This window comes from Myxococcus sp. AM010 (assembly GCF_013372585.1).
Taxonomy (GTDB): Bacteria; Myxococcota; Myxococcia; order Myxococcales; family Myxococcaceae; genus Myxococcus; species Myxococcus vastator.
Genome location: NZ_JABXEO010000001.1, coordinates 229,769 through 286,271, shown reverse-complemented (window position 1 = coordinate 286,271; position 56,503 = coordinate 229,769). Strand labels below are relative to the sequence as shown.

The 56,503-nt window shown below is 70.9% G+C and carries 48 protein-coding genes, 1 tRNA gene and 2 pseudogenes (2 of these 51 cut by a window edge); 30 read left to right on the top strand and 21 right to left on the bottom strand.

Translation table 11 applies throughout. The annotated features are described in order from the left end of the window. From folP to tsaE, 6 genes are all read left to right on the top strand, one after another. Window positions 1–437: the end of a dihydropteroate synthase gene (folP, locus tag HV826_RS01095; RefSeq protein ID WP_176415140.1), read on the top strand. 778 nt of this gene lie to the left of the window's left edge; the window shows 437 of its 1,215 coding nt (coding positions 779–1,215); its start codon lies beyond the left edge, outside the window; it ends in the stop codon at window positions 435–437. A gap of 261 nt (window positions 438–698) precedes the next feature. Beyond that, window positions 699–2,093, top strand: a complete 1,395-nt coding sequence (gene glmM, locus HV826_RS01090) for a phosphoglucosamine mutase (RefSeq protein WP_176415139.1) — start codon at window positions 699–701, stop codon at window positions 2,091–2,093. Between the two features lie 111 nt (window positions 2,094–2,204). Beyond that, entirely contained in the window at window positions 2,205–2,930 is a 726-nt protein-coding gene (locus HV826_RS01085; RefSeq protein WP_176415138.1) for a pyridoxine 5'-phosphate synthase, read from the top strand. Between the two features lie 6 nt (window positions 2,931–2,936). Continuing rightward, window positions 2,937–3,317, top strand: coding sequence for a holo-ACP synthase (gene acpS / locus HV826_RS01080; protein WP_176415137.1), 381 nt, complete (start codon window positions 2,937–2,939; stop codon window positions 3,315–3,317). Window positions 3,318–3,321: 4 nt separating this feature from the next. Further along, entirely contained in the window at window positions 3,322–4,857 is a 1,536-nt protein-coding gene (locus tag HV826_RS01075; protein ID WP_176415136.1) for an NAD(P)H-hydrate dehydratase, read from the top strand. Beyond that, a complete protein-coding gene (gene tsaE / locus HV826_RS01070) occupies window positions 4,854–5,339 on the top strand; it encodes a tRNA (adenosine(37)-N6)-threonylcarbamoyltransferase complex ATPase subunit type 1 TsaE (RefSeq protein WP_176415135.1) in 486 nt (161 codons plus the stop codon). The genes HV826_RS01075 and tsaE overlap by 4 nt, the downstream gene beginning before the upstream one ends. A gap of 258 nt (window positions 5,340–5,597) precedes the next feature. On the opposite strand, the gene HV826_RS36855 is transcribed toward tsaE, so the two are convergent. The 7 genes from HV826_RS36855 to HV826_RS37820 form a co-directional block, all read right to left on the bottom strand. Then, window positions 5,598–5,927, bottom strand: coding sequence for a hypothetical protein (locus HV826_RS36855; RefSeq protein ID WP_255216986.1), 330 nt, complete (start codon window positions 5,925–5,927; stop codon window positions 5,598–5,600). Beyond that, window positions 5,921–6,514 (bottom strand): pentapeptide repeat-containing protein, encoded by a 594-nt coding sequence (locus tag HV826_RS36850; protein ID WP_255216996.1) that lies wholly within the window; start codon window positions 6,512–6,514, stop codon window positions 5,921–5,923. The genes HV826_RS36855 and HV826_RS36850 overlap by 7 nt, the downstream gene beginning before the upstream one ends. A gap of 107 nt (window positions 6,515–6,621) precedes the next feature. Then, a complete protein-coding gene (locus HV826_RS01060) occupies window positions 6,622–7,485 on the bottom strand; it encodes a class II glutamine amidotransferase (RefSeq protein WP_176415134.1) in 864 nt (287 codons plus the stop codon). A 90-nt stretch (window positions 7,486–7,575) separates the two neighbouring features. Continuing rightward, window positions 7,576–8,841 (bottom strand): imidazolonepropionase, encoded by a 1,266-nt coding sequence (gene hutI, locus HV826_RS01055; protein ID WP_176415133.1) that lies wholly within the window; start codon window positions 8,839–8,841, stop codon window positions 7,576–7,578. A gap of 3 nt (window positions 8,842–8,844) precedes the next feature. Further along, a complete protein-coding gene (locus tag HV826_RS01050; protein WP_368670810.1) occupies window positions 8,845–9,582 on the bottom strand; it encodes a hypothetical protein in 738 nt (245 codons plus the stop codon). Between the two features lie 20 nt (window positions 9,583–9,602). Continuing rightward, complete coding sequence (hutU, locus tag HV826_RS01045; RefSeq protein ID WP_176415132.1) at window positions 9,603–11,258, bottom strand: urocanate hydratase; 1,656 nt, start codon at window positions 11,256–11,258, stop codon at window positions 9,603–9,605. 98 nt (window positions 11,259–11,356) lie between these two features. Further along, window positions 11,357–12,358, bottom strand: a complete 1,002-nt coding sequence (locus HV826_RS37820) for a BON domain-containing protein (RefSeq protein WP_176415131.1) — start codon at window positions 12,356–12,358, stop codon at window positions 11,357–11,359. A gap of 247 nt (window positions 12,359–12,605) precedes the next feature. On the opposite strand from HV826_RS37820, the gene HV826_RS01035 reads away from it, so the two are divergent. From HV826_RS01035 to HV826_RS01025, 3 genes are read left to right on the top strand one after another with little or no spacing between them, the layout of a single operon-like run. After that, window positions 12,606–14,984, top strand: coding sequence for an FdhF/YdeP family oxidoreductase (locus tag HV826_RS01035; protein ID WP_176415130.1), 2,379 nt, complete (start codon window positions 12,606–12,608; stop codon window positions 14,982–14,984). A 15-nt stretch (window positions 14,985–14,999) separates the two neighbouring features. Continuing rightward, window positions 15,000–17,318 carry a hypothetical protein gene (locus tag HV826_RS01030; protein ID WP_176415129.1) on the top strand — a complete coding sequence of 773 codons (2,319 nt, stop codon included), beginning with the start codon at window positions 15,000–15,002 and terminating at the stop codon, window positions 17,316–17,318. Between the two features lie 57 nt (window positions 17,319–17,375). Continuing rightward, window positions 17,376–18,755: a sigma 54-interacting transcriptional regulator gene (locus tag HV826_RS01025; RefSeq protein ID WP_176415128.1), complete on the top strand. Its 1,380-nt coding sequence runs from the start codon at window positions 17,376–17,378 to the stop codon at window positions 18,753–18,755. 5 nt (window positions 18,756–18,760) lie between these two features. On the opposite strand, the gene HV826_RS01020 is transcribed toward HV826_RS01025, so the two are convergent. From HV826_RS01020 to HV826_RS01010, 3 genes are all read right to left on the bottom strand, one after another. Further along, entirely contained in the window at window positions 18,761–20,092 is a 1,332-nt protein-coding gene (locus tag HV826_RS01020; RefSeq protein WP_176415127.1) for a serine/threonine-protein kinase, read from the bottom strand. Between the two features lie 80 nt (window positions 20,093–20,172). Continuing rightward, entirely contained in the window at window positions 20,173–23,940 is a 3,768-nt protein-coding gene (locus tag HV826_RS01015) for a protein kinase domain-containing protein (protein WP_368670809.1), read from the bottom strand. A 146-nt stretch (window positions 23,941–24,086) separates the two neighbouring features. Further along, window positions 24,087–24,293 carry a helix-turn-helix domain-containing protein gene (locus HV826_RS01010; protein ID WP_237078560.1) on the bottom strand — a complete coding sequence of 69 codons (207 nt, stop codon included), beginning with the start codon at window positions 24,291–24,293 and terminating at the stop codon, window positions 24,087–24,089. Between the two features lie 297 nt (window positions 24,294–24,590). Between HV826_RS01010 and HV826_RS01005 the strand changes: the two genes are divergently transcribed. The 6 genes from HV826_RS01005 to HV826_RS00980 all read left to right on the top strand — a co-directional run bounded on the left by HV826_RS01005 (window position 24,591) and on the right by HV826_RS00980 (window position 30,720). Continuing rightward, window positions 24,591–24,998, top strand: coding sequence for a (deoxy)nucleoside triphosphate pyrophosphohydrolase (locus HV826_RS01005; RefSeq protein ID WP_176415125.1), 408 nt, complete (start codon window positions 24,591–24,593; stop codon window positions 24,996–24,998). Window position 24,999: 1 nt separating this feature from the next. Continuing rightward, window positions 25,000–25,926, top strand: coding sequence for a hypothetical protein (locus HV826_RS01000; protein WP_176415124.1), 927 nt, complete (start codon window positions 25,000–25,002; stop codon window positions 25,924–25,926). A gap of 175 nt (window positions 25,927–26,101) precedes the next feature. Then, window positions 26,102–28,123 carry an ATP-dependent zinc metalloprotease FtsH gene (gene ftsH / locus HV826_RS00995; RefSeq protein WP_176415123.1) on the top strand — a complete coding sequence of 674 codons (2,022 nt, stop codon included), beginning with the start codon at window positions 26,102–26,104 and terminating at the stop codon, window positions 28,121–28,123. A gap of 113 nt (window positions 28,124–28,236) precedes the next feature. After that, window positions 28,237–28,482 carry an RNA polymerase sigma factor region1.1 domain-containing protein gene (locus HV826_RS00990; RefSeq protein ID WP_176415122.1) on the top strand — a complete coding sequence of 82 codons (246 nt, stop codon included), beginning with the start codon at window positions 28,237–28,239 and terminating at the stop codon, window positions 28,480–28,482. A 78-nt stretch (window positions 28,483–28,560) separates the two neighbouring features. Further along, a complete protein-coding gene (locus HV826_RS00985; RefSeq protein ID WP_176415121.1) occupies window positions 28,561–29,190 on the top strand; it encodes a nucleotide exchange factor GrpE in 630 nt (209 codons plus the stop codon). A 96-nt stretch (window positions 29,191–29,286) separates the two neighbouring features. Beyond that, window positions 29,287–30,720, top strand: coding sequence for a trypsin-like peptidase domain-containing protein (locus HV826_RS00980; protein ID WP_176415120.1), 1,434 nt, complete (start codon window positions 29,287–29,289; stop codon window positions 30,718–30,720). 12 nt (window positions 30,721–30,732) lie between these two features. On the opposite strand, the gene HV826_RS00975 is transcribed toward HV826_RS00980, so the two are convergent. Next, entirely contained in the window at window positions 30,733–31,368 is a 636-nt protein-coding gene (locus tag HV826_RS00975; protein ID WP_176415119.1) for a DUF6066 family protein, read from the bottom strand. Between the two features lie 167 nt (window positions 31,369–31,535). Here HV826_RS00975 and HV826_RS00970 point away from each other — a divergent pair, with 167 nt between their 5' ends. After that, window positions 31,536–31,895, top strand: coding sequence for a PilZ domain-containing protein (locus HV826_RS00970; protein ID WP_176412092.1), 360 nt, complete (start codon window positions 31,536–31,538; stop codon window positions 31,893–31,895). 100 nt (window positions 31,896–31,995) lie between these two features. Here HV826_RS00970 and HV826_RS00965 read toward each other — a convergent pair whose 3' ends face one another. Continuing rightward, on the bottom strand, window positions 31,996–33,546 hold the full coding sequence (locus tag HV826_RS00965; protein WP_176415118.1) for a Glu/Leu/Phe/Val dehydrogenase: 1,551 nt from the start codon (window positions 33,544–33,546) through the stop codon (window positions 31,996–31,998). 336 nt (window positions 33,547–33,882) lie between these two features. Here HV826_RS00965 and HV826_RS00960 point away from each other — a divergent pair. Beyond that, window positions 33,883–33,957: transfer RNA gene (locus HV826_RS00960), tRNA-Thr, on the top strand. 221 nt (window positions 33,958–34,178) lie between these two features. On the opposite strand, the pseudogene HV826_RS00955 reads toward HV826_RS00960, so the two are convergent. After that, window positions 34,179–34,517, bottom strand: a pseudogene (locus HV826_RS00955) (DUF2381 family protein); the annotation flags it as partial. A gap of 202 nt (window positions 34,518–34,719) precedes the next feature. On the opposite strand from HV826_RS00955, the pseudogene HV826_RS00950 reads away from it, so the two are divergent. After that, window positions 34,720–35,786 (top strand): annotated as a pseudogene (locus tag HV826_RS00950) (AHH domain-containing protein). A gap of 9 nt (window positions 35,787–35,795) precedes the next feature. Continuing rightward, window positions 35,796–36,377, top strand: coding sequence for an imm11 family protein (locus HV826_RS00945; protein WP_368670808.1), 582 nt, complete (start codon window positions 35,796–35,798; stop codon window positions 36,375–36,377). Between the two features lie 78 nt (window positions 36,378–36,455). Here HV826_RS00945 and HV826_RS00940 read toward each other — a convergent pair whose 3' ends face one another. Beyond that, the gene (locus HV826_RS00940; protein ID WP_176415117.1) at window positions 36,456–37,424 is read right to left on the bottom strand and encodes a mechanosensitive ion channel family protein; all 969 of its coding nucleotides are present in this window, start codon (window positions 37,422–37,424) and stop codon (window positions 36,456–36,458) included. A 289-nt stretch (window positions 37,425–37,713) separates the two neighbouring features. Here HV826_RS00940 and HV826_RS00935 point away from each other — a divergent pair, with 289 nt between their 5' ends. Continuing rightward, complete coding sequence (locus HV826_RS00935) at window positions 37,714–38,721, top strand: SDR family oxidoreductase (protein ID WP_176415116.1); 1,008 nt, start codon at window positions 37,714–37,716, stop codon at window positions 38,719–38,721. 6 nt (window positions 38,722–38,727) lie between these two features. Here the strand turns inward: HV826_RS00935 and HV826_RS00930 are convergent, their stop codons facing one another. Genes HV826_RS00930 through HV826_RS00915 form a run of 4 tightly spaced genes read right to left on the bottom strand, consistent with a single transcriptional unit; the run spans window position 38,728 to window position 41,179 of the window. Continuing rightward, window positions 38,728–39,270 (bottom strand): DUF421 domain-containing protein, encoded by a 543-nt coding sequence (locus HV826_RS00930; RefSeq protein ID WP_176415115.1) that lies wholly within the window; start codon window positions 39,268–39,270, stop codon window positions 38,728–38,730. Window positions 39,271–39,298: 28 nt separating this feature from the next. Next, the gene (locus tag HV826_RS00925) at window positions 39,299–40,093 is read right to left on the bottom strand and encodes a sulfite exporter TauE/SafE family protein (RefSeq protein WP_176415114.1); all 795 of its coding nucleotides are present in this window, start codon (window positions 40,091–40,093) and stop codon (window positions 39,299–39,301) included. Between the two features lie 26 nt (window positions 40,094–40,119). Continuing rightward, window positions 40,120–40,446, bottom strand: a complete 327-nt coding sequence (locus HV826_RS00920; protein WP_176415113.1) for a rhodanese-like domain-containing protein — start codon at window positions 40,444–40,446, stop codon at window positions 40,120–40,122. Window positions 40,447–40,477: 31 nt separating this feature from the next. After that, window positions 40,478–41,179: an MBL fold metallo-hydrolase gene (locus tag HV826_RS00915; protein ID WP_176415112.1), complete on the bottom strand. Its 702-nt coding sequence runs from the start codon at window positions 41,177–41,179 to the stop codon at window positions 40,478–40,480. A 94-nt stretch (window positions 41,180–41,273) separates the two neighbouring features. Here HV826_RS00915 and HV826_RS00910 point away from each other — a divergent pair, with 94 nt between their 5' ends. The 10 genes from HV826_RS00910 (at window position 41,274) to HV826_RS00865 (ending at window position 49,300) form a co-directional block, all read left to right on the top strand. Further along, a complete protein-coding gene (locus HV826_RS00910; RefSeq protein ID WP_176415111.1) occupies window positions 41,274–41,699 on the top strand; it encodes a YeeE/YedE family protein in 426 nt (141 codons plus the stop codon). Between the two features lie 12 nt (window positions 41,700–41,711). After that, on the top strand, window positions 41,712–42,182 hold the full coding sequence (locus tag HV826_RS00905) for a DUF6691 family protein (protein ID WP_176415110.1): 471 nt from the start codon (window positions 41,712–41,714) through the stop codon (window positions 42,180–42,182). Window positions 42,183–42,275: 93 nt separating this feature from the next. Next, window positions 42,276–42,803, top strand: a complete 528-nt coding sequence (locus HV826_RS00900) for an RNA polymerase sigma factor (RefSeq protein WP_176415109.1) — start codon at window positions 42,276–42,278, stop codon at window positions 42,801–42,803. Continuing rightward, window positions 42,790–43,548 carry an anti-sigma factor gene (locus tag HV826_RS00895; protein WP_176415108.1) on the top strand — a complete coding sequence of 253 codons (759 nt, stop codon included), beginning with the start codon at window positions 42,790–42,792 and terminating at the stop codon, window positions 43,546–43,548. The genes HV826_RS00900 and HV826_RS00895 overlap by 14 nt, the downstream gene beginning before the upstream one ends. Window positions 43,549–43,679: 131 nt before the next feature. Continuing rightward, window positions 43,680–44,036 carry a rhodanese-like domain-containing protein gene (locus tag HV826_RS00890; RefSeq protein ID WP_176415107.1) on the top strand — a complete coding sequence of 119 codons (357 nt, stop codon included), beginning with the start codon at window positions 43,680–43,682 and terminating at the stop codon, window positions 44,034–44,036. 100 nt (window positions 44,037–44,136) lie between these two features. Next, complete coding sequence (locus HV826_RS00885; RefSeq protein WP_176415106.1) at window positions 44,137–45,735, top strand: bifunctional UDP-sugar hydrolase/5'-nucleotidase; 1,599 nt, start codon at window positions 44,137–44,139, stop codon at window positions 45,733–45,735. Between the two features lie 29 nt (window positions 45,736–45,764). Continuing rightward, window positions 45,765–46,808 carry a YeiH family protein gene (locus tag HV826_RS00880; RefSeq protein WP_176415105.1) on the top strand — a complete coding sequence of 348 codons (1,044 nt, stop codon included), beginning with the start codon at window positions 45,765–45,767 and terminating at the stop codon, window positions 46,806–46,808. Between the two features lie 28 nt (window positions 46,809–46,836). Then, a complete protein-coding gene (locus HV826_RS00875; protein WP_176415104.1) occupies window positions 46,837–47,298 on the top strand; it encodes a DsrE family protein in 462 nt (153 codons plus the stop codon). Window positions 47,299–47,345: 47 nt separating this feature from the next. Then, the gene (locus HV826_RS00870) at window positions 47,346–48,407 is read left to right on the top strand and encodes a hypothetical protein (protein ID WP_368670807.1); all 1,062 of its coding nucleotides are present in this window, start codon (window positions 47,346–47,348) and stop codon (window positions 48,405–48,407) included. 83 nt (window positions 48,408–48,490) lie between these two features. Further along, a complete protein-coding gene (locus HV826_RS00865; RefSeq protein WP_176415102.1) occupies window positions 48,491–49,300 on the top strand; it encodes a sigma-70 family RNA polymerase sigma factor in 810 nt (269 codons plus the stop codon). A gap of 33 nt (window positions 49,301–49,333) precedes the next feature. Here the strand turns inward: HV826_RS00865 and HV826_RS00860 are convergent, their stop codons facing one another. The 3 genes in view from HV826_RS00860 to HV826_RS00850 are tightly spaced (each overlapping or abutting the next) and all read right to left on the bottom strand, a layout consistent with a single transcriptional unit that may run on beyond the window. Continuing rightward, on the bottom strand, window positions 49,334–52,753 hold the full coding sequence (locus HV826_RS00860) for a PD40 domain-containing protein (RefSeq protein ID WP_176415101.1): 3,420 nt from the start codon (window positions 52,751–52,753) through the stop codon (window positions 49,334–49,336). Further along, window positions 52,747–53,289: a DUF1318 domain-containing protein gene (locus tag HV826_RS00855; RefSeq protein WP_176415100.1), complete on the bottom strand. Its 543-nt coding sequence runs from the start codon at window positions 53,287–53,289 to the stop codon at window positions 52,747–52,749. Before HV826_RS00855 ends, HV826_RS00860 begins: the two co-directional genes overlap by 7 nt. Then, window positions 53,286–56,503 carry the 3' portion of a hypothetical protein gene (locus HV826_RS00850; protein ID WP_176415099.1) on the bottom strand. Its footprint extends 475 nt past the window's final position, so 3,218 of the gene's 3,693 nt are visible here — the last part of the coding sequence; its start codon lies off the right edge, out of view — the gene reads right to left on this strand; its stop codon occupies window positions 53,286–53,288. Before HV826_RS00850 ends, HV826_RS00855 begins: the two co-directional genes overlap by 4 nt.

The following is a 56,503-nucleotide window of genomic DNA, read 5'->3' as shown; positions in this document are numbered from 1 at the left end:
AGGGCACTCCGGCCACGATGCAGCAGGCGCCGCGCTACGACGACGTCGTCGAGGACGTGCTGGGCTTCCTGGAGGCGGCCGTCGCCCGGGCTGGCGCGGCGGGCATCCCCCGCGGGCGCATCCTGGTGGACCCGGGCATCGGCTTCGGCAAGACGTTCGAGCACAACCTCTTCCTGCTGCGCCGGCTCCACGAGCTGCGCGTCCTGGGGCTGCCGCTGCTGGTGGGCACCAGTCGCAAGGGCTTCCTCGGCCGGTTGGCGGGCGGCAAGCCGGCCTCCGAACGGCTGGCGGCGACGCTGGGTTCGGTGGCCTCCCTGGCCGCGCTGGGTGGGGCAGACGTCGTGCGCGTCCATGACGTGGCTGAGTCCCGGGACGCGCTGGCCGTCGCGGACGCCATCCGGAGGTGCGAGGACGGCGGGACGCTCTACACCCGGTAACAAGGTGTGGCTTACAGCCCTCAGGCCGTGGACCGAACCTTCACCTTCTGCTGGCCGCTCCCTGAGCCGCCGTGTATGGACGGCGGCGGTTCGGTTGGTACTGATTTCGCAACCTCTTTTAGTCTGCGTCGGCCTGCATGCCTGGGAGGTTGCCCAGGGAGCAGGGGGTTCCTAACTTCGAGCCCGCGTGGTGGGCGGGGTATAAGCCCCGACGTCGAGAGGCCGGCGCAGGCCCGGCGTGGGAAAGGCGGAGCGGCACACATGGCGTACAGGATGAACATGCCTCCGAAGGAGGCGCAGGCTTCCCAGAAGCTGTTCGGCACGGATGGTGTTCGCGGGAAGGCGAACGTCTATCCCATGACTGCCGAGGTCGCGATGCAGCTCGGGCGGGCGCTTGCGTTCCTCATCCGCAATGGCCCGCATCGCCACCGCGTCATTGTCGGGAAGGACACGCGGCTGTCCGGCTACATGCTGGAGCAGGCGCTGGCCGCGGGCCTCACCTCCATGGGCGTGGACGTGGAGCTCGTCGGGCCGCTGCCGACCCCAGGCATCTCCAACATCACCACCTCCATGCGGGCGGACGCCGGCGCCGTCATCTCCGCGTCCCACAACCCCTACGAGGACAACGGCATCAAGTTCTTCTGGCGCGACGGCTTCAAGCTGCCGGACGAGACGGAAGGCAAGATCGAGGAGCTGGTGTCCAGCGGCTCCATCGACTCCATCCGCCCGACGGCCACGAAGATTGGCCGGGCCTTCCGCATGGAGGACGCGCGGGGCCGCTACATCGTCTTCCTGAAGGCCACCTTCCCGCGCGAGCTGACGCTGGAGGGGATGACCATCGTCGTCGACTGCGCCAACGGCGCGGCCTACAAGACGGCGCCCGCCGTGCTGGAGGAGCTGGGCGCCAAGGTGATTGCGCTCGGCGTTTCGCCGGACGGCAAGAACATCAACCACAAGTGCGGCGCGCTCTTCCCGGAGAACCTGGCCAAGGCGGTGGTGAAGCACGGCGCGCACCTGGGCATCGCCCTGGACGGTGACGCCGACCGCCTCATCGTCGTGGACGAGAAGGGCAAGGTCGTCGACGGTGACGCCATCATGGCCATCTGCACGGGTGAGCTGGTGGCCCGCAAGCAGCTGAAGAAGAAGATGTTGGTCTCCACGGTGATGAGCAACATCGGCCTGGAGCGCGCGGTGGCGCGCTGGGGCGTGAAGGTGGCCCGCACGCGCGTGGGGGACCGCTACGTCGTCGATGAGATGCGCCGCAACGGCTACAACCTGGGCGGCGAGCAGAGCGGCCACCTCATCTTCCTGGACCACACCACCACGGGTGACGGCACCCTGGCGGCGCTCCAGTTGCTGGCGGTGATGTGCCGGGCGGGCAAGCCCCTGAGCGAGCTGGCCTCCATCTTCGAGCCCGTGCCCCAGACGCTCATCAACGTCGTGGTGAAGCAGAAGAAGGAGCTGGGCGAGCTCCCCACGGTGATGAAGGTCATCAAGAGCGTGGAGCAGCGCCTGGGCAACTCCGGCCGCGTGCTGGTGCGCTTCTCCGGCACCGAGCCCAAGGCCCGCGTCCTCATCGAGGGCGAGGACGCCGCCCGCAACCAGGCCTACGCGAAGGAGATCGCGGACGCGCTGTCCAAGGCCCTCAGCGTCTGAGCGCCGCTGCGAACGGCGGTTGACTTCCGGACGCTGGCGGCGTGATGAAGGGCCAGCGCGCACCGGGGCCCCTCGACAATCCCACGGCCGCGCACGAGCGAGGTGCGGTCGATGGGACAGCGACTGGGTGTCAACGTGGACCATGTGGCGACGCTGCGTCAGGCGCGGCGCACCCCGTATCCGGATCCGGTGACGGCCGCGGCGCTGGCGGAGCTCGCCGGCGCGCAGCAGATCACCATCCACCTGCGCGAGGACCGGCGTCACATCCAGGACCGGGACTTGCGCATCCTCCGTGAGACGGTGCAGACGCTCCTGAACCTGGAGATGGCCGCCACCGCGGAGATGGTGAAGATCGCCTACGAGCACAAGCCGGACGTGGTGACGCTGGTGCCGGAGCGCCGCGAGGAGCTCACCACGGAGGGCGGCCTGGAGGTCGCCAACCAGCGCGAGCACATCGCGAAGATCATCAAGAACCTGAAGGATGGGGAGATCGCCGTCTCGCTCTTCATCGACCCGGACCTGGACCAGGTGCGGGCGGCGCACAAGGTGAACGCGGACCGCATCGAGCTGCACACCGGCCGCTACTGCGAGGCGCGCAACGAGAAGGAGCGGGCCCGGGAGCTGGCGCGCATCGTCGACGCGGCCAAGGCGGGCACCAAGCTGGGCATGGGCGTGGCCGCGGGCCACGGGCTCAACTACGACAACGTGCAGCCGATTGCCCGCATCGGTGAAATCGACGAGCTGAACATCGGGCACGCCATCGTCGGGCGCGCGGTGCTGGTGGGCTTCGAGCGCGCGGTGCGTGAGATGCTCGAGCTCATGCGCAACCCGGGGTAGGGCGCCATGGGAATCCGCGGCCTGGGCCTGGACATCTGCTCCATCTCCCGCATCCAGCGCATCCTGGACGGGCCTCGCGCGGAGCCCTTCCTGAACCGCGTCTATACCGAGGCGGAGCGGGCCCTGTGCGGCCGGCGCAGTGACGCCGCCAGCGCCTACGCCGCGCGCTTCGCCGCCAAGGAGGCCCTGGTGAAGGCGCTGGGCGCGCCGCCGGGCATCCGCTGGAAGGACATGGAGGTCCGGCGGCAGGGCGGAGCGCCTTATTTCGCACTGTCCGGCGTGGCCTTGGAGGTCATGGACGCGCGAGGGCTGGAGGCCTTCCTCGCGCTGACCCACGATGCGGACGTCGCCGCCGCCACGGTGGTGCTCCAGTCGAAAGGGGATTGAAGCCATGTTGCGCGTCCTCACCGCCGCTCAGATGCGTCAGGCCGAGCAGGCCGCCGAAGCCCGCCACGGCATGCCCTCCGCGTTGCTGATGGAGAACGCCGGGCGGGGGCTCGCGGAGGTGGCGCGGGGGCTCATCGGCTCGGGTGGGCGCTGCGTGGTGGTGTGTGGGCCGGGCAACAATGGCGGGGACGGGCTGGTGGCCGCGCGCTTCCTCCGGGAGGGCGGCGCCTGCGTGTCGGTGGTGAGGGTGGGCGACGCCGCGAAGCTGACGCCGGAGTCGCGCCGGAACCTGGAGGCGCTGAAGGGCTTCGGCGTGACGCCGCGTACCCTGGAGACCGTGCAGGCGCCGGGGCGGGGCGACGTGGTGGTGGACGCGCTCTTTGGCACGGGCTTGAGCCGTGCGCCCGCGGGGGCCTTCGCGGACGCCGTGGCGGCGATTCGCGGCTGGCGGGCCGCGGGGGCCAAGGTGGCGGCGGCGGATGTGCCGTCCGGGCTCCAGAGTGACTCGGGGGAGTCCTTCTCGCCGTGTGTGGAGGCGGATGCCACCGTGGCCTTTGGCTTCCTCAAGCCGGGGCAGGTGCTGGAGCCGGGGGCCTCGCTGTGTGGCCGCGTGCACCGGGTGGACATCGGCATGGGCGGCGAGTCCTCGAAGGAGGTCTCCGGTCCCGAGCTCTTCGTGGTGGAGGAGGCGGACGCGCGGCGCACGTTGCCGGCGCGCAAGGCGGACTCCCACAAGGGGACCTTCGGGCACGTCCTGGTGGTGGCGGGCAGCCGGGGGAAGACGGGCGCCGCGGCGCTGGTGGCGAAGGCGGCGCTGCGCTCGGGCGCGGGGCTCGTCACCGTGGCCGCGCGGGCGGACGCGCTGGACACCATCCAGGCGCACTCGGCCGAAATCATGGGCATCCCCCTGGAGGCTTCCGGGCCGCTGGGCCTGGGAGACTTGGACGCGCTGGTGGCGGCGGCGGAGGGCAAGGATGCGCTCGTCATCGGGCCGGGGATTCCGCGGGGCCCGGAGACGGGCGCGCTGATTGGCGAGCTGCTGTCGCGCGTGGAGGTGCCCGCGGTGCTGGACGCGGACGCGCTCAACGCGGTGGCCTCTGATTTGTCGGTGCTTCGCCGAGCGAAGGCGCCGGTGGTGATGACGCCGCACCCGGGAGAGATGGCCCGGCTGACGGGCAAGTCCACGAAGGAGGTGCAGGCGCACCGGCTGGACGTAGCGCGGCGGTTCTCCGTGGGACTCAAGGTGACGCTCGTGCTGAAAGGCGACCGGACGCTGACGAGTGACGCGGATGGACGCGTGTATCTCAACACCACGGGCAACCCGGGCATGGCGACGGGCGGCTCGGGGGACGTGCTGTCGGGGATTTGTGGCGCGTTCCTGGCTCAGTCGCTCCCGTTGCCGGCGGCCCTCTGGACGGCGGTGTACGCGCACGGGCTCGCGGGAGACCTGGCGGCGGCGAAGCGCGGGCAGCTGGGGCTGGTGGCGGGGGACATCGTGGAGCAGGGGCTGTGCGAGGTGTGGCTACGGTGGGAACGATGAGCGCGGAAGCGTTGGCGGCGCGTGTGCGGACGGTACGGCTGGAGTCTCCCGAGGAGACGCACCGGCTGGGCGTCCGGCTGGGCGAGTTGCTGCAGCCCGGTGACTTCGTGGGGCTGATTGGCGACCTGGGCGCGGGAAAGACGCACCTGGTGCGCGGGGTGGCGGACGGGGCGAACGTGCCGCGCTCCGAGGTGGCGAGCCCCACGTTCGCGATTGTGTACCCGTATTCGGGCCGCATCCCGCTGTACCACGCGGACCTGTACCGGCTGACGGACTACGACGACCTGTACGCCACGGGCTTCCTGGACCTGGAAAGCACCGAGAGCGCGATGCTGGTGGAGTGGCTGGACAAGATTCCGCAGGCCGCGCCCCGCGACTATCTGCGCGTCACGCTGAAGCACGCGGGCGGCGAGGCACGGGAGCTGACGGCGGAGGCGTTTGGCGCACGGCCGGTGGCCTTGCTCGACGCGTGGATGGGCTGACTCGAAGGAGTGGGGCGGACTGCCACCTGCCTGGCCACGCCTCCCGGGGCGTTTGGGAAGCACCCAGCGCCAGTGACGCGCCGACCTCTGAGCCTACGCCACGCGCAGGTTACCGCGTTTCATTCCTCGTGGGTCGGGCGCCAGCCCGGTGGCTCGCTGTTCGGAAATGTCGGGACTTTTGTGGCGTCAAAACCCCCGACATTTCCGAACAGCGAGCCGAGCAACCTCGGTTGGGACCCCGTCGTCCGCGCGTCCTGTTCACACGTTGGAGCTGCCTCTGCGTAACCATTGCTCCTGGACCTCCGTGGAGGCGAAGGCTTGCAATTTTCTAAGCCAGCGATGAGCCTGGCAGGTGGGGGGGCGGCCGGTCGCCGCCCACTCCAGGCTCTCGCGGATGTTGTCCCGTCGCGGCAACTCATGATGCTTGAGGCGCTCGCGCACCCGGTCATCGCAGGATGGATCGCGGAGCACCGCGGCCACCATGAGCTGAGGGTGGACCCAGCTCCATCCATCGAGCCGCGCCCAGAGCGCCGCCAACGTGGCTTCGTCGGCTCCCGCTAGCACGATGCCAGCAGCCGCCATCAGCACGATGGCCAGTTCTTCTCGTGCAGAAGCGCGCGCAGCTCGGACTGGACGTCCGTGCTGGCCTCTATCGCGGCCTCCACATGGAGCAAGACCTGCCTGTTCGATATGTGGAGAAGGCCCATGTAGCCGGAGGGCATCAGGAACGGCTCGATGAATGAGGGGAAGCCGCCACGACGAGCCATCTCGGCCAGGGGTTGGCTCGTGACGGGATACGTTCGTGGCGGATTCCATTGGGCGCACGTGAGGAGTGCACCTTCCAGGTCGCAGAGGAACAACCTGGCGTCACGCAGGTCCGCGTTGCGGAGGTCCGCGTTCAGCAGGGTGGTCTGTTCAAGCTGCGCGCCTCGAAGCCGCGCTCGGCGGAAGGAGCTCCCCGTCAAGTTGGATGCCGTGAGCCGGGTGCCTTCCAACTGTGCGTCATCCCATTGGGTACCTCGCGCGACACACGCATGGAGGCTCGCGTGGTTCAGTCGCGCTCGCCGGAGCGAAGCGCCCGTGAGGGTTGCCAGGTCGAGCTGTGCGTACTCCAGCCCGCAGCCATCGAGCCTCGCCCCGTCCAGTCGCGCGCGCACCAGGTCGGCGGATGCCAGGTCTTGCCCTGACAGGTCGATGCCTCGGAGGTCTCATGAGCTCCGCGCGTCGCCGCTGACCGTCGGCCGTCTGCCACCGTTCGAAGAGCTCGGCGCGCAACCGGGCCTCAGGCCACGCTGCGCGACGTGTCCGGCTTCACGGCGGGGCCGAGGTCCGAGCCCGCGAGCTCCGGCACGCGCCAGTGGTGGAACACGAGGTTCGCGTCCACGCCGATGACGTCCTCTTCGGCCACCGGCGCCCAGTACGGCCCGCCGCACAGGGACTCACTGGCCACGACGAGCTGTTCCAGCTTCGTCCCCGGCGCCGGCAGCGTCGACACGTCGTCGCGCGCCGGACCCGTGGACACGAACAGCGTCCGGTTGCGCCGGGACGCGACCATCAGCTCGCCGTCGGACACGAGGAAGTTCATCGCCGAGCGACCCTCCTGACCTACCGCATCCGTGATGGCGGCCACCAACGACATCGTCTCCGCCAGCGCGCGCGCCACGGCCTCCACGGGGACCTTCCCGTCAAGCGGATGCCGGGCCGCCAGGCGGGTGAGGAACAGGTAGAAGCACCGCTCGCTGTCCGTGGTGCCCTTGATGTTCGTCCGAAGGCTCGGGCAGATGAGCGCTTCCACGGCAGCCCGATGCTGCGCGAACTCCTTCACCGTCCCGTTGTGCACGAACGCCCAGCGGCCATGCAGGAAGGGGTGCGCGTTGCGCAGCTCCACCGCCCCCACCGAGGCCAGGCGGACGTGCGCCACCACCGTGTGGGAAGACACCCGGCTGCTCACCCGCTCGAAGTCCGGGTCGCAGTGCGCGGGCCCCACACCGTGCGCCACCACGGGCGCAAGCTCGGCGCCGTACGCCGCGATTCCCCATCCGTCCTTGTGTTCGCGCGACTGGATGAGGAGCGAGTTCTTCTCCGTCACCAACGAAGGGTGGACGGCGGCGGGAATCGCTGAACGGAATCCAAATAGTCGGCACATGGCTAGCAGCGAATACCCTTAACGTCCGGCCCTGTCGGATGTCGTCTCGTCTTTACCCAGTTGGCGCCGCCGTGTCTCCGCGACGCCGGTTCACGCGCAGCCATCCATTGGCTGCCGGACAGCGATGCGTCCGGCCTTCACCACCACTCGCGCGTGCGCTACCCCCAGATGGTAGGGCAGATGGCGGTACGAAGCACAGCTGAAGACCACCAGGTCGCCCGGGTCACCCACGGCCAGCCTGCCGTGCTGTTGCAGTCCCAAGGACACCGCCGCGCCGCGGGTGGCTCCCCAATACGCCTCTGCCGCAGTAAGCCCGTTTTCCAGACACGCAAGTCCCAGGGCCAGTGCCGTGTTTTCACTCATGGCGGAACCCGGGTTCACATTGGTGCCCAAAGCGACGTTGAGCCCCGCGTCGCGGATGCGGCGTCCGGGCGCGTAGGGCCGCATGCGCAGAAAGAGCGTGGAGGTAGGCACGAGCACCGCGGTGACATTCGCGTCCGCCAGCGCCTTGAGCCCCGCGTCCGTCACCTGCTCCAGGTGGTCCGCCGTGGCGGCCCCCAGCTCCGCGGCGAGCTCGGAGGCGCCACACGCGGTGAGCTGGTCCGCATGCAGCCGCGGAACCATTCCCAGTGCCCGCCCGGCGCTCAAGATGCGGCGCGCCTCGTCCACGGTGAAGGCGCTGTCTTCCACGAAGACGTCACAGAAGCGCGCCAGCCCCTCCTTCGCGACGGCGGGGAGAATCTCGTCGATGCACAGCCGCACGTAGTCCTCGCGCTTGCCGCGGTATTCCTCCGGCAAGGCGTGCGCGCACAGCAGCGTGGGCACCAGCTCCAGCGGCGTCAGCGCGCCGAGCCGCCGCACCGCGCGCAGCATCTTCAGCTCCGTCTCCAGGTTGAGCCCATAGCCGCTCTTCACCTCCGCCGTCGTCACGCCCTGCTCCAACAGGCGCTTCGTGCGGGGCAGGGCGAGCCGCACCAATTCGTCCTCGCTCGCGGCCCGCGTGGCTCGCACCGTGCCAGCGATGCCACCGCCCGCCTTGGCAAGCTCCAGGTAGGTGGCGCCCTGGTTGCGCAGGTCGAACTCCGCCGAGCGCTCACCGGCGAAGACGAGGTGCGTGTGCGGGTCCACGAAGCCGGGGCCCACGAAGCCCCCCTGGGCGTCCACCACCTCGGTGCCAGGGCCCACCGCGCCCGAGGGGAGCGCCGCCTCGGGGCCCACGTAGGCGATGCGGCCTCCGCGCACCCCCACCACGGCGCCCGGGCGCGGGGTGAGGGCGTCCTCCGCGCGCTCGCGGTGCGAGCCTTCTACCGTCAGCACTTCGGAGGTGTTTCGCACCAGCAGGTCCAGCACGTCCATGGCTCAACGTCCTCCGCGTGCGCCCATGATGGGCACGTTCCAGCTCACACCCTTGCCGACCTTCGCGCGGCCAAATCCGCCCGACAGCTCGAAATCATTCAGCGCGCCCCAGGTGACGCGCGCCGCCACCACGCCGCCGTAATACAGCGCCTGCTCGTTGCGCCCATGCGAGGCCACCGTGTGCCACGACGCGAAGGGCACCAGGCCAATGGACACGCTCTTCTCCGGCTGCACCGTGAGCGCGCACGACACCTCCGCGCCGAAGATGCTGCCCGGCCCGCCGCGCGACGTGAGCAGGCCGAAGTCCGTGGCCCCTCGCAGCGACAGCGCCGGGGCCAGACCCAGCCGCTCCGAGCCCACGTAGTACGAGGCCCCGGCATACACGCCGTACCCCGGCAGCGGCACCGGCAGGAACATCTCGCCCTGCAGGCCCGTGTGCAGGTGCAGCCGTTCGGACAGCGGCATCGTCAGGGCCGCGTCGAACGCCACGCCCCACTGCTGCGTGGAGAAGCTCGACTCATTCCCTCGGAACGTGTCTCCGGTCCCGACGCCGGGCTGCGTGCCCGCGATGGGCGCGCTCAGCCGGGGGCCGGAGCGCATCCCCAACTGCATGATGTTGCGGTCGGGCGCACCGGGCCCCATCCGCATCACCATGGGGCCCATCGCAGTGGGGGCGCACCCCGTCAGTCCCACGACGACGGCGCCCCCCAGTCCGACCACTGCCGCGCACAAGCGCCTCACTGCGGCCTCCTGCTTCAGCTTCAGGTGGTGATGCCGGGAATCTTCACGCCGCGCTCTTTCGCCACGTCGATGGCCTCCGGGTAGCCCGCGTCCGCGTGGCGCAGCACGCCCATGCCGGGGTCGCTGGTGAGCACGCGCTCGATGCGGCGCGCGGCCTCCGGCGTCCCGTCCGCGACGATGACCTGACCCGCGTGCAGCGAGTAGCCCATGCCCACGCCGCCGCCGTGGTGGAAGGACACCCACGAGGCGCCGTTCACCGCGTTCACCAGCGCGTTGAGGATGGGCCAGTCCGCGACCGCGTCCGTGCCGTCCTTCATCGCCTCCGTCTCCCGGTTGGGCGACGCCACCGAGCCGCAGTCCAGGTGATCCCTGCCGATGACGATGGGCGCCTTCACCTCGCCCTTGCGCACCAGCTCGTTGAAGGCGAGGCCCGCCTTGGCGCGCTCGCCATACCCCAGCCAGCAGATGCGCGAGGGCAGGCCCTGGAACGCCACGCGCTCCTCCGCCATGGTCAGCCAGCGCTGGAGCGACGCCTTCTGCGGGAACAGCTCGCGCACCACGCGGTCGGTGACGCGGATGTCCTCCGAGTCGCCGGAGAGCGCCACCCAGCGGAAGGGCCCCATGCCCTCGCAGAAGAGGGGACGGATGTAGGCGGGGACGAAGCCGGGGAACTCGAAGGCGTTCTCCATGCCGCCCAGCTCCGCCTGGCCGCGCAGGTTGTTGCCGTAGTCGAAGACGTGGCTGCCGGCCTTCTGGAAGTCGTTCATCGCCTGCACGTGCAGCATCATCGACTCGCGCGCGCGGCGGACGTACGTCTCCGGGTCGCGCTGGCGCAGCTCGGCGGCGGCCTCCAGCGACAGGTCCGTGGGGATGTAGCCGTTGAGCGGGTCATGGGCGCTCGTCTGGTCCGTGACGAGGTCCGGCTTGATGCCGCGGCGGTACAGCTCGCGGAACACCGACGCCGCGTTGCCGATGACGGCGATGGAGCGGCCCACGCGCTTCTCCTGGGCTTCCTTCACCAGCGCCAGCGCGTCGTCCAGGTCCTTGGCGACGACGTCCAGGTAGCGCGTCTCCACCCGGCGCCGGGCGCGGGTGGGGTCTATCTCCACGCCGAGGAACACGGCGTTGTTCATGGTGGCGGCCAGCGGCTGCGCGCCCCCCATGCCGCCCAGACCGCCGGAGAGGATGAGGCGGCCCGCCAGGTCGTCGGTGCCGTAGTGGAAGCGGCCGGCGGCGGCGAACGTCTCGTAGGTGCCCTGGAGGATGCCCTGCGTGCCGATGTAGATCCACGAGCCCGCGGTCATCTGGCCGTACATCATCAGGCCCTTCTTCTCCAGCTCGTGGAAGTGCTCCCAGTTGGCCCAGCGGCCCACGAGGTTGGAGTTGGCGATGAGCACGCGCGGCGCGTCCGGGTGCGTGCGGAAGATGCCCACGGGCTTGCCGGACTGGACGAGCAGCGTCTCGTCGTCGCCCAGGTTCTGGAGGCTCGACACGATGCGGTCGAAGGAGGGCCAGTCGCGAGCGGCCTTGCCGGTGCCGCCGTAGACGACGAGGTCCTCGGGGCGCTCGGCGACGTCCGGGTCGAGGTTGTTCATCAACATCCGGAGCGCGGCCTCCTGGACCCAGCCCTTGCAGGACAGGGTGGAGCCATGGGGGGCGCGGATGACGCGGGACATGAACGGACTCCTAGGGTGTGGCGGACGGAAAGGCCCGGCACACTACCCGAACCCGCGTGCTTCCGGGCCACCACGATGTCCGCGGCGCGTCCGCCGCCTCACGAATGCAGCGTGTCGTCGTCGGAGGCGTCCATGCCCGGGAACTGGACGGGCCTCCGTGACGCGGGCCGGTTCACGACGCCGTCCTCGCGGTCGATGTGAATGTCGTTGATGACCTCCTTCACCCCCAGCACGTCCCGGGCGAGCGCCTCCGTCGCGTGCCGCTCGTCCTGGCTGCGCACCACGCCGGCCAGCAGCACCACGCCGTCCCGCACGCGGATGTCCACGTCCTCGGCGTCCACCCAGCTCCGCATCAGCCCGTCGCAGAGGTCCGACAGGATTCGCTCGCTGGAGCGCCGGTAGCCTCGTGGCGCGCGTCCCCGCGGCGGCGCCCTCACGGGGCCCTCGGGCCGGTAGCGCCCACCCGAGAAGCCACCTTGCCCCAGGTCGTGGTCATCCGGCCGTGACGGACTGGTGCCGTAGCCCTCCCACGGTGGCGCCATGTTCTCCACACCGGGGCCGTGGCCCGCGGGCTGTGTGCCTCCGTAGCGGACATCCGTTTCGGCCATGCGTCCGGCGGCGCGCCAGGGCCGGCCCCGGTCCATGCCGCCCGCCTCCCGTCGGCGCTCGTCGGCGCCCCGGTGGCCCTGGTGGCGCCCGCCGTGCCCCCGGCGCTCCGGCACCCCAGGCCGACCCCGGTGACCCGTCCCCGTTCCCTCGTCCTCCAGGACGCCCAGGTAGGGCGGCTCCAGGCGCCAGTCCTCCGCGACGTCGCGGAACGTGCCGCTCGGGCTGTAGCCGGGCCGTCTGGCGATGCGCTCCGGGTCGAACTGCCGGGCGCGGCGGTCCAGCTCCCGGTCCAGGTCGAAGTCGCGGCCCTGGTCCAGGGCGCGTGGGTCCCGCTCGAAGTCGGGCCCGCGCTCGTAGCCGTGCTCGTCCCATTCCGGGGCGCGGGCCCGGGTGCCCCTCGGGTGGGTGGGTTCGTCCTCCCAGTCCCTCGAGGGCCGCTGCTCCCGCGCCTTGTCTCCCCATCGCCGGTCGTCATCGCGCCTGCCGTTCATCTGCTGGCCTCCTCGCGTCATGCGTTTGCCCAGGGCGTGTCTCCTGACGTTCTGGACCGCGAACGTTCCTGGCAACGCAGACAGGTCCCGCCAGGGGCTCGGCCGGGCATGGGGGCCCCGGAGTGGCCGCCGCACGCCGGGGGAGGTGCCAGGCGTTCCATGAACATTCCCGCGCGCCCAGGGCGCGGTAGAGTCCACAGCCGCGACCGGCCAGCCAGCCGGCCGCGCGACGCCTGGAGGGAGTGCCATGGACGACGGGAGCCGGAACGCACAGGGGCCTGGCGCGCAAGCGTCGTCCGTGCTCACGAAGGCAACGCCCCGCGCCCAGCCGCCCGAGGAGGCCCGTGGCCCTTCCGTGGGGCCCGTCGCGACGGTGGCGTGCGGCTTCCCCGCGATCATCTCCGCCCTGCGACACGTCTACGGCGAGATGGACGCGGTGCGCGGGACGAAGCTGCTGCTCAAGGTGAACCAGAAGGAGGGCTTCGACTGCCCCGGCTGTGCGTGGCCGGACCCGGGACACCGCTCCATGGCGGAGTTCTGTGAGAACGGCGCCAAGGCCGTGGCGGAAGAGGCCATGTCCGCGCGGGTGACGCCGGAGTTCTTCCGCCAGTGGAGCGTGGTGGACCTCTCGCTCCAGACGGACCATTGGCTGGGCAAGCAGGGCCGGCTGACGCACCCCATGGTGCTCCGCGAGGGGGCCACCCACTACGAGCCTGTGTCCTGGGACGAAGCCTTCGCGCTGGTGGCCGAGGAGCTCAACGCGCTCGACACGCCGGACGCCGCGAGCTTCTACACCTCCGGGCGCACCAGCAACGAGGCGGCGTTCCTCTACCAGCTCTTCGTGCGGCAGTTCGGCACCAACAACCTGCCGGACTGCTCGAACATGTGCCACGAGTCGAGCGGCTCCGCCCTCAACGAGACGGTGGGTATCGGCAAGGGCACCGTCACGCTGGAGGACTTCGACCACGCGGACGCCATCTTCGTCATCGGGCAGAACCCGGGGACGAACCATCCGCGCATGTTGTCGTCGCTCGAGGCCGCCGCGCGCCGGGGCTGCCAGATTGTCAGCGTCAACCCGCTGCCGGAGACGGGGCTCAACCGCTTCAAGCACCCGCAGGACGTGCTGCGCCTCATCGGGCCGGGGACGGCGCTCAACACCCTGTTCGTCCAGGTCCGCATCAACGGCGACGCCGCGCTGCTGCAGGGCATGGCCAAGGCGCTGTTCGAGCTGGAGGACGCGAACCCCGGCTCGGTGGTGGCCAAGGGCTTCATCGACGACAAGACGCTGGGCTTCGAGGCCTACGCGGCTCACATGCGCGCGGTGAAGTGGGAGGACGTGGAGGAGGGCAGCGGGGTGCCGCGCGCGCAGGTCCTGGCGGCTGCGGAAATCCTCGCGCGCTCCGAGCGCACCATCTTCTGCTGGGCCATGGGGCTGACGCAGCATCGCAACGGCGTGGCGTGCATCCAGGAGATCGTCAACCTGACGCTGCTGCGCGGCGGTATCGGCAAGCCGGGCGCGGGCCTGTGCCCGGTGCGCGGTCACAGCAACGTGCAGGGCGACCGCACCATGGGCATCTGGGAGAAGCCGCCCGAGGCCCTGTTGACGGCGCTGTCGCGGGAGTTCGACTTCGAGCCGCCGCGCCGCCACGGCATGGACGTGGTGGACACGCTGCTCGCCATGCAGGACGGCCGGGTGAAGGTGTTCTTCGCGCTCGGTGGCAACTTCCTGTCCGCCACGCCGGACACGGAGTTCACCGCCGAGGCGCTGCGCCGCACGCGCCTCACCGTCCACGTGTCCACCAAGCTCAACCGCTCGCACCTGGTCCACGGACGGCGGGCGCTCATCCTCCCGTGCCTGGGCCGCACCGAGCGCGACGTGCAGGCCGCCGGGGCCCAGTTCGTCACCGTGGAGAACTCCATGGGCGTGGTGTCGTCTTCGCGGGGCTCGGTGGCGCCCGCGTCGGAGCACCTGCTCAGCGAGCCCGTCATCGTCGCCCGGCTGGCGACGGCGGTGCTGGGGGCGCGCTCGCGCGTGCCCTGGCTGGCGCTGGTGGAGGACTACGACCGCATCCGTGAGCACATTGCGCGCGTCATCCCCGGCTTCGACGACTTCAACCGCCGCGTGCGGGCGCCGGGCGGCTTCGCGCTACCCAACGGTCCGCGCGAGGGGCGCTTCACCACGAAGAGCGGCAAGGCGCACTTCACGGTGCACGCGCTGCGGCCAATCGCCCTGGAGCCGGGACAGCTCCTGATGATGACGCTGCGCACGCATGACCAGTTCAACACCACGGTGTACGGGTTGGACGACCGCTACCGCGGCATCCGAAATGGCCGCCGGGTGGTGTTGCTGCATCCCGCCGACATGAAGGCGCGGGGGCTGGCCGCGGACCAGCTCGTCGACCTGCGGAGCCACTTCGAGGGTGAGACTCGTCTGGCGAGCGGCTTCCGCGTGGTGCCGTACAACATCCCGCGCGGGTGCGCGGCCACCTACTTCCCCGAGGCCAACGTCCTCGTCCCCGTGAACAGCTTCGCGGAGAAGAGCCGCACGCCCACGTCGAAGTCGGTGGTCATCAGCATCACCCCGGCCGGAGAGTCGCGGGCCCTGCCCGTTGGCGCGGTGGCATGAGGCGCGTGAGAGAGCATGCAACCCGTCATTGAAACCGGGTGGCCGGAGTCGCTCCGGTCCCTCTATGAGACAGTGACGGGGACGCCCGCGGCGGAGGCCATGGCCGCGTCCACCCAGTGGCGCGAGTCCTTCGCGAGCTGGGTGAAAGGCGCCTCGCTGGACGAGCGCACCCTGGCGCAGGCCGCCGCCTGGAGCCGACTGGACGAGGGCGAGCGGACCTTCGGCGAGCTGTTGTTCCTGCTCTCCTCGTGCAGTGAGCTGCTGTGGCCCTACGCCGCGCCGCCCCGGGGCCTGCTGCCGCGCTTGATGGCGCGGCAGGAGACGATGCTGGCGGCGTTGCTGGAAGTGGGGGACGCGGACACGGCGGCGCGGGTGCGGCGTGAGACGGAGGCCACCATCACCACGGTGCTGACGCGCATCCTGAAGCGGCACCCGGACGCGCTCCAGTCCCTCGTCGGCGACGCGCCGTGTACCTTCGACGGCCGGGCCTTGCGCTTCCACGGCGCGGTGGAGGTGGACCTGCGTCAGGTGCTGGGCACCGGCGCGAAGTCCGTCGCGCTGCTGGAGCAGCTGCGCGCGCTGATGCCCGCGACGGCGGCGGACGGGCGCGACCGGTTGGCGGAGTTCATCCGGACGCGGGCCGCGCGGCTGCCGTGGCGGGAAGCGTCGGAGGTCCTGGCCGAGCGGCTCTTCGCGCTGGCGACGTCGCCGGGGGGCCGCGGCGGCATGAGCGGCTTCCTGGCGTGTTACCCCGGGGGACGCAAGGAGCCGGACTGGTGCGCCCGGGCGGGGCTGCTGCTGTCGCGCACGCTGGAGGCCGGCGGTCCTCCCGAAGTGGTGGAGAACCTGTGCGAGCTGCTGGCGCGCTTCGACGCGCCACCGGTGGACGGCCTGCGCGGGGCGCTGGGCGCGCTGGTGAACGGCGACTTCGAGGCGTCGGCGGACCTGGGCCCCGCGCGCTTCGTGCTCGACCACTGCCAGGCCACGCTGCGCAAGGGCGAGCCGGGGCTGGTGCTCACGCTGCTGTGGCTGGAGGAGCGGTTGTTCCGCGCCTCCGTGCGCAAGGGCGCGCCGGATGCTTTCGAGCGCCGCAAGCGCGCGCTGTCGAAGCTCAAGCCAGGGGCGCCGGGCTTCGACCCGCTCCACTGGCTGGCGGAGGAGTGCGCCGAGCTGTGGCCTCGCTTCATGCCCGGCGCCGTGCGGCCCGGTCTGGACGAGCTGGCGGCGTGGCGTCAGGAGGTCGCCGACCGCGTGGGGCGCAAGCCCGTGCTGCGCAAGGCGGCCATCGAGTTCTTCCTCTGGTGCGCTCCGGATGCCGCGTCATCCGAGGCGGAGCTCACGGTGCTGGCGCTGGTCCGCACCGCGACCGACCGGCGTCAGGTGAAGCGACTGAAGGAGCACCCGTCGTCGCGCGTTCGCCTCCGCGTCCGGACGCTCCAGTCCTGGTTCCAGGGCCCGCCGGCGAAGGGCAAGCCGGGCGCTCCCGTGGAGCCTTCGCGGGACTCGGGCCCCGCGACGTTGACGGAGGCGCTGCGGCACCTGCATGTGACTCGGGCGGTGCCGCTCGGCGGGCGGACCTGGCTGCGTGACCGGGACCTGGAGGAGCTGCTGCTGGGCGCCTTGGGCCGCGTGGAGGCGGAGTTCTCCTCGCGCTATCCGGAGCGCTTCCGCGAGGACACCGGGGCGCTGGCGGCGGAGCTGCTCAACGCGCTGAGCGCCGAGCTGGCGCGAGTGAAGGCGGACGTGGCCGCGCTGATGGCCCAGGGGCAGCCCACGCCGTTCGAGCTGTCGATGACGGTCCGGCGCCGTGAGCCAGCGCCCGAGCCCGTGCCTGTCCCGGTGGACGGCGAGGCGGCTCCGGACGCCGTCCCTCAGCCTTTGGCCGCCGCGCGACCTGGGGTGGAGGTGGCGTTCGTCCTGGACGTGGCGGTGGGCGACTTCCTGCGCACGCGGCGCGTGGTGTCCGTGCAGGTGGTGAAGCTCGAGCAGCGCGGAGAAGGCCAGTGGCTGCCCGCCTTCCGGCTGGGCCGCGAGCACCTGGACGCGCAGTTGCTGCGGACCGATGCCGCGTTCTGCCTGTTCCTGACGCCTCCGTTTCCTCGGGCCGAGTGCTGGGTGGTGCCGTCGCGCACGGTGCGCGCGCTGATGGAGTCGCAGCGCTCGCTGTCGGGCGTGCCGCGAGACGGGGTGCAGCGCGTGGCGCGCTCGCTGTCCCACTGGCTGCTGGGCGACCTCGTCGGGCTGTGGACGGGGGACGAACGGCCGGCGTCGCTTGCCCGGCTGTCCAGCGCGGAGGACGGGCCGGACTTCGTCGTCGAATGGGGCCTCGGGTAGGTCAAGTGGCCACACGGCCCTCTGGCGCGACGTGCTCGGTGATAGCGTTCGGTCCTTATGAGTCACACCGAGCGACCCCAGGGGGCGGGCCGTCCAGCCGAGGGGCCTGATTCCGTCCAGCAGACGCGGCCCACGGGGACAGGAAGGCCTGGGACCACGGGCGCTGTGCGCCGCTTCCGCTTCACCGTCCTCGAAGGTCCCCAGCAGGGGCAGTCCAAGGACAGCAACGCGGACACGTTCTCCATCGGCTCGCATGGGCTCAATGACTTCGTCATCGAGGAGCCCACCGTCTCGCGCTTCCACTGCGAGGTGAAGGTCGACCACGACGGCGCCCGCCTGAGGGACTTGGACAGCCGGAACGGCACCGTGCTCGACGGCGTCCACGTGCGCGACGCGTACCTTCGTGGCGGCAGCATCCTGCGCCTGGGCCGAGTGAGCGTCCGGTTCGACTTCAGCCCGGAGACGAACCGGCTGCTCATCTCCGAGCGCACGACGTTCGGTGAGCTGGTCGGCGCGTCCCCCGTGACGCGCGCCAGCTTCGCCCTCATGGAGCGCGCCGCCGCGAGCGACGCGACGGTGTTGCTGGAGGGGGAGACGGGCACGGGCAAGAGCCGCGCGGCCTTCGCCATCCATCAGACCAGCGCCCGGGCCTCGGGGCCTTTCCTCACCGTGGACTGCGGCGCCATCCCCGGCAACCTGCTGGAGAGCGAGCTGTTCGGCCACGAGAAGGGCTCCTTCACCGGTGCCATCCAGCGCCGCGTGGGCGCCTTCGAGGAGGCGGACGGCGGCACCATCTTCCTGGATGAGATTGGCGAGCTGCCCGCGGAGCTGCAGCCGAAGCTGCTGCGCGTCCTGGAGAACAGGGAGATTCGCCGGCTGGGCGCCAACGGGTACCAACCCGTCAACGTGCGCGTCATCGCCGCCACGCACCGGGACCTGCGCGCCGAGGTGAACGCGGCGCGCTTCCGCTCCGACTTGTTCTTCCGCCTCGCGGTGGTGCGCATCATCATCCCCGCGCTGCGGGAGCGGCCCGAGGACATCCCCCTCATCGCGGAGCGAATCCTCACCGCCTTCGGGGCCGGCGCCGAGCAGCTCGCGGCGCTGAGCACGCCGGAGTTCATCGCGCAGCTCCAGCACGCCGCGTGGCCGGGGAACGTGCGCGAGCTGCGCAACCACCTGGAGCGGTGCCTCGTCTTCCAGGACGCCATGCCGCCGGACGCCGACGAGGTGAGCGCGCAAGCGGTGCTGCGCAGCCTGGTGGACCCGAAGCAGCCCTACGCGGAGGCCCGCCGCCGCGCGCTGGAGGTCTTCGAGCGCGAGTACCTGGATGCGCTCCTCAAGCTCCACGGCGGCAAGGTGTCCCAGGCCGCCACCGCCGCGGACATGGACCGCGTGTACCTGTACCGCCTGCTGCGCCGGCACCGGCTGCGGACGTAGCGCGCTCAGCGGCTGGCGAGCGCCTCCGACAGCAGGACCTCGCCCGCCGTGCCCCCCGAAGCCCAGGACTCCAGGCGCAGCAACGCACCGCCCGCCAACCTGGGGTGGCCCTGGGCGTCCGTGCTCAGCTCACACGGGGCCGCGTGCGCGTAGACGCGGACCTCCACGCTGTCACCCGCGGCCTCGCGGGCTCGCCGCGACAGCGCGTCCGCCACCTGGCGCGCTTCCTCCAAGGTGGAGGCACGGGCTGTGAGTGCAGGAGGCAGTGCGCGCCACGCGAGCACGGCATTGCCACTCTCCATGGCGAGCGGCCAGCCACGGTTCTCCAGCTCGGTGCGCGTCGCGTCCATCGCGGCGTCCCTGGCATCCAGGTCCGCGTCGGTGGGCTCGTCCAGGGCCGCCGGGAAGCGGAGGTCCACGAAGACAGCCACGGCCCAGGGCTCATCCGGGGTGGGCGCCAGCGCCGCGCGCAGGGCATCGAGGAAGGTGGGCACGTCCGGCCAGCGGTCCCCAGGGGCCTTCGCGAGACACCGTTGGACCACGGCGTCCAGCGCTGGCGGTGCGTGCCCCCGTTCATCCAGGTGCGGCGGCGGCGCATGGAGGTGCTGCTCCTCGACCTCCACCGCGCTGGTGCCCTCGAAGGGCAGGCCTCCGGTGAGGAGCTGGTAGAGGAGCACGCCCATCGCGTACAGGTCGGTGCGTGCGTCCACGGCCTGCCCGCGAATCTGCTCGGGGGCCATGGACACGGGCGTGCCGAGCACGGCGCCGCCGGAGGTCAGGCCGGAGAGTCCCTCCGGTGGCTCCACGCGGGCGATGCCGAAGTCCACCAGCTTCACCGTGAAGCCCTCCGCCCGGGGGAGGACCATCACATTCTGCGCCTTGAGGTCCCGGTGCAGGATGCCGTGGCCATGGGCGAAGTGCAGCGCGCCGCCCAGCTCCTCCATCACCGTGAGCGCCTCCGCGAGGGAGAAGGGGCCCCGGTGCGTGAGCCACTGGTCCATGCTCTCGCCCTCCAGCCACTCCATGGCCAGCCAGGGGCGTCCGTCGCGGAGGTCGCCGTGCTCGAGCACCGCCACGATGTGGGGATGGCGCAGCGCCCGGAGCGTGTCCGCTTCCTGCTGGAAGCGGCGGAGCACGTGGGTGACGTGGTTGAGCTCGGCACGCACCACCTTCACCGCGGCGGGAGCCCGGGTGGACAGGTGCGACGCGCGATAGAGCCACGCCGTCACGCCCGCGTGGACGCATGACTCGATGACCCAGTCGCCCACCAGCGCTCCGGGTTGAAGTTCGTCTCCGTACAGGGATACGGCGTGTTCGCGTGGGGGCCCACCGGCCATGGGACGTCCCTCCGGTTCATTGGCTGCAACCCCCGGTGCTAACACGGTTCACGGCCCCGGGAGCGGGCGCGGCCGTCACGTCATGGGCTGTCGGCCGGGGCCATCAGCGCGCGGACGCGGTCCGTCCACAGCGGCGCTTCGCGTGCGGTCTCCTCGACCTCCGCGACCCGGGCCCGCAGCGTCACCAGGTCTCCGGCCTTGCGCGCCGCGCGTGCCGCCCAGACGAGTATCTCCAGCCGCTCGTCAGGCGTGGCCAACTGGCGTGAGGCTTCCACCAGCTGTGCCCAGGGCTCCGCGCCGTAGGGCAGGGCGTCTTGCGCCTCGCTCACGACGCGCCGGACCACGGACAGCATCAGCGCGTCCGGAGGTGACAGGCGCTCCCGCGTGTCCGGCTCCTCGAGCCACGCGAGCTGACGTGCGACCTCGGGCAGGTCGTCCAGCTCGCAGCACAGGCGCGCCACCAGCAGGGCATCCTGGGCCATGGACCGGGGGAAGAAGCGCTGGCTGAGCACTCCGGCCCGCCGCGCCAGGGGCAAGGCCTCCACGGCCCGGCCCTGGTAGCCGAGCAGCAGCGCGAGGTTGAAGGCGGAGGTCCGCTCAATCTGAACGTTGCCCAATTCGCGCCCCAGCGTCACCGCGCGCTCCAGGTCCGCGCGAGCGCCCGCCGCGTCCCGGCGCTGGACATGCAGCACCATCCGGTTGTTGAGGGCCACGCCCAGGTGCAGGGTGTCGCCGGTGGCCTCGCACAGGGCGATGGCTTCGTCGAAGCGGCGCGAGGCTTCGTCCAGCCGGTCGGTCCACGCCAGCATCGCGCCCAGCATGGCCAGGGCGATGGCCTCCGTCTCCGAGTCCTCCCCGGACCGCGCGGCCTCCACGGCGCGCTCCAGCGCGGGCACCGCGCCGGTGATGTCCTCCTGCCGCACGAGGACGCGCGCCTGCGCCAGGGCATGGCGCGCAGCCAGCTCCGGGGGGACGCCGTCCTTCAAGCACTGCAGGGCCTGCTCCAGCAGCGCGGTGGAGCCTGTCGCGTCGTCCTGCCAGTCCAGGGCGGTGGCTTCTTCCAACAGCAAGTCCGCCTCGCGCACCACGTCGCGGTGGGCCTCGGCCAGCAAGCGGGCGGCGCGCAGGTCCTCCACGGCGTCGTCGATGCGCTGGAGGCGGTAGCGCACGCGGCCTCGGCCCGACAGCAGCTCCAGTCGGACGGCCTCTTCGTCGCGATGCACCAGCGACAGGGCGGCCGAGTAGTGCCGCTCCGCCTCCAGGAGCCGGTGCGCGTGGCGCGCGGCCTCGGCCAGGCTCCAGTGGAGGGAGGTGGCCTGGAGGGCGTCTCCGGCGGCCTCGGCCAGCCGCGCCCTTCGGGCGGTGGGCGTGGCGGGCAGGGCGCGCAAGACGGCCGCGCAGATGCGCCGCTTCAGGGGCGGCGGGAGCAGCGCGGTGAAGGCTTCGCGCAGGGTGGTGTGCTCGAAGCGCCAGCGTCGCGGCCCTCGGGGCTCCAGCGTGCCCGCGCGTGCCAGCCGCTCCAGCGCGACGCCTGGGTCCAGCGACAGGTCCAGGGACGGGTCCGCCTCCAGGTGGGCGAGCGTGGCGGTGACTTCCTCCAGCCGCACGTCGTCTCCCAGGAGCGCCGCTATCTGGAGCAGGGCGCGCAGGCCAGGGGGCAGGGCCGCGAGGCTGCGTTCGGCGAGCCGCTCGTCCGCGCCCGGTCGTTCCGGAGCCAGCCCGTTCAGCGCGTCCGCCGCGAGGTAGCCACCCCCATCCGGACGGGTCCGGATGGCGCCCGCGCCTCGGAGGGCGCGCACCGTCTCCATCATGCGCAGCGGCGAGCCTCCGCAGCGCTCCACCAGCTCGCGCAACACGCCTTCGGCGATCAGGTCCACCGGGCGGAGCAACTGGCGAAGCAGCTCGCGCGCATCGTGTTCCGCAAGGGGAGAGAGCTCTTGCTGCGCGGCGTCTCGTGCGCGCTCGCCAAGGTAGGGCCGCAGGCTCAGCAGCCGGTGCCGGCCGGCGAGCACCACGCACAGGGGGGCGCCCTCGCCGGAGAGTGTCGCCAGCTCCAGTGCGTCCAGGGCCGTGGGGTCCAGCGTGTGCGCGTCATCGACCAGCAGGACGAGGGGCTGAGTGGCCGCCAGCCGCCACAGGTGCGCCGCGATGGCCCGCGCCACCCACTGCCTGCGCGCCGCCGGGTGCACGGAGCCCACGTCCACCGGGGGACGCGCGTCCGCGAGCAGCCGGCGCAGGGCTTCATCCGAGGGCGTCTGCGAGGGCAGGCCGAGGACGGTGGTGATGAGACTTCGCAGCCCGCTCTCGCTCGCGCTGCCTTCATCGGGGAGCGCCTCGACGAAGCGCACGGAGACGCCGGGCATGCCCTCCAGTTCGCTCCACCACGCCGTGAGCAGGCGCGTCTTTCCCAGCCCCTCTTCCGCCAGGAGGGTGCGCAGGACGGGCGAGCCCTGGGCCCGCGCGCGCGACAGGGCTTCGCGCAGCCACTGCCGTTCCGCGTCCCGGCCCAGGAGGACGTCGGGAGGTATCAGCGCGGCCCCTCGCGGCGTGCTGTGGGGCAGGTCGCCCAGGTGCGCTCGGGCGCTGGCCGTCAATGTGACGGACTCCGGGGTGAGGGTGGCGTCCGGCGATGGCCACCACCGCTCGGGTCGCTCCACCGCCGCGCCCCCCACGGTCAGCCGGCCCGCACGCTCGCGGACGCGCAGCGGCGCGGAATGAAGCGCGAGCGTCGCGTCGGGGGAGAGCGCGGCGCTGAGCACCGCTGCTGCCCGGAGCGCGGCGCGCAGCCCGGCTTCCACCGAGGCTTCGTGGGGGAACGCGAAGAGGCAGAGGCCCGGCTCCACGCGCGCGAGGAGGACGCCGCTCCCCGCGAGGTGGGCCTGCAAGGCCGGCGCATCCAGCGACGACCTCACGCCGAGGAGCGCCACCTCGTGTGTCGCTCGGTGGGTGTCGGGTGTCGCGGCGGTCGAAGGGCCTGTGCTCGTCCCAGGCGCAGCGTGGTGGGCGTGTGTCGCCGGCATGCCCTGCACAGCTCCCGCGTCCTGAAGCCCGCGCAGCTCCTCCGCCAGCGACCGCGCACTGTCACCCCGGTCCTCGGGCGCCTTGGCCAGCAGCCGCTGCACCCGTGCTTCCACCGCCGCGGGCACCGGCCACGGCGCGAGCGTCCGTAGCGCCGGAGGCCGCCGCGAGACATGCGCCTGGAGCACCGCCGCCGCCTCTCCGACAAAGGGGGGCCGCCCACACAGCAGCTCGAAGAACATGACCCCCAGCCCATACAGGTCCGCGCGCGCGTCGATGTTCCGCGCGTCCCGGCACTGCTCGGGTGACATGTACTCATGGGTCCCCAGCCGCTGCCCCGTCCGCGTGAGTCCCGGCGAAAGCCCCTCCGCCTCATCCTGGGCCGTCAGCCGCGCGAGCCCGAAGTCCAGCAGCACGAGCCGCTCGTCGGACAGCACGACGTTCTCCGGCTTCAGGTCCCGGTGCACCACGCCCGCGGCATGGACCTGGGCCAGCGCCTCCGCCAGGGCTCGCATCAGCGGCGCCGCATCAGCCCAAGGCAGGGCCCCGGCGCCCGGCAGCGTCATCAGCCGCCGAGCCAGCGTCAGGCCCTCGATGCGTTCCATGATGATGACCCGCTCACCGGCGCGCGTCGTGGCCTCGCCCAGCAGCCTCGGCACGGCGGGGGGGCCAACGCGGCGCAGGGCCTCCAGCTCCCGCCCCAGCCGTTCTCCCGCGAGCGGCTCCAACACCTTCAGCGCGACGTCCTGCCCATCCACCTCATGCCGCGCGGCGAACACCCGTCCAAACCCACCGCGCCCCAGCGGCGCTCCCAGGACGTAGCCAGCCACCTCCGGAGGCTCCGGCGAGGGGCCTGGGGCACGTGCTTCGACCGGGCCGTGGAGCGCACAGCGCTCAGCCACGCGGCGATGGCAGGTGGGGCAGCGCATGGGCGTGGGAACTCGGGGCCGGGAGCTTGGACGGCCACGCCCGGACGTCAGTCACTCATCTCCGGCAGCTCGGGCAGCACGTCCGGGTCCAGCTTCAGAATCACACACAGGCGCGTCAGGGTGGGGATGGTCGGCACCATCACCCCCCGTTCCACCCGAGCGAGCACCTCCACGGGGATTTCCAGTTGCTCGGCGACCTCCTCCATGCCGAGCCCCGCCTGCTGGCGGGCGGCTTTCAGTGCCGCTCCGAGCACCTCGGCCCTTTCCCTACGACTCGTCGTCATGGGCCGAGCATGACGCCTTCTCGCGTTCTCGTCATCCAATTCACCACATGCCGGTGCGCTGGCGCATGGCCCCGAACACTGCCCGGGGGGCGGGCGGCCGGGGCAAGCCCCCCCGGGCGTCGGCGGTGATTGTACGGTTCAGGGGGAGGGTGGCCGGGCGGCCCGGACGTGCGCAGGCTGGGCGACTGGGGTTGCGGCATTGGCGCCGGGCGAGGGCTGTGTTAGTTCGCCCCTCCCCCGGTGTCCCGCCAGAAAGAGGAGAAGCGAATGGCCCGCCGTCAGGTCCGTGTCGTCGGTGCGATGCTCCAGAACGAGCAGGGGCGCTACCTCATCACCCAGCGTCCCCCCACCGCGTCGCTGCCGCTGCTCTGGGAGTTCCCCGGCGGGCGCGTGGAGGAGGGCGAAGAGGACGCCGAGGCCCTTGCCCGGGAAATCCAGGAAGAGATGGGCGTGGAGGTGGACGTGCTGGGTCAGGCCATGCACACCCACCACGAGTACCCCAACTACGATATCGACTTCCGCGTCTTCCACTGCCGGCTGTCACGGCCCTCGGAGAAGGTCCAGCACCTGCGCGTGCATGACCACCGCTGGGTGACGCTGGAGGAGATGTCCGCGTACCGCTTCCCGGACGCGGATGCCAAGACGCTGGCGAAGCTGCTCGACCTGGACAGTTGACGTGCCGCGCCGTCTCCTCCTGGCGTTGCTGGCCGGAGTGCTGGGCGCGTGCTCCCGCTCCAAGCCGCCGCCCGCGGCGCCCCCGCCCGAGGCGACGCGCCAGGTCCCGGCCCAGGGCGTGCCGGGGTGCACGCGCTACAGCGAACCCCAGCGGTCCGGCGCCGTGCCCGACGTGCTGCCCGAGCTCTCCGGCCTGGCCGCCAGCCAGCGCCACGTGGGCGCCCTCTGGGCGCACAACGACTCCGGCCACGACTTCGAGCTGTTCGCGATGGACGCGAAGGGCACCATCCTCGCCCGGCTGACGCTCACCGGTGCCACCCCGCGCGACATCGAGGCCGTCACGGTGGGGCCCTGCGCTCCGGGGGCGTCGCGCGGCTGCGTCTACCTGGCGGACATCGGCGACAACTTCGCGCGCCGGGAGCAGGTGCGGCTCTACCGGCTGCCCGAACCGGAGGCGCTCGAGGACGCCACGGTGCCGGTGGAGGTGCTGCCCTTCAGGTACCCGGACGGGCCCCGCGACGCGGAGTCGGTCATCATCGACGCCCGCTCCGGCAGGTTGGCCGTCATCACCAAGACGCTGGACTCCCTGGGTGAGGTCTTCGCGCTGGAGGGCCTGCGCGCGGACACCGCCATCCAGGCCCGGAAGCTGGGGACGCTGACGGCGCCGCTGGGAATGGACCGGGCCACCACCGCGGCCTCCCTGCATCCGTCCGGTGAGCGGCTGCTGCTGCGCACCTACTCGCGCGCGTACGAGCTGCGCCGCCCCGACGCCGCGCGGCTGGAGGACCTGTTGCAAGGACAGCTCGTCGAGGTTCCGAGCGGGAGCCAGGCCCAGGCAGAAGCCATCACCTACGTGCAAGACGGCAACGGCTATTTGTTGGGCACGGAGTTCACTGGCCAACCCTTGTGGTTGAGCGGGTGTCGCTGATTCGCCGCAAGGGCCCGCACACACCGTGAAGCCCGCCTGGCGGGTTGACGGTATGGCAACGGTGAACATCTTTGGCCCGCCAGGGAAGACGCCTCGCGGTCGCGGTGTCCGCGTGTGCGGGGGAGGGGGAGGGTCGAGCGTGCCGACGATGAAGCCACAGGATTTGCCGCCTGGGATGGGCCCACGCGGAAAGAAGACAGACAAGCCAACGCCAACGGGGAAGGGGTTCAAGTTCGGCTCACCGTTGGGCTACATCCTGTTGCTCGTCCTGGGCTTCTTGCTGTTCCGCAACGTCTTCCAGGACGCGGGCGTGCGGCGTGTGAGCTACAGCCAGTTCCGCGACGGGGTGGAAGCCGGGAACTTCAGCCGGGTCCAGATTTCGAACGAGTGGGTGAAGGGCTTCCTCAAGGACACGGCGCAGCCGCCTCCTCCTTCAGACGGGGAGCGCCCGCTGCGCGGCGAGCCGAGCGCCCTGCCGTGGATGGCCTACCGCGTCGAGGGTGACGAGGGGCTGGTGCCGCTGCTGGAGCAGAAGGGCATCCAGTTCGAGGCCGTGCCGCAGTCCGGGCTGGGTGACGCGCTGTGGATATGGCTGTTGCCCCTGGGCATCTTCTTCCTCTTCTGGAGCTTCATGATGCGCCGGGTGGCCGGTGGCATGGGCCAGGGCCCGCAGAGCGTCATGAGCTTCGGGAAGACCCGCGCCAAGGTGCAGGCCGAGGCGGACACCGGCGTGGGCTTCAACGACGTGGCCGGCGTGGACGAGGCGGTCGACGAGCTGCGTGAAATCGTCGAGTTCCTCAAGACGCCCGAGAAGTTCCGCCGCCTGGGCGGGCGCATCCCCAAGGGGGTGCTGCTGGTGGGCCCTCCGGGGACGGGCAAGACGTTGCTGGCGCGGGCCGTGGCCGGTGAAGCGGGCGTTCCCTTCTTCAGCCTGTCGGGCTCCGAGTTCGTGGAGATGTTCGTCGGCGTGGGCGCCGCGCGAGTCCGCGACTTGTTCGCCCAGGCCACGGCGAAGGCGCCGTGCATCATCTTCATCGACGAGCTGGATGCCATTGGCAAGAGCCGCAACTCGGGCGTGGCCGGTGGACATGACGAGCGTGAGCAGACGCTCAACCAGCTGCTCGCGGAGATGGACGGCTTCGACAGCCGGGCGGGCCTCATCATCCTGGCGGCCACCAACCGTCCGGAGATCCTCGACAGCGCGCTGATGCGTCCGGGGCGCTTCGACCGGCAGGTGCTGGTGGACCGGCCGGACAAGCGGGGCCGTGAGCGGGTGCTGGAGATTCACGCCAAGGGCGTGAAGCTGGGCCCGGACGTGGACCTCAAGGCCATTGCCTCGCGCACCCCGGGCTTCGCGGGCGCGGACCTGGCCAACGTGGTGAACGAGGCCGCGCTCCTGGCCGCGCGCCGCAACCGCGACGCGGTGATGCGGGCGGACTTCGAGGAGGCCATCGAGCGGGTCGTCGCCGGTCTGGAGAAGAAGAACCGCCGGATGAACGAGCGCGAGAAGGAGATCGTCGCGCACCACGAGGCGGGCCACGCGGTGGTGGGGTGGATGATGCCTCACGCGGAGCGGGTGACGAAGGTGTCCATCATCCCGCGCGGCCTGGCGGCGCTGGGCTACACCATGTCGCTGCCGCTGGAGGACCGCTACCTCATGTCGCTGGACGAGCTGCGCGACAAGATGGCGGGGATGATGGGCGGCCGGGCCGCGGAGGAGATCTTCATCGGGGAAATCTCCACCGGCGCGTCCAACGACATCCGCCAGGCCACGGAGATGGCCCGGATGATGGTGCGGGACTACGGCATGAGCACGCTGGGCCCGGTGGCGCTGAGCGCGGACCATGGCCCGGGCTTCCTCCGCTCGGCGGGCGTGCCGGAGACGCGCAGCTACTCCGAGCAGACGGCGCGGATGATTGACGAGGAGGTGCGCAAGCTCGTCAGTGAAGCGCTCGACAGGGCCCGGCAGGTGCTGACCACCCACAAGGACAGGGTCCAGGCGTTGGCGGCCCGGCTCCTGGCCGTGGAGGTGGTGGAGGAGGACACCATGGTGACGATCCTGGGTCCCAAGGTGTTCGCGCAGCGCGGCCTGCTGCACCCGGAGGCGCGTCAGGTCATCTCCGCGCACCCGGTGGACGTCGGGAGCAGTGACGACCAGACGCCGCCCACGCAGCACTCGGACGCGCTCGACTCTTGAGCCTCCGGCTGGCTGGGCGCCTGCCCTCCAGCCGACCCGAAGCCCACCGCCACCGCGACGTCCTGCGGTGGCCGGTGGGCGAAATTATCTTCAAGGAGAAAGGAGGCGTCGCCGTGGAGAACAGGATCGGCAAGAGCTACATGGCCCGCAAGGCCCTCTTCGCGAAGGGGCTCAAGGAGGGACGGCTCACGGTTCAGGAGATTGAGGAGGCCCTGCCGGCGGGAACCCTGACGGCGGCGGAGCGGTGGCTCCTCTACTACTCGCTGCGGGCCGCCCAGGTGGAAATCGTCGACGAGGTGACGGGGCAGGTGGACCACGGCTTCATGGCCGAGTCCCCCGCCGCGCCGCAGGAGCACTAGCTCGCTCCCGCGTTGACAGGGGCCGTCTCGCGGTTAGGTTCCGGGCAGCAGCGCACCCACCATCGCCTCAGGTTCGACATGGCCGGCAACACCCGCACCGACGCAGCCCCCGACGCCCCCCAGCAGCCTCCCTCCTCCAACGGAGAGGGGCCTGCTTCAGCCGCCGAGGAGTCCTCCGCCCAGCAGCAGGCCCCGGAGGAGCACGCGGCTCCCGGTCAGGACGCGGAGCGGGAGCGGCTGGTGGCGGAGCTGGAGACGCTTCGCAAGAAGTTCGACACCGCCGTCCGCGCGGTGCAGGCCGCGGAGAAGGACCGCGAGGAGTTCAAGCAGCGCGTGACGCGGGAGCGTGAGCGCATGCTGGACGTGGAGCGCGGCAACGTGGCCGTCACGCTGCTGGAGGCCATTGACGAGCTGGACCGGTGCCTGTCCGCCAGCGCCCAGGACACCTCGCCGCTGGCCGAGGGCGTCCGGATGATCCGTGACGTGCTCCTGCGCAAGGCGCAGGAGACGGGCATCGAGCGCTTCAACGTCGTGGGGCAGACCTTCGACCCCAACCTCTCCGAGGCGGCGGACATGGAGATCACCGCCTCGCCGGACGAGGACCAGCGCATCGTCGCCGAGCTGCGCGCGGGCTACCGGCTGAAGGAGCGCGTCATCCGTCCGGCCCGGGTGAAGGTGGCGAAGTACATCGCCCCCGCCCAGGCCTGACGCCGCCGTCCAGGGCGCCCCCCGTCACGGGAAGGGGGCGCCGGGCCAGGTTGTTGAGTCCGCTCGACCCTGGTCCGCCGTGTAAGCTGCCTCTCCGTGCTCTCCCGATTCTTCTCCCTGTCTTTGGTGCTGGCGCTCGCCCCGGTCGCGGCGGACGCCGAGGGTCCTCTCGACGCGTGGCTTCCCGCGCGGGCCCGGGAGCATGCCGCGTGGTTCACCGCGCAGGCCGCGAATGTGGAAGGCCAGGCGGGCGGCCTGGGCCTGTGGCGCGAGCGCGCCGAGGCAGATCCGGGCATCCCCGACTTCGTGCCCCCGTCCTCGCTGGCGCCGTTGATCCGCGCGGTGGAGGCGGGCGTCGTCAACATCACCACCGTGGGGCCCCGGGCCGGGGGCCTGGAGGGGATGAAGAAGTCCACCGGCTCCGGCTTCGTGTTGACGCCCGACGGGCTCGTCGTCACGAACAACCACGTGGTGGCCAGCGCGCAGCAGATCGCCGTGCGCCTGGCGGATGGCCGCGAGTTCGCCGCCTCGGTGGTGGGCCGTGACGCCTCCACGGACGTGGCGCTGCTGCGCCTCAGCGGCGTGGACCTGGGCGAGCTGCCCGCCGTCTACCTGGGGGACTCGGACCGGATGGCCGTGGGCGACTGGGTGGTGGCCATTGGCAACCCCTTCGGCCTGGACCACTCCGTGTCGCACGGGATGATCTCCGCCAAGGAGCGCGTGCTGGGCGTGGGCCAGTTCGACGACTTCATCCAGACGGACGCGCTCATCAACCCCGGCAACTCCGGCGGGCCGCTCTTCAACATGAAGGGCGAGGTGGTGGGGGTGAACACCGCCATCATCAGCCAGGGCCAGGGCATTGGCTTCGCCGTCCCCAGCAACCTGGTGAAGGAGCTGCTGCCCAACCTCCGGGAGAACGGCAAGCTGGAGCGCGGGTGGCTGGGCGTCGTCATCAATGAGGACGGGAGCAGCGGTGGGGGTGAGCGCCGGGCCCCGCTGGTGAAGGACGTCTACCAGGGCAGCCCCGCCGCGTCCGCTGGCATCCGCCCGGGCGACAGGCTGGTGGCGGTGAACGGGCGGCCCATCGGCTCCTACCTGCAGCTCCTGCGCAAGGTGGCGCTGCTGGCGCCGGGCACCGAGGCGCGCCTGTCGCTGACGCGTGGCACCCAGACGCAGGAGGTGACGGTGCGGCTGGTGGCGCGCCCCGCCCAGGAGGCCACCGAGGGGCTCATCCAGCGGACGGCCAGCGAGGCGGAGCTGGGGCTGGTGCTTCGCGACCTCACGCCGGAGGTGGCCGCGCCCCTGGGGGAGACGGCCTGGTCCGGGGTGCTGGTATCGGGTGTCACCCCGCGCGGCCCGGCGGACTCGGCCGGCCTGCGGGCGGGGGACGTGGTGACGGAGGTGAACCGCCGCCGGGTGAAGGACGCGGCCGGGGTGCGCGCGGCGCTGGGGAAGGGGAGCGCCGGCGCCAGCATCCTCCTGCGGGTGAAGCGGGGCGAGGCGCTCCAGTACATCGCCATCGCCCGGTGAGGGGACGCCCGGCTAGCGCTTCTTGGCGTCCTTGCCGTTGAGCCACAGGCCCATGGCCTGGCCGCTGCGGCCCTCGGTGAGGAAGATGGCCTCGATGCGCGCCGTCACGCCGTGGCTCTTCCCGCCGCCCTTCTTGGGCAGGCTCCACACGCTCTGCGGGGTGAAGACAATCTGCGCCCGCACCGAGCGCGTGGAGAACAGGCGGTTGAACATCTGCAGGTTCCACCCCGCAGGCATGTTCCCCGTGACGGTGAGGTAGGGGAGGATGGGGTTGCCGCTCCCGTCCGTCTTCTTGGGCGCGCCGTGGGTGAGCGCCGAGCCTCCGCTGGGGAAGAACGGGGTGATGTTGATGCTGTACTCCCCCGTGCTCAGCGAATAGGGCCCCGGGGAGAGCATGGTGGCGTCGTCCTCGGTGACGATCATGTACAGCCGCTTGCCCTGGTACTTCTTCCGGAACGCCGCCGCGTTGGCCTTGCACTGCGAGTCCACGAAGGGGCCGTCGCAGGCGCCCACGTACTTGTCCAGGAAGGTCCCCAGCCCGCCCAGCGGCTCGGCTTCGTCACGCAGCCTGGCGAAGCGAGGGTCCGCGTCCGCCAGGGCAAGCGCGGGCACGAGGAGGAGGGCGGCGGCGAGGAGGATGCGATTCACGGGCGGGGTCTCCGGGAAACAGGGGGTCAGCCCGCAATCGTGCCATTTCGGAAAGCGTCCGGCACCCGTTACATGGGTGTGCAAGGGTGGATGTAGGTGAAGAAGTTGCCTACATCTGGCTACCGTGTAGGTTGCGCCTGTCACCACCTGTTCCGGGAGCTACCCCCATGTTCGAGCGTCCTCACGAGCGCCGTTCCCACCTGCGTTTCGACAAGGCCTTCACCGTCTACCTCACCACCCAGGATGGGATGCTTCGGGGGGTGGGCCGCAACATCAGCGCGCGGGGCATGTTCGTGGAGGTCCGGGACCAGGTGGGCCTGGGGGAGAAGCTGAAGGTGACGTTCGCCGGCGAGGACGGGACGGAGATGACGTGCCTGTGCGAGGTCCGCTACCAGGTGGCCCTGGCCTTCGGGCGCAAGGACGGGCGCGAGGGCAGCAGCCGCGGCGTGGGGCTGCGCATCGTGGCGTATGAGACGCAGGACGACGCGCCCCTGCTCCTGGTGGACCGCGAGCGGGTGATGCACTGACGTCGTCCCGGGGCCCGGAACAAACGAAAGGGCACGGCCTCCTGGAGGAGGACCGTGCCCTTCGTGTTTCCAGCGGTGGGCGGCGTGCCCGGGGCCGCGGCTACTGCGAGAAGCCCTCGAGGAGGTAGTGGGCCTCGATGCGCTTGAGCGCGAGAATCATCGCGGCGCAGCGGGTGTCCACCGTCTCACCGATGCAGTACTGGCGGCTGTCGTGCATCTCCGTCTTTCGCGGCTGGTTGCGGGAGATGTCGCGGATGATGCGGTAGTTGCGCTTCATGGCGCGCTCGAGCCGCTGGTCGACCTCGGCCTCGGTCCAGCGCTCCATGCGCTTGTTCTGGATCCACTCGTAGTAGCTCACCGTCACGCCGCCGGCGTTGGCGATGATGTCCGGGATGAGCTCGATGCCGCGCTTCTCCAGGATGCGGTCGGCCTCCGGGGTGGTGGGGCCGTTGGCGCCCTCGGCCACCAGCTTGACGCGCAGGCGCTCCGCCACCTCGGCGGTGATTTCGCCGCCCAGGGCCGCGGGGACCAGGATGTCCGCCTGGACGTCCCAGAGGTCCTTCTTGTCGATGCGCTGGGCGCCCGGGAAGCCGAGCACGCTGTGCTTGAGGTTCTTCGCGTCCTGCACGTAGGCGGAGAGCGCGCTCACGTCGATGCCGTCGCCATTGAAGATGGTGCCGTCGGCGTCGTTCACCGCGAGCAGGCGGGCGCCCATCTGCGACAGGATGTTGGCGGCGTGGCTGCCCACGTTGCCGAAGCCCTGGAGGATGAACGTCTTGCCCTTCACGGACTCGCCGCGGTCGGCGTAGTAGTCCTCGATGCAGAAGGCGACGCCCTGGCCCGTGGCCTTGTTGCGGCCCTCGGAGCCACCGATGCGCACGTCCTTGCCGGTGACGATGCCGCGCAGGTTGTGGCGCTCGCGCTCACCGTCCGAGTACTGGCGGTAGAGCAGGGCCATGATGCCGGGGTTGGTGCCCACGTCCGGCGCCGGGATGTCGATGTCCGGGCCAATCATGCTCTTGAGCCGGTACATGAAGCGCAGGGTGATGGCCTCGATCTCCTCGCGGCCGTACTCGCGCGGGTCAATCTGGATGCCGCCCTTGCCGCCGCCGAAGGGGACCTCGGCGATGGCCGTCTTCCAGGTCATCTCCGCGGCCAGGGCCTTGAAGAGGTCCAGGGACACCTCGCGGTGGTAGCGCAGGCCGCCCTTGTAGGGGCCGCGCGCCTGGTTGTGCTGCACGCGGTAGGCCTTGAAGCGCTGCGACTCACCGGGGACCAACTGGTACACCTTGCCGTCGGGCAGGCGCAGGTGGCCCTGGCGGATGTCCACGTCCGAGCCCAGCAGGGCGCGGCCGTTGAGGATGATGTTGCCGTTGGCCAGCAGCTCCAGGCCTTCCTTGTTGCGCACCTGCGTCTCGGGCAGGTTGGAGAAGGTCCGCGCCTTCTCCTCGGAGAGCGGGACGAGGCGGTCCTTCAGCTTCGCCGTGACGTAGAAGATGTGCTCGTAGTCCGGCTCCTCCAGCTCGAGGCGGACGCGCTTGTCCAGCGCGATGAGGTCCGCGGCACGATGGAAGATCTCCATCGCCTCGGTGTAGACGGTGCGCTTGGGCGTAGGAGCCGGGGCACGCATGAAATTCTCTTCGCTGGCCATGACGGAAGATGCTCCTTGTCGCGTCGCCGCTCGTGGGCGAGGCACGTGGGGGTAGCGGCGCCCTTATGTGCATAGGCGCTCCGAGAGTTCAACCGCGCCAAGCACCCCCCGCGCCTCAGAATCTGGAAAGATAACGGGCACTTATCGCAACGCGATGTGTCAGCGGCGACAGACGCGGTGTGTCATCCGTGTCAGGGTGGTCAACCGTGGAGATGGTTGGAAAACCAACGATGCGGGCGCGCGGAAACGGGTCGGGGAGGCGGGGAGGGTGCGCTCCTGCCTTCATTTCTGCTTGCCGGACATGAGCCGCCATGGTACTCCCCGCGCACCTGTCGCGCCGACATAGCTCAGCGGTAGAGCAACTGATTCGTAATCAGTAGGTCCCCAGTTCAAGCCTGGGTGTCGGCTCCAAGAAGAAAGAAGGGCTGGTTGCTTCAAGCAACCAGCCCTTTTTGTTTTCCGCGGCGGGCAACTCGGGGCCGCGACAATTTCAGCGGCCCTGCTTCCTCACCGGAACTCATCCACGATGTAGACGCCTGCTCGGGGCGAATCGGTGATGGCTGTCCCTGGCTTGGACTCCGGGTGCTTTCGGAGCTGCCCGAACCCAGGGTGGCGAGCAGGGCGGCCAAGGCAAGGAACGGGACGTCCGTGCCATCCGTCAGGGTCACGACCAACGGAATGCCCTCATCGCGGTCGAGATCCCGGATGGACTCCAGGATGATCTTGTTGCGGGCCACCGTGAGTGGTTCGAGCCGACCTTCCCAGCCGATCATCTTCGTCTTGCTCGGGTTGACGGGCTGCTCGAAGCGCAACGTCGTGATGACCTGCCCTTTCACGTAGACGGAGTGGGTCCCGTTCGCCGGATGCTCGGAGAGCAGGATGGACCGCCGAGCGTGGTCGGCGGCCTGCGCACCCAACGTCGCTAGCGCTACGAATGTCAGGATAGATCTTGTGGATTGGGTAGGTCTCATAGAGCAGACAACCTCCAAGAGCGTGGTGGGGCAAGTCACTCTTCGCTCGTTGTTGCCTGAAAGGCAGTGCAACCTGCGAGGTATGGAGCTTTGGTTGGAACGCGTGTAGTGGGAGCTGTCGCGCGAACTCCGCTGAAGTCGTCAGACTCCAAAGTCAGGCTGCAGCGCGTCCTGATTCCCAGCGGCGCCTTCGGGGGATGCCATGAGATGGGTTGCAGTCGTGTCGTTGCTGCTTCTTTCGGCGGGGTGCGCGACCACCCGCGTTGTCCATATTGACGTCGGGAATGGGCAGCAGGTCGTCCACGAGTCGGTGGATGTTGACCCGGTTCTGGTGAGTGAGGACGAGTTCAAGTCCGCCCTCACGCGCCTCATCCTGGACCTGCGGATGGACGTTGCGTTCTGAGAGGCTGATGAGAGGGATGAGCGCGGGTGGTCTCGGTCCAAATCGCTTCTGGCGTCTTCCCAAGGCATCGTCGATTCAGGTTCGGGCAGTTCGCTGGAGACCCTGTACTCGCGCATCTGCCCCGACGCGGACGATTGCTTGACCCTGGTGGGTGGGACGGGGCTGACGTTCTCCCGGAAGGACCGGACGCTGATGGCGCTATCCTTCGCGCTCGACACCGTATGGGAGAGCGTCGAGGTCGAGGTCGGCAAGGTGCTGAACCCGGTGGCGCTGAAGGCCATGGTGACATCGGCCGCGCTGACGCTGCTCCTCACGCTGGCGTTGCCCGAGCCTGTCACCAAGGTCATCGCCGTGGCCTTGACGGCGGCGATGGTGGCCTACCTGGGCGTGGTGCCCGTCTGGGAGATTGGGCGCGGATTCGTCCGGTTGTGGGATGATGCGGGGACGGCGATGAGCGTCATCGAGCTACGCTGAATGTTGCCCTGGCGCCCGGGGCCGCTGCCGCCTTGGCGATGTATTCGGACGGGCGGTATCCGGGCGACGCCGAAGGGCCGGTCCATCACATCTGCACGAACAAGAACACCCTTGCTGACGCTACCGGAGGGCCTTGGACGCCGAGGTGCGAGGTGGTCTTCAAGAAGGCCGGAATGACTCTTGAGGACGCTGCAAACAAGGTGCGGCTCAATGGGCACGATGGGCCTCATCCTGAATTTTATCACAATGAGGTGCTGCTGCGACTCAATCGTTCTGTTGCACGCTGCCGAACGACGGAGAGCTGCCGGGCCAGTTTGATGAAGGAACTCGCGAAGATTGCAGATGAGTTGCTCACACCGGGCTCAGAATTGGGCAGCTTCATCGTGAAGTAGGAGGGTAGGGTGGAACGGAACTTCTATTGGGTGAGACTTGGTGATGTGCCGCAGTGGCTTCTTGAGACGCCGATACGGGATTCTGGTGAGGCGTTTGACGAGCCTTGGATGTTCGCGGATGGGCGCGTCCCTCCAGACTCTGGACCCATCAAGGCCCAGATCTCACATCCCGGGAAGAAGCGCGCGTTCGTGTTCGCAGGAGTAGAGGGAACTCCCATCGTCAGCGAAGCACTCGCGAACGTTTTCAGGACGCTGGCTCCCGACGATGTTCAGCTCTTTCCGGTGTCGATTGAGAGAGAGTCCGAGCAGTACTTCGTCGTCAATGCAATCAAGGTAGTTGATGCCATTGACGAGGCACGGTGCCGGGAGGTGCATCACTATGACGAACCGTCCCCTGATTACCCAGGCGAGTACAACTGGATCTACGGACTGCGAATCGACCCCTCGAAGACTGAAGGCGCGCATGTCTTTCGGCTGAAGAAGTTCAAGACCGCGTTCATCGTCTCAGAGGAAGTCAAGGACACGCACGAACGGGTCGGCAACCTGGGCGTGTCGTTCGAGCGCGTGACAGAGGCTCCCGACCTCCATTGACGGTCGGTCGTGTTCCTTCGGCGAGCGTGCGTGAAGGGCCCTGCCGCTCCCCCGTCGAACCGCGATGAGGGCTCGTGGTCAGTGGTGCGCGGGCAGGGGCGCCTCGGCGGCTTCGGGCGCCTCGGCGGCGCGCACCTCGACGCGCGGCAGCCGCACCAGCTCCATCGTGGCGGACGCCAGGTCGATGCCCTCCTCGCGGAAGCGCGTGAGTACGCGCCGGGAGATGGCGTCCTTCACCTCGCGCACGCCGTATGTCTTCACGAGGAAGCGCACGCTCAGCTCTACCCAATTGTCCGTGAGCCGCAGGTAGACGCGGGGCTCCAACTCGCTGGCATGAATGAGGAAACGCTCGCGCAGGTGGGCCAGCTCCCGGTGGCCCTCCTCGATGATGCCGGCGGTGGCCTCGCGCACGGCCGCCAGCACGGTGGCCTCGGCGCGCTGCAGGTCCGTGTCGTACCGCAGTGGGAGCCGGAGCTCCTCCCAGAGGAAGTTGAAGCTGCGCGTATAGTTGTACGTGGGCTGCTTGAAGACCTCCGCGTTGGTGATGGTGACGACGCGCCCGGTGTACTGGCGCGCGGACACCCAGTGGTGCGGGTCGGGATTCAGCAGCGCGGGCACACCCATCTCCATCACCGTCGTCTTGAGCAGGCCAATGTCCAACACGTCTCCACGCACGTCTCCAACCTGGATGCGGTCGCCCAGATCGAACGTCTTTCCGAAGACGATGACGAAGTAGCCCGCTACGGACAGCACCGCGTTCTGCGAGGCGAAGGCGAGCCCGCCAGCCAGCAGACCCAGGAACGTCGCCAGGCGGTTGGGGTTGTCGAACCAGATGGACAGGAGCAGCAGCGTCCCCACCGCGCCGAACGCGAGCCGGATGCCCTTGCGCGCCCAGATGGAGCGGCGAGACACACCCGTCCCCAGCCCCACCACCACCGTCAGCAGCGCGCGCACACCCAGCACCACCGCGAGCACGGTCAGCGACAGCACCACCTTGTGCAGCGTCTCTGCGTTGAGGCCGAGGACGCGGACACCGAACAGCTCCATGCCCACAAGCTGTGTTGGCCTCCAGGGCGCCACAAGGACGCAGGCGTCACGCGGCGGACAACCAGACAGGCGCAGGCCCGGCGCCTGGAGGAACTCGGGCCCGAGGTGAGCGGGGCGAACGCACCTGGACGACGAGGACCGTGCGCTGCCCGACAGCGCTTCCGCACGGGCGCGGACGGCGCGGATGGTTCACTGTTCTCGAGCCGCCACACGAACGCTCGACGAAGCGCGGCGCACTTCGCGGAGGCGCCGTTCCGTCTACCTCCCAGGCTTGAACTGGAGGCAGACCATGGCTTCGGACGACAACACCCCCCCTTCCCGCCGTCAAATCGTCGGAGGGCTGGCCACTGGCGTTGCAGCGGCGCTCGCCACGCCAGCGTTGGCCCAGGACGGAGGGACGGCACCCGCCGTCGCGGCGCCGCTCCAGAACCCTGTCACGCTGTACCCGAAGCCTCCGTTTGCGAAGCAGTCGCAGCCCTGGCCGGGGCTGTCGAGCAAGATGCAGCCCCGGCCGGACCATGGCGAGAAGCGCTACAAGGGCGCTGGCCGCCTCGCGGGCCGCAGGGCGCTCATCACCGGCGGAGACTCCGGCATCGGCCGCGCCGCCGCCATCGCCTACGCGCGCGAGGGCGCAGACGTGGCCATCAACTACCTCCCCGCGGAGGAGCCCGACGCGCAGGAGGTGGTGGCGCTCATCAAGGCCGCGGGCCGCAAGGCGGTGACGCTGCCCGGCGACCTCCGGAGCGAGGCCTTCTGCGAGAAGCTCATCGCCGACGCCGTGAGCCGGCTCGGGGGGCTCGACATCCTCGTCAACAACGCCGCCCGGCAGCAGAGCCACGACTCCATCCTGGACATCACCACCGAGCAGCTCGACTGGACCTTGAAGACGAACCTCTACGCGATGTTCTGGATCACCAAGGCGGCCGTGCCGCACCTCAAGCCCGGGGCGACCATCATCAACACCACCTCCGTCGTCTCGTATGACCCGCCGGAGAACCTGCTCGACTACGCGATGACGAAGGCCGGCATCACGAACTTCACCCAGTGCCTGGCCAAGCAGTTGGCGAAGCAGGGCATCCGGGTGAACGGCGTGGCGCCGGGGCCATTCTGGACGCCGCTCCAGGTGACTGGCGGGCAGACGCAGCAGAACCTCGTCACGTTTGGCCAGAACACGCCCATGGGCCGCCCCGGCCAGCCCGCGGAGCTCGCGAGCATCTTTGTGGAGCTGGCGAGCCCGGGGACCAGCTACTCCACCGGGCAGATCTTCGGCGCCACTGGCGGGCGTGGCGGACCCTGAGCCGCCCTACGACGGGCGGCGGGCTGCGTCCCCGTCGTCGTGGCGCGCCTGCCTGGGCCGAGGCAGCGTCTCCGGGGGCGCGTCCTGCCGGCGAATCACGGACATGGAGCCGTCGGTCTCCAGCACGACGGCCTCCACCGCCCCGAGCCGGGCCACGCCCTGGTCGCGCAGCACGGAGAGCACCTCCTCCTCCACCACCCGGGCCCGGCGCATGGCCTGGGGAAGGAAGCGGCCCTGGCGCACGAGCATGACCGGCTCGGACTTCACCAGCGTGTTGAAGGCGGGCCACCTTCCCGACGTCCAGGTGACCAGGAACTGGAGGCCGATGAGCACGGCGAAGGCGAGCAGGCCCTCGGTCAGGGCCACGTCCTTGGACAGCAGCACCGTGGCCAGCGTCGAGCCCAGCGCCACCGTCACCACCAGGTCGAAGGCGTTGAGCTTGGAGAGGGTCCTAGGACCGGAGAGGCGCAGCATCAGCACGAGGGCCACATAGGCCGCCGCGCCCACGAACAACACCCGGGCCAGGTCATGCCAACTGTCGAAGAACATCGTCCTCCTCCTGGAGTCCTGCGTGACGTCAGTGGGCATTGCGCGTCGTGGAGGCGCCGCCCCCCAGCCCCAACGCTTCCCGGTTCTTGAAGAAGATGAAGACGCCCATCACGACGAGGAAGCCGGAGAAGGCTGTCTTGAGCGTCGCCTGGGAGACGAAGTGGGACGCCCAGGTGCCCAGCAGGATGCCCACCACGGCGATGGCCGTGAAGATGCCCAGGGAGACCCAGGGCACCTCGACGTGGCCGAGGTAGCCGGCGAAGCCCACGAGGGAGTTGAGGGCGATGACGAGCAGGCTGGTGCCCACCGCCTGCTTCATGGGCAGGCCCACCAGCAGCACCAGCGCCGGGACGATGAGGAAGCCGCCGCCCACGCCGACCAGTCCGGTGAGGCCCCCCACCCCGAGCGCGGCCAGCGCCATGAGGGGGAAGGACGCCTTCCGGGGCTCGGGCGCCTGCGCGGTGTCCTTCCGGCCGTTGCGGAACATGAAGATCGCGGAGACGAGCATCACCGTGGCGAAGAGCAGGAGCTGCGTCGTCCCGGAGATGAGCGCGGACAGGCGCGCCCCGGCGTAGGTGCCCGCCATGGCCACCGCCCCGAAGACGAGGGCCGCCTTCCACTGGACGTTGCCCTTGCGCCAGTGGCTCGCCGCGCCGAAGAGGCTGGTGACGCCCACCACGGCGAGCCCCATGGCGATGGACTCCTTGGCCCCGTAGCCCAGGACGTACACGAGGATGGGGACGGTGATGATGGAGCCGCCGCCGCCGAGCAGGCCGAGCGACAGGCCCATGAGCGCCGCGAGGGAGAAGCCGAGGAGGGGCATGGTGTCTGTCCTGTCGCGCCGCGCGCTCAGCCCTGGGGCCGGGGCGCGGGCGGCTCACGCACGGCGAGCATCCCGCCCGCCAGGTTGAAGAGGTGTTTGAAGCCGCCACGGGCGAGCAGCTCCGCCGCCTGCGCGGAGCGCCCGCCCGAGCGGCAGATGAGCAGCAGCGGCGCCTCGCGCGGCCACGCGGCGGCGGCGGCCTCGAGCGTGCCCAGGGGGACGAGCTCGGCGCCGGGCAGGTGGCCCAGGGGGCCCGTGTACTCGTCCGGCTCGCGCACGTCGATGCGCCGCACCTCGGGGCCAAGCGTGTCGAGTCGCGAGGGCGCGATGTTCTGATAGGGGCGGGGTGTCATGGTCGGGACTCCTGCGAAGAGGTCAGAAAGCTCAGGCGCCCTGGGGTGAGGGCGCCGTGTGTCCGCAGGCGCGGTTGGCCGGGACGGCGGCGTCAATCAGCCTGGGCTTGGGCAGGTTGAGGTTCTCCATGATGTGGATGAACTCCTCCTGGCTCTTGCCGGCCACGCGGGGGTTGTGCCGCTTCTCCTCGGCGATGCTCGTCACCGTGCGGCCCTTGTAGTCGTGGCCGGGGTAGACGAGCGTCTCGTCGGGGAGGGCGAAGAGGACGCGCGTGAGGCTGTCGTAGAGCTGGCGCGCGTCCCCGTTCTGGAAGTCGGTGCGGCCGTTGCCGCGCACGAGCAGGGCATCTCCGGTGAAGACGCGGTCGCCGAGCAGGTAGCTGAGGCTGTCATCCGTGTGCCCTGGGGTGGCGAGCACCTGGAAGACGAGCTGACCGACGCGCACCTCGTCCCCGTGACGGACCTGGACGTTGGCGCAGCTGGCGCCGTTCACGCTCCCCACCACCGTGGCCTGCGTGCGCTCCCGCAGCGCGCCCGACGCGGTGACGTGGTCGGCGTGGACGTGGGTGTCGAAGACGTGGGTGAGGGTGAGGTCCAGCTCGGCCACCAGCTGCAGGTCGCGGTCGGCCTGCTCCAGCACGGGGTCGATGAGGACGGCCTGGCGCGTGGCCTCGTCGCCGATGAGGTAGGTGTACGTCGAGGACTCGGAATCGAAAAGCTGCCGGAAAATCATGTCGAAGCCTCCTGTCCATGAGAGCCCGGGGCGTGGAAGAAGGATTCAGGCCCTCCTGCTGAATCCTTTCCTGGGACCCTGGCTCTCACGCGACATGACTTCCTCCCTCCTCCTTCCTCTCCTCGGCGGGGCCCTCATCGGGCTGAGCGCCTCCCTGCTGCTCCTGGCCAACGGCCGGGTCGCCGGCATCAGCGGCGTGGTGGGCTCGTTGCTGGCCCCCGTGCGCGGTGACATCTCCTGGCGCGTGCTCTTCTTCGCCGGGCTGCTCGCCGGGGGCCTGCTGCTCGCCTGGCTGCGGCCCGGCTCCTTCCCTGTGCCCTCGGCCCCAAGCGCGGGCGGCGTCTGGCTGCTGGCGGGGGCCGGACTGCTGGTGGGGTTCGGCTCGCGGCTGGGCAACGGCTGCACCAGCGGGCACGGCGTCTGCGGCATCAGCCGGGGCTCGGTCCGCTCCATCTCCGCCACGCTCACCTTCATGGCCACGGGCGTCCTCACCGTCTTCCTGGTCCGCCACGTCCTCTAGAGAAAGCCCCCCATGCGTCCCTCCCTCAGTGCGTTTCTCAGTGGCCTCATCTTCGCCCTCGGACTGGGCCTCGCGGGCATGACGGACCCGGCCAACGTCCTCGGCTTCCTCGACATCACGGGCGACTGGGACTACCGGCTCGCGTTCGTGATGGGAGGCGCCATCGCCGTTCACGCGGCGCTGCGGCCCCTCATCCAGCAGCGCGCGCGGCCCCTGTTCGCCGCCAGGTTCCCCGCGTTCGCCGCCAGCAAGCCGGACGCGAAGCTCCTCGTGGGCTCGGCCCTCTTCGGCGTGGGCTGGGGGCTGGGCGGCTACTGCCCTGGTCCCGCGCTCACCGCCCTGGCGACCGGGGCCGTCCCGTTGCTCGTCTTCGTGCCCGCCATGTTCGCCGGCTTCTACCTCGCGCAGGTGCTGCAGGCGCGGAGCGGCCAGGGCGCACCGCGTCCAGGCGCCCCGAGCGTGGGCGCCGCGCCCGCGCCGTAGCCCCGGTGCCGCCATGAAGAAGCAAGGGCGCTCCGCCTCTCAGAGCGCCCTCGGCCTTCACCGGGAACCTTTCACCCGCCCCACCGTGTCCTCATGCCTGTGAGCGCCCGCGCCTTCATTGAACGTGCCCTGGAGCACCTGCCCGCCCTGAGACGGGTGGGGCGCAGGCTGACAGGCAGCGTCGCGGAGGCGGATGACCTGGTGCAGGAGACGCTGGCGCGTGCCCTGGAGCAGCGCGGCGCGCTGAGAGAGCCCGCGCGCCTCAAGGCCTGGCTGCTCGCCGTGCAGCGCACCGTGTACCTCAACTCCCGCCGGGGCCTGCGGCCTCACCTGGAGGTGCTGGAGGGCGGGCTGGGCAGGGCGCGGCCACCGGAGCCCTCCGCGGACCTGGAAGAGGAGCTGCACGCCCGCACCCTGAGCGCGGGGATGCAGGCGGCGCTCGAATCCCTGGCGCCGGAGTGGCGCGACACGTTGTGGCTGCGGGAAGTCGAAGAGCTGAGCTACGAGGAGATTTCCCACGTGCAGGGCTGCCCGGTGGGCACCGTGCGCTCGCGGCTGGCGAGGGCGCGGCTGGCGATGCTCGACTTCCTCGAGAAGGAGAAGGCCCATGGAAGCCTGTAGCCCCCAGTGGCAGGAGCGTCTCTCCGCGTGGTTCGACGGTGAGGTCCAGGCCCATGAGCACCAGGCGGTGGAGCATCACCTGGCCCGCTGCGCCGGCTGTGCCCGGGAGGCGGCCCGCTACGCCTCGCTGCGGCAGGCGCTGAAGGCGGAGGGCGCCGCGGAGGCGCGAGTGTCGCCCGCGCTGGAAGAGCGTGTCACCCGGCTGGCGCCACGTCCCCGGCCGTCCTTTCCCAGGCGGAGGCTGGCGGCGGGCCTGGCCGCGGCGCTGACGTCGGTGGGCGTGCTCTGGACGTCCTGGCCCAGCGGCCTGGGCATGAACGAGGCGCTGGCGATGGACCTCGAGCGGCACCACCTCAAGGCCTTCTCCCGGGTGACGCCCTGCGAGTTCGAGTCCTCGGACCCGGCCGAAGTGAAGGCGTGGGTGGAGCGGGAGGTGGGCTATGCGGTGGAGGTGCCGGTGGTGCCCGGGGCGACGTTGCTGGGCGCCCGTCGCTGCCGGCTGCACGGGAAGCTCTCCGCCTCGCTGCTGTACCGGCACGAGGGCGGCAAGGCGATGACGCTCTTCCTTCCACTGCCGGGCTCGGACGCGGCGCGGGAGGCGGCCCGCTTCGCGGGTGATGGGCCTCGGTGCACGCAGGGGCCCGTGGGTGAGCGCATCTGCGTGGCGCCTCGTGGGGGCGCGCTGGCCGTCTCCGAGCTGGAGCCCGCGGTGCTCCTGGCCGCGCTGGCCCGCCTCGCTCCCTGAGGTGCCCGGGCAGCGGTCGGGGCGCCGGGCGGGGGAGGGCGCTGAATCCTTTGGCCGCCGCCACGGCTCTCACCGGGCTGCACGCACTTTCCGGGGGCCCTCTGGCCTCCGGTGCTGAATGGAGCCGCGCCATGAAGGTCGTTCTCGTCGTCACCGTCGCCGCGTTCGTGGGTCTCCTCTTCATCGCCTGCGCGCGCCCGCGGTCAGGTGACGCCGCCGTGGGGGCCGAGGCCCGCCGACGGGTGGAGGCGGGCGCCACGCTGGTGGATGTCCGCACGCCCGAGGAGTACGCCGCCGGGCACCTGCCGGGCGCGGTGAACATCCCCGTGGGAGCGCTGGCGGAGCGGCTCGGTGAGCTCGGCTCGCCGGGGACGCCCCTGGTCGTCTACTGCCGCAGTGGCGCGCGCAGCGCGCGCGCCGAACGCTTGTTGAAGGCGCAGGGGTTCCAGGACGTCTTCGACCTCGGGCCCATGTCGGCGTGGCCGTGACGCGCGAGGCGGTGGAGGCGCGCCGCCGTCCGGGAACTCCGCGCGGCCCGCCTCGTGTCTCCTCCGCTGTCTCCTTCCTCCCCTCGTGAGGTGCTCCACGATGTCCCGTCTTTTGTCCGCGCTCGGCGCGCTGCTCGTCCTGGCCTCCGGCTGTGTTTCATCGCGGCCCCCGGTCGCCGACAGCGCTCCGACGTCCCAGCGACAGCAGCTCACCGTCCTCTACGTGGCGGACCTGCACGCGCAGCTGCGTGCCCACCCCGAGCTCTTCTGGCGCGGCGGGAAGGAGCGCATCGAAGTGGCGGGTGGCTTCGCCCGCGTGGCCGCCGCCATCCAACGGATTCGGGCCGAGCGCGGTGGGGACGTGCTGGTGCTCGACGCCGGTGACACGATTCAAGGTTCGGGCGCGGCGGCCCTCAGCGAGGGCGGGGCCCTCATTGAGCCACTCAACGCGCTCGGGCTGGACGGCGGGGTGCCCGGCAACTGGGAGGTGGTGTACGGCCCCGCGGTGCTGCGCCAGCGCGCCCGTGAGCTGAAGCACCCGCTCTTCGCGGCCAACCTGCGCGACGCGGCCAGCGGCGAGCGGCTCTTCCCGCCGTACCTGGTGAAGACGGTGGGCGGGGTGAAGGTGGCCGTGGTGGGCTTCACGGACCCGGACGTCCCGCGCCGTCAGCCCCCGGGGTACAGCCAGGGGCTGCGCTATGACGGCCCGGAGGCGCTGCCGGCGCTGGTGCGCGAGGTGCGCGAGCGCGAGGGCGCCCAGGTGGTGCTCCTGATGACGCACGTGGGGCTCGCCAAGGCCGTGGGGCTGGCCGCCAGGGTGCCCGGCGTGGACGCGCACCTCTCCAGCGACACGCACGAGCGCACCTATGAACCCATCGAGCAGGCCGGTAGCTGGGTGGTGGAGCCTGGCGCCTTCGGCTCCTTCCTCGGCCGGTTGGACTTGTGGCTGGAGGACGGGAAGGTGGTGGATCGCCGCTGGGAGCTCATCGAGCTGACCGCGTCGCGCTTCCCCGAGGACCCCGAAGTGGCGCGGCTCGTGGAAGCAGCGCTCGCGCCTTACGAGGAGGAGCTGTCCGTCCCGGTGGGGCACACCGACGTGACGCTCGCGCGCTACGCGGTGGTGGAGAACCCGCTGGACAACGTGCTGGCTGATGCCATCCGCGCCGCGGGCGGGACGCAGATTGGCCTCTCCAACGGCTTTCGCTTCGGCACGCCGCTGCTGCCCGGGCCCGTGCGCGAGGCGGACCTGTGGAGCTTCTTTCCCATCACCAACAAGCTGAAGACGGGCAAGGTGAGTGGCCGCCAGCTGCGCGCCTTCTGGGAGCAGGAGCTGGAGAACGTCTTCGCCAAGGACCCGGAGAAGCGCTTCGGCGGGTGGCTGCCTCGCCCCTCGGGGATGACGCTGCGCTTCCGCGCGGAGGCCCCCAAGGGGCAGCGCCTCCTCGCCCTGGAGGTCGCTGGCGAGCCGGTGGTGGACGAGCGCCTCTACACCGTGACGGCCTGCGAGCGGGAAGGCGACTCGCCGGACATGCTCTGCCGCATCCCCGGCGTCCAGGAGCCGCGGGTGCTCGACGTGGACGCGCACGAGGCGGTGCGCCGCTTCCTCGCCGGCAAGCCACGCCTGCGCGCGTCGCTGGAGGGCCGCGCGGTGGGCGAGGACCTGCCGGCCGTGCTCCGCACCCAGCAGGTCCAGCCGTGAGCGGGACTTCCTCTCACCGCCCCCCTGAAATGACCGCGCCTCTCGCCGCTTCCAAATCGACTCTCGCCGCGCCTCCTCCCGAAGGCCCCTGGCGCCGACGGCTGCCGGGCCTCGGGCTCGCCGCTGGGCTGGCGGTGGTCAGCTACGGGCTGGCCACGCTCCCCGGCCTCAAGGTGGTGGGGCCCCTCACGGTGGCCTTGTTGATAGGCATCTCACTGCGCACGGCGCTGGGGCTGGCCCCCGGCCTGGTGGAGGGCACGCGCTACTCGGCGCGCACGGTGCTGCGGTTGGGCATCGTGCTGATGGGGGCGCGGCTCGACTTCGGGCTGGTGGCGACGGTGGGCCCGCGCGTGCTGCTGCTGGCCCTGGCCGTCATCGTCGGCGGCATCCTGGGCATCCGCTGGGTGACGAAGTGCTTCGGCGTGCCGGAGAAGCTGGGCACGCTGCTGGCCGTGGGCACCTCCATCTGTGGCGCCAGCGCGGTGGTGGCCGCCAGCTCCGTCACCCGCGCGGAGGAGGAGGACACCACGCTGGCGGTGGGCCTGTGCGGAATCCTGGGCACGGTGGGCGTCCTCTTCTACGTCTTCGTGGGGCCGCTGCTGGGGCTGAGCACCGCGCAGCTCGCCATCCTGTCGGGCGCCACGTTGCATGAGGTGGCGCAGGTCATGGCCGCGGCCTTCACCTGGGGCACCTCCGCCGGGGACCTGGGCACGCTGGTCAAGCTCACCCGCGTGGTGCTGCTGGCCCCCGCGCTCGTGGTGCTGGGGCTGGTCTCCGGCGCGGGCGGGCAGGTGCGCTATTCGCTGAAGGAGCCGCCCATCCCGTGGTTCGTCATCGGCTTCCTCGCGGTGGGCATGCTGGGCACGGTGGGCGTGGTGCCCGCCGCCGCCAAGGCGTGGCTCTCCACCGCCAGCGTCTTCCTCATGGTGATGGCCATGGCGGCCATGGGGCTGGGCACCCACCTGCGCATGGTCCGCCGCGCGGGCATGCGGGTCGTCTACGCGGGCCTCGTCGGCTTCGCCGCCCTGGCGCTGTCCGCCTGGGGGCTCATCCAGTTGCTGTCCATCCAGTAGCCCTTGAACTGCTTCGGAGTCCGTCCAGATGAATCGCTTCCTGCCATTGCTCGTCATCGCGCTCATCACCGCGCCCCTGGCCGCGCTCGCCGCGCCGCCGTCCCAGCCCGCGAAGGAGGAGGTGCCCGCTCGCCAGGGCAAGCTCGTCTTCGTGGCCACCACGGGCCTGGAGGACATCGGCACCCTCTCCAGCTCCCTGCGGCACGTGAAGAGCGCCAAGGCGTCGGGTTACCTCTCGGACGTGGTGTGGCTCACCTACGGCCGCGCGGTGGTGGCGCTGGACCCGACGGTGAAGGCCGTGCCGGCGGAGGTCCGCGAGGCCGCCCAGGCGGCGAAGGCCGCGGGCGTGCGGCTGGTGGCGTGCGCCACCGCGCTGCAGAAGTTCGGCATTGACCCGAAGAAGCTCCAGCCCCAGGCCGACGTGGTGGACAACGGCGTGGCGGAGCTGTCGCGCCTGGTGGCCGAGGGCTACCAGGTCATCCGCTACTAGCGAGGCGTGGCCACCCCATGGAGCGCGCGACACACAGGACGCGGACCGTGCTGTCCCTCTGCCTGCTGGCCCTGGCCGGCGTGGCGCGGCGGGGCCGGGCCGAGGCGGTGGTGGAGGAGGAGGCCGCGGAGGCGGGGCCGCGGCTGGAGCTCAAGGAGGCGCTCCAGGTCCGAATCGACCAGGGGCTGGGCGCGCCGGGCGCCGCCGCCGTGAGCCTGCGACGTGGGCGGGTGGGGCTGCACCTGACCGGGTCGCCGTGGGTGCGGGGCGGACTGGAGGTGTCGTTCGACCGGCTCGTCCTCCTGCCCGGGCCGCTCCAGGGGCCGCCGCTGGCCCTCCACGAGGCCAGCGCGACCTTCACCGTGCTGCCCCAGCGCGCCTGGCTGAGCGTGGGGCTGTTCCGTCCGCAGGTGGGCCGGGAGAGCCTCACCAGTGGCTTCGAGGTGGACTCGCTGGACAAGGCCATCACGCAAGGCCCCCTGCGCCAGCACCTCACCGGCAGGGAGTCGGGGCGCGCGCCGGGGGTGGACGTGGGGGGCCTCCTCCAGGGAGAGGGCTGGAGCGTGCGCTATGACTCGGGCCTGGTGGTGCACCGCCCCGGGTCGGAGGGGACGCGGCGACCGCCGCTGCTCGTGGCCCGCGCCGCGCTCACCCTGGGGGCGCCGGAGGCGGAGGCGTATTCCCTCAGCCTTCCCATGAATGACTTCGGCCTCCGGCCGGGCTTCACCCTGGCCCTGCAAGGGAGCACGGAGCCCGGGGGCGACTCGCGCTCCTGGGGCGTGGACGCGCTCCTGCGGCTGCGTCCGCTGGTGCTCTCCGCCGAGCTCCACCAGGTGGCCTCCCCCCAGGGACACGCGCTGCTCGCGCATCTGCGCGCGGGCTTCAACCTGCCAGGCCCAGGGGCCACGGTGCTCGAGCCATGGGCGCTGGCGGCGTGGGGCGCGGGCGGCGCGCTGGAGGACACCCCGGGCGGCGCGCGGCTGGATGCCGGGCTGAGCTGGTATCTCCAGCGGCAGGCGTTTCGCGCCACGCTGGGAGGGCGCTGGTGGCCTCCCGGACATGGCGCGCCCAGCGGTCAACTCGGCCTGTCGCTTCAGCACCGGCGCTAGTCTGGCGCGATGTAGTCTCCTGGCGCCATCCAGGAAGGCATCCTGGTGACCGGGCGTTCTTCCCACGAGGAGGCGAAGGGCGGATGTCGACGCGAACCGATGAGCAGTTGATGGAGGCCGCGCGCGCTGGCGATGACAAGGCCCTGGACGAGGTCCTCGCCCGCCACGAGAAGCAGGTGTACCGCTTTGGCCTGCGCATGTGCGGCTCGGAGGAGGACGCCATGGAGGTCCTTCAGGAGACGCTGTTCACGGCCTTTCGGGGCCTCCACGCGTTCCGGGGGGACGCGGCGCTGTCCACCTGGTTGTACCAGGTGGCCCGCACGCACTGCTTCCGCCTGCGCCGCCGCCGCGTCGGCGCGCCCGACGACTTCCAGCCGCTCGACGCGCCCGCGGCCACCCACGTCGCGGCGGAGGAGGCGACGCCGGACATGCTCTCCCATGCGCGGCAGATGGGCGAGGTGTTGCAGGCGGCCATCCTCGCGCTGCCGGAGGCGCACCGCGAGGTGCTCATCCTCCGGGACGTGGAGGGGCTCACGGCGGAGGAGGCGGCCGGCGTGGTGGGCATCGAGGTGCGGGCGCTCAAGAGCCGGCTGCACCGCGCGCGGCTGCAGATGCGCGAGCACCTCGCCACCCTCCTGGGGGAGGGCGCCCACGGACAGAGCCCGGGGTGTCCGGAGCTGGCGCAGGAGCTGTCGGAGTTCGCCGCGGAGGAGGTGGACCAGGCCGCCTGCGTGCGCCTGGAGGACCACCTGTCACGCTGCCCCCGCTGCAGCGAGGCGTGTGACGCGCTCAAGCGCACGGTGTCTCTGTGCCGGCGCATCCCCGGAGATGAGGTCCCCGCGCCCGTGCGCGCGGCGGTGCGACAGGCGCTGTCACGCGCGCTGCCCTCCTGAGTCCGCTCGCCTTGGCGCACCTGGGGGCGCGGCCTACGGGGCCGCGAGCGCCGAGTAGACCTCGAACCACGCCAGGTACGAGCGCCACGCCGGGTCTCGCAGCTCGACGAGGGCGCGTCGCGCCTTGTCCAGGCGCAGGGGCACGTCGAAGGGCAACCCTCTGTCGCCCTTCACCTCCAGTTGTGCCGCGAACCAGAGCACGTCCAGTTGCCCCGTATCGACGTCGGCGTGCGTGCGGGCCACCAGCGCGTCGGCATGCTTCAACGCCTCGCCCAGCCACCGCGCCGCCTGGGCGGAGGCCTGCTGGTCCACGGCATTCTCCGCCAGCCGCAGCTCCGCCAGCGTCACGGAGCGGAGGTCCTCATCGCGGTCCAACTGGTCGAACTGCTCAAGGTACAGCTTGCGCTGCGCTTCGAGCGCCCGCGCCGCGGCGTCCAGACGCCCCATCCGGGTCTCCGCGTTCGCGCGCAGGCCCGAGCTGATGAGGCGATACGAGCGCAGGACGTGCTCCGGCGTGGAGTGGGCCCACTTCAGCGCGCTCCGGACCGCGGGCGTCGCCAGGCCGCGCTCGACCTGCTCCAGGTCTTCCAAGGTCCGCCGTGGCTGGCCGGCACCCAGCGCAGCGGCGCCACGCGCCAGTCGCACCACCATCCGGTTGCGCAGGCCCTCTTCGTCCTGGGGGCTCGCTTCCACGAGCGGCAGCACCCGGTCATAGAGCGTCAGCGCCCGGTCGAAGCGGCCCGCGGCGAGGTTGTAGAGCGCGGCGCGGTCCAGGGCCAGAGGCAGGAACCTGGACAGCCGCTGCGTGGTCTCCACCATGGCCAGGGCCTTGTCCGCCGCCTGCGCCGCATCGGCTGCACGGTCGACGTGCAGCAGCGCATGGGCCCGCGCCATGGACACGGCCAGCCCCGCCCAGTTGTCCACATAGGGCAGTTGGTCCCGCTGCTCGAGGTACCCCAGGGCGATGTGGAAGTTGCCCACCTGCGTGTGCAGCAGCCCCAGCGCGCCCAGTATCATGGCCCGGTAGCGGACGTTGTTCCGCATCAGGTCCAAGGCCACCATGTAGTAGCGGTTGGCGCGCTCGGCGGCGGCGGGGTCGCGGTTGCGCAGGAAGTCCTCGTGATGGATGGCGCCCAGGAGCGCCTGCACCACGCGCTGGTTCTTCAGCTCCGGCCACGCGGCGCGCAGCTCCCTCCTGGCCGAGGTGACAGCCTGGGCGTGGGCATCCCCCTCCAGCCTGGAGAGCTGGCGCGCGGTGACGTAGGCCTTCACGAAGTGCGCGAGCGGCTTCGCCCTGTTCGGGGCGGTGGTGGTGACTTCCTTCTCCACCACGTCCGGACTCACGCCGGCTCGCAAGCGCAGGTTCATGGCTTCGACGGCGCTCTCCAGCGAGCCCGTCCGCTGCGTCACCAGGTCGAAGTCCTCACGCGCCCTGTCCTGGCGCTGCCGTGCCAGCCGCCGGTAGGCGCGGCCCATCAGGGCGCGGCGAAAGAGCCGCTCGGCGCGGCGGCGCTCCTCGCTACCCGGTGGCGTGTCGTCGACGTAGACCAGCGCCAGCGATTCCATGATGCCGTCGGCGCCGAGCTCCGCCGACCGCTCCACGGCGTCCTGAACCAGGACCCTTCTGCGCAGCGGGTCCTGCTGCTGCCGATAGAAGCCGAGCAGCGCCTCCCGCACGGCACGAGGCGGCCGGTCGCTTCGGAGCGCATTGATGTGGCGGCCCAGCTCCAGCGCGTACGCGTAGGCCGAACCGGCGGGCGCTGTCGTGAGGGCCTGCGCCATCGCCGCGTCCGCTTCGTCGTAGGGGCGTCCCCGGTACAGGGCGCGAACCGCGGCGCGAGCGAAGTCGAGCTGGTCGTCGGCCGGGAAGATGCGGTGCTCGGAGAGCCGTCGGCTCGCTTCGACCAAGGGCTCCCGCTCATCGAGCTCGCGGTACAGCGCGTCCGCTCGCGCGTGGTAGGCCTCCAGCACCGCGCGCGGCGTGGTGTCGGCGATTTCGGCCGCCTCCAGCTCCTTCCGGGCCCGCGTGAAGTCACCCGCGTCATCCGCCAGCTCGCTGCGCACCACCTGCTGGAAGACCGCGGCCGCGGGGCTGAGCGCGTTCGCGGGCTCCAGCGCGGCCACGCGCTGCTGCTCCGCGACGCTCAGTTCCTCCACCATGCGGCCCCGCTCGCGCTCCTTCATGGCGCGCCGGTGGTCGATGAGGACGCGGAGCGGCCCCTCCAGGCCCGCGGTGGTGGGGTCGCTCACCGAGTCCAGGTGACGGGCGTAGAACTCCGCCGCGCTGAAGTCCTCGAAGGCCAGGTGCAGCATGCTCATGCGCATCATCAGCACGCGGCGGAGCCTGGGCCGTGTCTCTAGCAGCAGCCGGTGGCGGTAGAGCAGCAGCTCATCGGCGCGGCGGCCGACCATCCTCAGCTCGGCGCTGAGCCGGCGCGCATCCCATGCACTGGGGACCTGGCCATCCAGCGGCAGTTGATACACGTCCAGGGACCGCGAGCGTGAACAGGTCGCGACCAGGGACGTGGCCGCGGGCGCCGGGTACTGGCAGTTCCAGGACTGGCTGGTGAGCTGGTCCGGATGGGCGGCGGCGGCCCGCTCGGCGGCGTCGTCACGCTCCGTCGCGAAGGGCACCCGGAACAGCACGCCGCTGTCGCTGGCATCAATGACGCCATCCGCGTTCGAGTCCGTGAAGAACTGCACCACGTACAGGTAGCGCCCGTCCCGGGAGAACGCCGGCTGGCCCGTCTGCCCCGGGATGTCGAGCGGCAGCGGGTGGGGCTTCGCGCCGGGCGCATCCAGGCGCAGCGCCTCCAGATGGGGCGCGGCGCGCGCGGCGAAGCCGGGGCCTACCTGCCGCACGGAGCGCTCGATGGGGACGTACACCAGCCAGCGCCCATCGGGGGAGAGGGTCGGGCTGGTCAGGTTCCGCTCGAGCAGGGGCGTCACGCGCCATGTGCCACCCAGCTCGACTCGCGACAGGTGAAGGTCGCCCTGGATGGTGGCCCGGCTCACCAGCGCGATGCGTGAGGCGTCCATCCACTCCGCCTGGAGGGCGTTGGCGTCTCCTTCGAGGCACCGGCGCTCCTTCGCGGTGGGCAGCTCGCGCACGCACAACTGGCCGCCGGCCTGGTTCCGGAACGAGATGTAGAGCAGGTGCTTCCCGTCGGGGCTGATGCGCGGCCAGGTGACATCCGCGCCTTCGTCGAAGAGCCGGCGCTCGCGGCCGCGCTCCAGGTCCTGCGTGTAGATTTCGGTCGCGATGTTGCGGTTGGACGCGAAGAGCAACGTGTTGTCATCAGGCGCCAGCTGTCCGAGGAACTGGTCCCCCACGCCGACGGTGAGCCGGGTGGGCATGCGCACGCCGCCGTCGTCCTCATCGTCCTGAGCCCAGGCACTGCCCGCGAGCAGCACGGCCAAGGCCACGCAGCACCGCAGCCAGCGCGTCAGCACTGCTTCTCTCCCCAGGTCCCATCCTCGGCCTCGACCCACCCGCCGCAGACGACACCCTCCGCGTGCACCTTGTGCCAGTTCCGGCGCAGCGTCTCCTCTGGGACGTCGGGCCGGGCCGACCGCATCCACTTCCAGAGCTGCTTGCGTGCGCGGTTCACCCGCTCCACCAGGGCCACGTCATCCGCCGTCATGCGCCCGGCCTGGCAGCGGCGCCGGGTATTATTCGCCAGCAGCCCGTCCCGTCCCTCTCCCACGCAGTGGCGTCGCAGCAGGTCGTCCACGCGGTCCGCTGGCGTCCTGCCGATGTTCTCCACCAGCGGCGTGGGCTGGATGCCCAGCGCTTCCAGTTGATTGGGCGTGAACGGCACCGGCGTGGGGTTCATGCCCGCGCGAGCCAGGCGCTGCTCCACGTCGTTGAACGAGCCCGAGGCCTGTTCCTCGAGCGCCGTCGCGCGGTCGACCATGACGATCTCCGGCGCGCTGATGCACCCGGACGTGGCGAGGGCGGCCCACAGCAGCAACCCACGGTGTTTCATGGCGTCGTCTCCAGAAGCGTCATGGACTTGATGAGCTGGTCGACGATGGGGCCCATGGGGATGCCCCGGATCTCGTCGATGCTGAGCAGCTTCGCCAGGCCGCCCATGGTGATGCGCAGGCTGCCGAAGCCGCGGTTGAAGCTCACCCGCACGTGCTCCGGGTAGCCCAGCCGCAAGGCATACCGGACCCGGTTGGTGGCGGGGTCGACATGGCGGGGGTCCTCGATGTCGAGCAGGTCCAGCAGGTGGCGGTTGCCAATGCGCAGGATCTCCGCGCGGCCATCGATGCTGCGGTCCTTCGCGGAGATGACCACGGCGGCATTGCCGTCGAAGGGCTCTCCTCGGGACGACTGGACGCCGGTGGCCCGCACGCGGGCCTCCAGGGTGGAGCGCTTGCCTTGCCAATCCAGGCGCCACTGCCCGGTGAGGCGCCCCCCGCGCACCCCCATCTCCAGCTGCGTCATGGAGACGACGTGCTGGTCGACGGACAGGTTCCCCGCCAGGGGCGCGACGGTGACGAACGGCGTGCTGATGCGTCTGGCGGACACGTATCCGCTGCGGGAGAGCAGGGGATGCTGGTCGGCGAAGCGAAGCATCGGGTACGGGTTCACGTCGATGTCGCTCAGCAGCCGCAGGTGTCCCTGGCTGAACTCGAGGTTCTCGGTGAGCGGGACGTTGCCGTCCATCCCTTCAATCTCGAACCCCTGCTCGGGCAGGCGCAGGTTCAAGTCCTGGAGGAGCAGGTTGGAGACGGTCCGGAAGACGACGAGGTCGGGTGAGCTCACGCGGAAGCCGACGGTGACCTTGCCGCTTCCCTCCAGGACTCCGGGCTGCGTGAGCCTGGCCATGTCCTGCGCCAGCTCGCCCCGGAGCCCCATGCGGCGCCGGTCCTCGCTGAGGTCGAGCCGCCCCCGGACCTTCAACTGGGTGCCGGTCCCCGCGTGGGTCAATTGGAGCTGGGGGACGTGGATGACGCCCGTGGGCTTGCGCCGCGCGGTGAACGTCGCCTCCAGGTCCTGGACCGGATAGGGCAGCGCAGGGTTCTGTTCGAGCGCGCGGAGCTTCAGGTGCTGCTTCAGCTCGATGTCGCCCGCTTCCAGCGCCTCGGTGAAGCTGGCGGTGGTGTCGCTGGTCAGCTCCGAGAAGGCCAGCCGCCGGTCGCTCATCCCGACGGTGAGCTTCTCCACGCGCAGGTCACTGTGGACGGTTCGCTTGGGACCGTCGACGCGAGACGCCAGCTCCCAATGCAGCGCGGGGGCGTTGACGAACAGGGCGTCCTGTCTCCAGCGCAGGCCGCGCGCGCGCACGGCCGCCGTTCCATCGAAGCTGGCGGTGCGCGCCGGGTCCGGGGCCAGTCGCGGCGTGCCATCGGCTGAGACGCCCGTGAGCACGCCGCGCAGCGTGCCATGCAGCTCGATGCCTACCGCGAGCCGCCCGGCATTCAGCTCCGAGGGCACCCGCGCCATGGCCAGCAAGGGCGCCAGGGTTCCCAGTGGGGGGATGTCGCCCGTCACGTCCATGCGAAGGGCGCGGGCCCTCCGGTCGAAGGCCGCCGCGGCGTCCAGCATGACCTTGGGCCCTTCGTGGCTGGTGAGACCCACGCGGAGCGCGGGCTCCCGGCGGTTGAGGTCCAGGGTCAGCGTCTGGTGCTGGAGCCCCAGGTCCTTCTCACCGGCCTTGAGTCCTTCGACTCGCAGGTCCACGTCGCCCTGGTGGCGCCAGGCGTCACCCCGCGAGCGCACCACGACGGCGACGTTGCTGGCCGTCACGTCATCCCACGCTGGCCGTTGCAGCTTCAGCTCCGTGCGGTGCTCCAGCCGTGGCGCGGAGGAGAAGAGCGCCTTCACGCTGCCCTGGGAGGCCAGGCTCACGCCCAGGTGCCGCCACGGAATGCGCGCCGCGACCGGGTCGGGAATGAAGGGGCGGGCGGCGGCGAGGTCCGGCGTCCGAGCGGCCAGGGTGTAGGCCACCGCGTCGGTGTCCTTGGTGGCATCCAGGGACGCCTGCGCGTCACCGACGTCGAGCACGAGCCGCGCGCGGCCTCGGCTGAGCTGGGGCGCGTCGAGCCGCGGGAACGCGTCCGACGCATCGAGCTTCACGCGCACGGGGCCCTTCAGCAGCGTGCGCCCATCCGGCGAGGACAGGTGGAGCGCCCCGACGGGCACGTTCGCGCTCAGTGCGAAGGGAGGCGCCGCCGCCAGCGGCGCGCTGAGCTGGAAGCCCATCTGTTCGGCCTTCGCTCGGAGGTCGGGGGTTCGAAGTTCCAGGGACTCCAACAGGCCTGACAGGCTCGCGTCTCCGGCGACTTTGAGCGGGGATGAGGGCTCCGGGCGGAGCTGATGTCCCTTCACTTCACCGTGGGCCTTCGGAATCCGCAGCGCGGTGGGGCCTCCCACGTCGAGCCCATTGACTCCGAACGTCAGGTGCGCGGAGAGCCCCAGCCGCGGATCCGGCGTCGCCACGAGGGTGACGCGTCCACCGCCGAGCGTCAGTTGGACCGGCGCCCCCGTCATCCGGAGCGCCGCGACGTCCACGTCCAGGCCCAGCTTCCCACGGGGCCCCAGCTGAGGCATCGCGCTCAGGGTGACGTCTTGTGCGTCCAGCTTCACCTGGCCGCGCTCGAGCGTGAACGGACGCCATTCGGAGGGGAGCGCCGCCAGCAGCTTCCCAAGCTCGAGGTCCACCAGGGCGCGTGTCACGACCGGGGGCTCTCCCGCGGCATCCGGGAGCACGGCCCGCGCCCGAAGCTCGGCGCTGTCTGTCAGGTGGGTTCGCTCCAGCTCCACGGCGATGTGGCGCTGCTCGACCTCGAACCGCGCGGCCACCGCGCCATGAAGCAGCGAGCGGAGCGAGAAGCGTGGGTCGAAGGTCTGCTGGGTGACATCGAGGTCCACCCGCGCGCGAGCGGCCGACGCGCCAGCCTCCATCGAAAGGGCGAACGCCAGCTCCGCGAAGGCCGGGGGTGTTGCGGAGCCTTCGTGGCGCAGCTCCAGCGGCAGCGGGGCACCCGCCTGCCCCAGGTTCGCGAAGACCTTCCATTCCCCGTCGTGTTGCTTCGCTTCGACCCGCGCCGCCAGCCCACGCAGGGACCACCGCTCGGCGACTTCGCCTCGCTGGACGCGGACGTAGCTCAGCGACACGCCCGACACGTCGACGTGCCCGACGGGAGGCGGCGCTCTCAGGAGGTCCGCGAGCTGCTGGGAGGCACCCACCG

What these genes read in the sequence shown, in the direction of transcription:
- HV826_RS00880 (WP_176415105.1), top strand. Translation starts at nt 45,765, where the DNA reads ATGACCGCGCCTCTCGCCGCTTCCAAATCGACTCTCGCCGCGCCTCCT.
- hutU (WP_176415132.1), bottom strand. Translation starts at nt 11,258, where the DNA reads ATGTCCCGCGTCATCCGCGCCCCCCATGGCTCCACCCTGTCCTGCAAG.
- ftsH (WP_176415123.1), top strand. Translation starts at nt 26,102, where the DNA reads ATGGGCCCACGCGGAAAGAAGACAGACAAGCCAACGCCAACGGGGAAG.
- HV826_RS01075 (WP_176415136.1), top strand. Translation starts at nt 3,322, where the DNA reads ATGTTGCGCGTCCTCACCGCCGCTCAGATGCGTCAGGCCGAGCAGGCC.
- HV826_RS00875 (WP_176415104.1), top strand. Translation starts at nt 46,837, where the DNA reads ATGAATCGCTTCCTGCCATTGCTCGTCATCGCGCTCATCACCGCGCCC.
- HV826_RS00895 (WP_176415108.1), top strand. Translation starts at nt 42,790, where the DNA reads ATGGAAGCCTGTAGCCCCCAGTGGCAGGAGCGTCTCTCCGCGTGGTTC.
- hutI (WP_176415133.1), bottom strand. Translation starts at nt 8,841, where the DNA reads ATGGACGTGCTGGACCTGCTGGTGCGAAACACCTCCGAAGTGCTGACG.
- HV826_RS00985 (WP_176415121.1), top strand. Translation starts at nt 28,561, where the DNA reads ATGGCCGGCAACACCCGCACCGACGCAGCCCCCGACGCCCCCCAGCAG.
- tsaE (WP_176415135.1), top strand. Translation starts at nt 4,854, where the DNA reads ATGAGCGCGGAAGCGTTGGCGGCGCGTGTGCGGACGGTACGGCTGGAG.
- HV826_RS01030 (WP_176415129.1), top strand. Translation starts at nt 15,000, where the DNA reads ATGCAACCCGTCATTGAAACCGGGTGGCCGGAGTCGCTCCGGTCCCTC.
- HV826_RS00935 (WP_176415116.1), top strand. Translation starts at nt 37,714, where the DNA reads ATGGCTTCGGACGACAACACCCCCCCTTCCCGCCGTCAAATCGTCGGA.
- HV826_RS01005 (WP_176415125.1), top strand. Translation starts at nt 24,591, where the DNA reads ATGGCCCGCCGTCAGGTCCGTGTCGTCGGTGCGATGCTCCAGAACGAG.
- HV826_RS00910 (WP_176415111.1), top strand. Translation starts at nt 41,274, where the DNA reads ATGACTTCCTCCCTCCTCCTTCCTCTCCTCGGCGGGGCCCTCATCGGG.
- HV826_RS01025 (WP_176415128.1), top strand. Translation starts at nt 17,376, where the DNA reads ATGAGTCACACCGAGCGACCCCAGGGGGCGGGCCGTCCAGCCGAGGGG.
- HV826_RS00920 (WP_176415113.1), bottom strand. Translation starts at nt 40,446, where the DNA reads ATGACACCCCGCCCCTATCAGAACATCGCGCCCTCGCGACTCGACACG.
- HV826_RS00900 (WP_176415109.1), top strand. Translation starts at nt 42,276, where the DNA reads ATGCCTGTGAGCGCCCGCGCCTTCATTGAACGTGCCCTGGAGCACCTG.
- HV826_RS00965 (WP_176415118.1), bottom strand. Translation starts at nt 33,546, where the DNA reads ATGGCCAGCGAAGAGAATTTCATGCGTGCCCCGGCTCCTACGCCCAAG.
- HV826_RS01020 (WP_176415127.1), bottom strand. Translation starts at nt 20,092, where the DNA reads ATGGCCGGTGGGCCCCCACGCGAACACGCCGTATCCCTGTACGGAGAC.
- HV826_RS37820 (WP_176415131.1), bottom strand. Translation starts at nt 12,358, where the DNA reads ATGAACGGCAGGCGCGATGACGACCGGCGATGGGGAGACAAGGCGCGG.
- HV826_RS00885 (WP_176415106.1), top strand. Translation starts at nt 44,137, where the DNA reads ATGTCCCGTCTTTTGTCCGCGCTCGGCGCGCTGCTCGTCCTGGCCTCC.
- HV826_RS00905 (WP_176415110.1), top strand. Translation starts at nt 41,712, where the DNA reads ATGCGTCCCTCCCTCAGTGCGTTTCTCAGTGGCCTCATCTTCGCCCTC.
- HV826_RS00865 (WP_176415102.1), top strand. Translation starts at nt 48,491, where the DNA reads ATGTCGACGCGAACCGATGAGCAGTTGATGGAGGCCGCGCGCGCTGGC.
- HV826_RS00940 (WP_176415117.1), bottom strand. Translation starts at nt 37,424, where the DNA reads ATGGAGCTGTTCGGTGTCCGCGTCCTCGGCCTCAACGCAGAGACGCTG.
- HV826_RS00925 (WP_176415114.1), bottom strand. Translation starts at nt 40,093, where the DNA reads ATGCCCCTCCTCGGCTTCTCCCTCGCGGCGCTCATGGGCCTGTCGCTC.
- HV826_RS00970 (WP_176412092.1), top strand. Translation starts at nt 31,536, where the DNA reads ATGTTCGAGCGTCCTCACGAGCGCCGTTCCCACCTGCGTTTCGACAAG.
- HV826_RS00930 (WP_176415115.1), bottom strand. Translation starts at nt 39,270, where the DNA reads ATGTTCTTCGACAGTTGGCATGACCTGGCCCGGGTGTTGTTCGTGGGC.
- acpS (WP_176415137.1), top strand. Translation starts at nt 2,937, where the DNA reads ATGGGAATCCGCGGCCTGGGCCTGGACATCTGCTCCATCTCCCGCATC.
- HV826_RS00890 (WP_176415107.1), top strand. Translation starts at nt 43,680, where the DNA reads ATGAAGGTCGTTCTCGTCGTCACCGTCGCCGCGTTCGTGGGTCTCCTC.
- glmM (WP_176415139.1), top strand. Translation starts at nt 699, where the DNA reads ATGGCGTACAGGATGAACATGCCTCCGAAGGAGGCGCAGGCTTCCCAG.
- HV826_RS01085 (WP_176415138.1), top strand. Translation starts at nt 2,205, where the DNA reads ATGGGACAGCGACTGGGTGTCAACGTGGACCATGTGGCGACGCTGCGT.
- HV826_RS01060 (WP_176415134.1), bottom strand. Translation starts at nt 7,485, where the DNA reads ATGTGCCGACTATTTGGATTCCGTTCAGCGATTCCCGCCGCCGTCCAC.
- HV826_RS00855 (WP_176415100.1), bottom strand. Translation starts at nt 53,289, where the DNA reads ATGAAACACCGTGGGTTGCTGCTGTGGGCCGCCCTCGCCACGTCCGGG.
- HV826_RS01035 (WP_176415130.1), top strand. Translation starts at nt 12,606, where the DNA reads ATGGACGACGGGAGCCGGAACGCACAGGGGCCTGGCGCGCAAGCGTCG.
- HV826_RS00915 (WP_176415112.1), bottom strand. Translation starts at nt 41,179, where the DNA reads ATGATTTTCCGGCAGCTTTTCGATTCCGAGTCCTCGACGTACACCTAC.